This is a genomic window from Enterobacter vonholyi, from assembly GCF_008364555.1.
Classification (GTDB): Bacteria; Pseudomonadota; Gammaproteobacteria; order Enterobacterales; family Enterobacteriaceae; genus Enterobacter; species Enterobacter vonholyi.
The window spans coordinates 343188-400858 of the sequence record NZ_VTUC01000001.1 but is presented as its reverse complement, the minus strand read 5'-3'; the positions used below and the strand labels follow the sequence as shown (position 1 = coordinate 400858).

56 protein-coding genes, 1 tRNA gene and 3 pseudogenes (2 of these 60 cut by a window edge) are annotated in these 57671 nt (G+C 53.9%); 36 read left to right on the top strand and 24 right to left on the bottom strand.

The annotated features are described in order from the left end of the window. On the top strand, positions 1–106 hold the final stretch of the coding sequence (locus F0319_RS01955) for a flavin reductase family protein (protein ID WP_040018964.1). Its footprint begins 467 nt before the window's first position; the window shows 106 of its 573 coding nt (coding positions 468–573); its start codon lies off the left edge, out of view; the stop codon is at positions 104–106. Positions 107–342: 236 nt separating this feature from the next. On the opposite strand, the gene F0319_RS01945 is transcribed toward F0319_RS01955, so the two are convergent. Continuing rightward, positions 343–528, bottom strand: coding sequence for a winged helix-turn-helix transcriptional regulator (locus F0319_RS01945; protein ID WP_072040330.1), 186 nt, complete (start codon positions 526–528; stop codon positions 343–345). Here F0319_RS01945 and F0319_RS22510 point away from each other — a divergent pair. Continuing rightward, positions 462–834: pseudogene (locus F0319_RS22510) on the top strand (nitroreductase family protein); the annotation flags it as partial. The gene F0319_RS01945 and the pseudogene F0319_RS22510 overlap by 67 nt on opposite strands. A gap of 208 nt (positions 835–1042) precedes the next feature. Here the strand turns inward: F0319_RS22510 and F0319_RS01935 are convergent. Next, a complete protein-coding gene (locus tag F0319_RS01935) occupies positions 1043–2233 on the bottom strand; it encodes a CynX/NimT family MFS transporter (protein ID WP_077139406.1) in 1191 nt (396 codons plus the stop codon). An 87-nt stretch (positions 2234–2320) separates the two neighbouring features. Between F0319_RS01935 and F0319_RS01930 the strand changes: the two genes are divergently transcribed. Continuing rightward, the gene (locus F0319_RS01930; protein ID WP_012540031.1) at positions 2321–3115 is read left to right on the top strand and encodes an AraC family transcriptional regulator; all 795 of its coding nucleotides are present in this window, start codon (positions 2321–2323) and stop codon (positions 3113–3115) included. Positions 3116–3251: 136 nt separating this feature from the next. On the opposite strand, the gene F0319_RS01925 is transcribed toward F0319_RS01930, so the two are convergent. Genes F0319_RS01925 through F0319_RS01915 form a run of 3 tightly spaced genes read right to left on the bottom strand, consistent with a single transcriptional unit; the run spans position 3252 to position 5439 of the window. Beyond that, on the bottom strand, positions 3252–3479 hold the full coding sequence (locus F0319_RS01925; RefSeq protein ID WP_149366152.1) for an antitoxin VbhA family protein: 228 nt from the start codon (positions 3477–3479) through the stop codon (positions 3252–3254). After that, the gene (locus F0319_RS01920) at positions 3466–4356 is read right to left on the bottom strand and encodes a hypothetical protein (RefSeq protein WP_149366151.1); all 891 of its coding nucleotides are present in this window, start codon (positions 4354–4356) and stop codon (positions 3466–3468) included. Before F0319_RS01920 ends, F0319_RS01925 begins: the two co-directional genes overlap by 14 nt. A 9-nt stretch (positions 4357–4365) precedes the next feature. Then, entirely contained in the window at positions 4366–5439 is a 1074-nt protein-coding gene (locus F0319_RS01915; protein ID WP_049003923.1) for a site-specific integrase, read from the bottom strand. A 25-nt stretch (positions 5440–5464) separates the two neighbouring features. Here F0319_RS01915 and F0319_RS01910 point away from each other — a divergent pair. Continuing rightward, positions 5465–5576, top strand: a tRNA-Ser gene (locus tag F0319_RS01910). Between the two features lie 14 nt (positions 5577–5590). Here F0319_RS01910 and F0319_RS01905 read toward each other — a convergent pair. After that, positions 5591–5847: pseudogene (locus F0319_RS01905) on the bottom strand (tyrosine-type recombinase/integrase); the annotation flags it as partial. On the opposite strand from F0319_RS01905, the pseudogene F0319_RS22505 reads away from it, so the two are divergent. From F0319_RS22505 to F0319_RS01885, 4 genes and pseudogenes are all read left to right on the top strand, one after another. Further along, positions 5846–5905: pseudogene (locus F0319_RS22505) on the top strand (host cell division inhibitor Icd-like protein); the annotation flags it as partial. The pseudogenes F0319_RS01905 and F0319_RS22505 overlap by 2 nt on opposite strands. 137 nt (positions 5906–6042) lie before the next feature. After that, positions 6043–6648, top strand: a complete 606-nt coding sequence (locus tag F0319_RS01895; protein WP_149366150.1) for a hypothetical protein — start codon at positions 6043–6045, stop codon at positions 6646–6648. A gap of 520 nt (positions 6649–7168) precedes the next feature. After that, positions 7169–8524 (top strand): hypothetical protein, encoded by a 1356-nt coding sequence (locus F0319_RS01890; protein ID WP_149366149.1) that lies wholly within the window; start codon positions 7169–7171, stop codon positions 8522–8524. 67 nt (positions 8525–8591) lie between these two features. Further along, a complete protein-coding gene (locus F0319_RS01885; protein ID WP_149366148.1) occupies positions 8592–9491 on the top strand; it encodes a hypothetical protein in 900 nt (299 codons plus the stop codon). Between the two features lie 170 nt (positions 9492–9661). Here F0319_RS01885 and catA read toward each other — a convergent pair whose 3' ends face one another. The 7 genes from catA to F0319_RS01850 all read right to left on the bottom strand — a co-directional run bounded on the left by catA (position 9662) and on the right by F0319_RS01850 (position 17101). Next, positions 9662–10339, bottom strand: coding sequence for a type A chloramphenicol O-acetyltransferase (gene catA, locus F0319_RS01880; RefSeq protein ID WP_149366147.1), 678 nt, complete (start codon positions 10337–10339; stop codon positions 9662–9664). Positions 10340–10402: 63 nt separating this feature from the next. Next, positions 10403–12334, bottom strand: a complete 1932-nt coding sequence (locus F0319_RS01875) for a putative bifunctional diguanylate cyclase/phosphodiesterase (protein ID WP_149366146.1) — start codon at positions 12332–12334, stop codon at positions 10403–10405. A gap of 17 nt (positions 12335–12351) precedes the next feature. Further along, entirely contained in the window at positions 12352–12846 is a 495-nt protein-coding gene (locus tag F0319_RS01870; protein WP_024909477.1) for a putative pterin-binding protein, read from the bottom strand. 400 nt (positions 12847–13246) lie between these two features. Then, complete coding sequence (locus F0319_RS01865) at positions 13247–13834, bottom strand: cytochrome b (RefSeq protein ID WP_149366145.1); 588 nt, start codon at positions 13832–13834, stop codon at positions 13247–13249. Continuing rightward, positions 13831–14904 carry a catalase family peroxidase gene (locus F0319_RS01860; RefSeq protein WP_149366144.1) on the bottom strand — a complete coding sequence of 358 codons (1074 nt, stop codon included), beginning with the start codon at positions 14902–14904 and terminating at the stop codon, positions 13831–13833. The genes F0319_RS01865 and F0319_RS01860 overlap by 4 nt, the downstream gene beginning before the upstream one ends. Positions 14905–15065: 161 nt before the next feature. Continuing rightward, on the bottom strand, positions 15066–15677 hold the full coding sequence (locus F0319_RS01855) for a flavin reductase family protein (protein ID WP_149366143.1): 612 nt from the start codon (positions 15675–15677) through the stop codon (positions 15066–15068). Positions 15678–15895: 218 nt separating this feature from the next. Then, the gene (locus tag F0319_RS01850; protein WP_149366142.1) at positions 15896–17101 is read right to left on the bottom strand and encodes an L-dopachrome tautomerase-related protein; all 1206 of its coding nucleotides are present in this window, start codon (positions 17099–17101) and stop codon (positions 15896–15898) included. Between the two features lie 109 nt (positions 17102–17210). On the opposite strand from F0319_RS01850, the gene F0319_RS01845 reads away from it, so the two are divergent. Then, positions 17211–18110 carry a LysR family transcriptional regulator gene (locus tag F0319_RS01845; RefSeq protein ID WP_149366141.1) on the top strand — a complete coding sequence of 300 codons (900 nt, stop codon included), beginning with the start codon at positions 17211–17213 and terminating at the stop codon, positions 18108–18110. A gap of 16 nt (positions 18111–18126) precedes the next feature. After that, positions 18127–18636 (top strand): hypothetical protein, encoded by a 510-nt coding sequence (locus F0319_RS01840; protein ID WP_149366140.1) that lies wholly within the window; start codon positions 18127–18129, stop codon positions 18634–18636. A 31-nt stretch (positions 18637–18667) separates the two neighbouring features. On the opposite strand, the gene F0319_RS01835 is transcribed toward F0319_RS01840, so the two are convergent. Together F0319_RS01835 and F0319_RS01830 are read right to left on the bottom strand one after the other, a co-directional pair. After that, entirely contained in the window at positions 18668–20452 is a 1785-nt protein-coding gene (locus F0319_RS01835; RefSeq protein ID WP_111963464.1) for a diguanylate cyclase, read from the bottom strand. Positions 20453–20571: 119 nt separating this feature from the next. Next, positions 20572–21681: an AI-2E family transporter gene (locus F0319_RS01830; protein ID WP_111963463.1), complete on the bottom strand. Its 1110-nt coding sequence runs from the start codon at positions 21679–21681 to the stop codon at positions 20572–20574. A 334-nt stretch (positions 21682–22015) separates the two neighbouring features. Here F0319_RS01830 and mmuP point away from each other — a divergent pair, with 334 nt between their 5' ends. The 6 genes from mmuP (at position 22016) to tauD (ending at position 27926) form a co-directional block, all read left to right on the top strand. Then, positions 22016–23416, top strand: a complete 1401-nt coding sequence (gene mmuP / locus F0319_RS01825; RefSeq protein WP_133293858.1) for an S-methylmethionine permease — start codon at positions 22016–22018, stop codon at positions 23414–23416. Continuing rightward, positions 23403–24335 (top strand): homocysteine S-methyltransferase, encoded by a 933-nt coding sequence (gene mmuM, locus F0319_RS01820; protein ID WP_111963462.1) that lies wholly within the window; start codon positions 23403–23405, stop codon positions 24333–24335. Before mmuP ends, mmuM begins: the two co-directional genes overlap by 14 nt. Before the next feature lie 178 nt (positions 24336–24513). Continuing rightward, on the top strand, positions 24514–25476 hold the full coding sequence (gene tauA / locus F0319_RS01815) for a taurine ABC transporter substrate-binding protein (RefSeq protein ID WP_001018397.1): 963 nt from the start codon (positions 24514–24516) through the stop codon (positions 25474–25476). Between the two features lie 10 nt (positions 25477–25486). Next, positions 25487–26254, top strand: coding sequence for a taurine ABC transporter ATP-binding subunit (gene tauB, locus F0319_RS01810; protein ID WP_111963460.1), 768 nt, complete (start codon positions 25487–25489; stop codon positions 26252–26254). Then, positions 26251–27078 carry a taurine ABC transporter permease TauC gene (gene tauC / locus F0319_RS01805; protein ID WP_111963459.1) on the top strand — a complete coding sequence of 276 codons (828 nt, stop codon included), beginning with the start codon at positions 26251–26253 and terminating at the stop codon, positions 27076–27078. The genes tauB and tauC overlap by 4 nt, the downstream gene beginning before the upstream one ends. Continuing rightward, on the top strand, positions 27075–27926 hold the full coding sequence (tauD, locus tag F0319_RS01800; RefSeq protein WP_111963457.1) for a taurine dioxygenase: 852 nt from the start codon (positions 27075–27077) through the stop codon (positions 27924–27926). The genes tauC and tauD overlap by 4 nt, the downstream gene beginning before the upstream one ends. A 25-nt stretch (positions 27927–27951) precedes the next feature. Here the strand turns inward: tauD and olsF are convergent, their stop codons facing one another. From olsF to ampH, 3 genes are all read right to left on the bottom strand, one after another. Beyond that, the gene (olsF, locus tag F0319_RS01795) at positions 27952–29664 is read right to left on the bottom strand and encodes a bifunctional ornithine lipid synthase OlsF (protein ID WP_149366139.1); all 1713 of its coding nucleotides are present in this window, start codon (positions 29662–29664) and stop codon (positions 27952–27954) included. Positions 29665–29791: 127 nt separating this feature from the next. After that, positions 29792–30766: a porphobilinogen synthase gene (gene hemB / locus F0319_RS01790; RefSeq protein WP_021241687.1), complete on the bottom strand. Its 975-nt coding sequence runs from the start codon at positions 30764–30766 to the stop codon at positions 29792–29794. A gap of 164 nt (positions 30767–30930) precedes the next feature. Next, the gene (gene ampH, locus F0319_RS01785) at positions 30931–32091 is read right to left on the bottom strand and encodes a D-alanyl-D-alanine-carboxypeptidase/endopeptidase AmpH (RefSeq protein ID WP_029739742.1); all 1161 of its coding nucleotides are present in this window, start codon (positions 32089–32091) and stop codon (positions 30931–30933) included. Between the two features lie 204 nt (positions 32092–32295). On the opposite strand from ampH, the gene F0319_RS01780 reads away from it, so the two are divergent. The 3 genes from F0319_RS01780 (at position 32296) to F0319_RS01770 (ending at position 35277) form a co-directional block, all read left to right on the top strand. Beyond that, complete coding sequence (locus F0319_RS01780; protein ID WP_149366138.1) at positions 32296–32829, top strand: isochorismatase family protein; 534 nt, start codon at positions 32296–32298, stop codon at positions 32827–32829. Positions 32830–32944: 115 nt separating this feature from the next. Beyond that, complete coding sequence (gene sbmA, locus F0319_RS01775; RefSeq protein ID WP_149366137.1) at positions 32945–34165, top strand: peptide antibiotic transporter SbmA; 1221 nt, start codon at positions 32945–32947, stop codon at positions 34163–34165. Positions 34166–34179: 14 nt separating this feature from the next. Then, positions 34180–35277, top strand: coding sequence for a DUF1615 domain-containing protein (locus F0319_RS01770; protein ID WP_149366136.1), 1098 nt, complete (start codon positions 34180–34182; stop codon positions 35275–35277). On the opposite strand, the gene F0319_RS01765 is transcribed toward F0319_RS01770, so the two are convergent. Beyond that, on the bottom strand, positions 35274–35573 hold the full coding sequence (locus F0319_RS01765) for a DUF2755 family protein (protein ID WP_008503287.1): 300 nt from the start codon (positions 35571–35573) through the stop codon (positions 35274–35276). The two genes, F0319_RS01770 and F0319_RS01765, sit on opposite strands and share 4 nt — an antisense overlap. A gap of 247 nt (positions 35574–35820) precedes the next feature. Between F0319_RS01765 and F0319_RS01760 the strand changes: the two genes are divergently transcribed. Beyond that, complete coding sequence (locus tag F0319_RS01760) at positions 35821–36057, top strand: DUF2754 family protein (RefSeq protein ID WP_149366135.1); 237 nt, start codon at positions 35821–35823, stop codon at positions 36055–36057. On the opposite strand, the gene ddlA is transcribed toward F0319_RS01760, so the two are convergent. Next, positions 36054–37154, bottom strand: a complete 1101-nt coding sequence (gene ddlA / locus F0319_RS01755) for a D-alanine--D-alanine ligase (RefSeq protein WP_149366134.1) — start codon at positions 37152–37154, stop codon at positions 36054–36056. The genes F0319_RS01760 and ddlA overlap by 4 nt on opposite strands. 103 nt (positions 37155–37257) lie before the next feature. Between ddlA and F0319_RS01750 the strand changes: the two genes are divergently transcribed. The 6 genes from F0319_RS01750 to adrA all read left to right on the top strand — a co-directional run bounded on the left by F0319_RS01750 (position 37258) and on the right by adrA (position 42925). Next, positions 37258–37941, top strand: coding sequence for an extensin-like domain-containing protein (locus F0319_RS01750; protein WP_149366133.1), 684 nt, complete (start codon positions 37258–37260; stop codon positions 37939–37941). A gap of 168 nt (positions 37942–38109) precedes the next feature. Continuing rightward, entirely contained in the window at positions 38110–39324 is a 1215-nt protein-coding gene (locus F0319_RS01745) for a multidrug efflux MFS transporter (RefSeq protein ID WP_048990434.1), read from the top strand. 209 nt (positions 39325–39533) lie between these two features. Next, the gene (gene iraP / locus F0319_RS01740; RefSeq protein WP_024906786.1) at positions 39534–39794 is read left to right on the top strand and encodes an anti-adapter protein IraP; all 261 of its coding nucleotides are present in this window, start codon (positions 39534–39536) and stop codon (positions 39792–39794) included. 99 nt (positions 39795–39893) lie between these two features. Further along, positions 39894–41309: an alkaline phosphatase gene (gene phoA / locus F0319_RS01735; protein WP_149366132.1), complete on the top strand. Its 1416-nt coding sequence runs from the start codon at positions 39894–39896 to the stop codon at positions 41307–41309. Between the two features lie 89 nt (positions 41310–41398). Next, positions 41399–41719 carry a phosphate starvation-inducible protein PsiF gene (psiF, locus tag F0319_RS01730; RefSeq protein WP_008503278.1) on the top strand — a complete coding sequence of 107 codons (321 nt, stop codon included), beginning with the start codon at positions 41399–41401 and terminating at the stop codon, positions 41717–41719. Between the two features lie 102 nt (positions 41720–41821). Beyond that, positions 41822–42925, top strand: a complete 1104-nt coding sequence (gene adrA, locus F0319_RS01725) for a diguanylate cyclase AdrA (RefSeq protein WP_111963441.1) — start codon at positions 41822–41824, stop codon at positions 42923–42925. Between the two features lie 14 nt (positions 42926–42939). On the opposite strand, the gene proC is transcribed toward adrA, so the two are convergent. After that, positions 42940–43749, bottom strand: coding sequence for a pyrroline-5-carboxylate reductase (gene proC / locus F0319_RS01720; protein ID WP_111963440.1), 810 nt, complete (start codon positions 43747–43749; stop codon positions 42940–42942). Between the two features lie 97 nt (positions 43750–43846). Between proC and F0319_RS01715 the strand changes: the two genes are divergently transcribed. From F0319_RS01715 to ppnP, 5 genes are all read left to right on the top strand, one after another. Continuing rightward, complete coding sequence (locus F0319_RS01715) at positions 43847–44305, top strand: YaiI/YqxD family protein (RefSeq protein ID WP_149366131.1); 459 nt, start codon at positions 43847–43849, stop codon at positions 44303–44305. A gap of 144 nt (positions 44306–44449) precedes the next feature. Then, a complete protein-coding gene (gene aroL / locus F0319_RS01710) occupies positions 44450–44974 on the top strand; it encodes a shikimate kinase AroL (protein WP_032639634.1) in 525 nt (174 codons plus the stop codon). Between the two features lie 44 nt (positions 44975–45018). After that, entirely contained in the window at positions 45019–45210 is a 192-nt protein-coding gene (gene yaiA, locus F0319_RS01705; RefSeq protein ID WP_023334675.1) for a protein YaiA, read from the top strand. Positions 45211–45447: 237 nt separating this feature from the next. After that, positions 45448–46125, top strand: a complete 678-nt coding sequence (locus tag F0319_RS01700) for an AroM family protein (RefSeq protein ID WP_111963439.1) — start codon at positions 45448–45450, stop codon at positions 46123–46125. Between the two features lie 71 nt (positions 46126–46196). Continuing rightward, complete coding sequence (gene ppnP / locus F0319_RS01695; RefSeq protein WP_008503270.1) at positions 46197–46484, top strand: pyrimidine/purine nucleoside phosphorylase; 288 nt, start codon at positions 46197–46199, stop codon at positions 46482–46484. Between the two features lie 48 nt (positions 46485–46532). On the opposite strand, the gene rdgC is transcribed toward ppnP, so the two are convergent. Further along, positions 46533–47447, bottom strand: coding sequence for a recombination-associated protein RdgC (gene rdgC / locus F0319_RS01690; protein ID WP_023310540.1), 915 nt, complete (start codon positions 47445–47447; stop codon positions 46533–46535). Between the two features lie 123 nt (positions 47448–47570). Between rdgC and mak the strand changes: the two genes are divergently transcribed. Continuing rightward, a complete protein-coding gene (gene mak / locus F0319_RS01685) occupies positions 47571–48476 on the top strand; it encodes a fructokinase (protein ID WP_111963438.1) in 906 nt (301 codons plus the stop codon). Positions 48477–48552: 76 nt separating this feature from the next. Here the strand turns inward: mak and sbcC are convergent, their stop codons facing one another. Both sbcC and sbcD read right to left on the bottom strand, forming a co-directional pair. After that, entirely contained in the window at positions 48553–51684 is a 3132-nt protein-coding gene (gene sbcC / locus F0319_RS01680) for an exonuclease subunit SbcC (protein WP_149366130.1), read from the bottom strand. After that, positions 51681–52886 carry an exonuclease subunit SbcD gene (sbcD, locus tag F0319_RS01675; RefSeq protein ID WP_149366129.1) on the bottom strand — a complete coding sequence of 402 codons (1206 nt, stop codon included), beginning with the start codon at positions 52884–52886 and terminating at the stop codon, positions 51681–51683. The genes sbcC and sbcD overlap by 4 nt, the downstream gene beginning before the upstream one ends. A 187-nt stretch (positions 52887–53073) precedes the next feature. Between sbcD and phoB the strand changes: the two genes are divergently transcribed. From phoB to proY, 4 genes are all read left to right on the top strand, one after another. Continuing rightward, positions 53074–53763 carry a phosphate response regulator transcription factor PhoB gene (phoB, locus tag F0319_RS01670; RefSeq protein WP_008503265.1) on the top strand — a complete coding sequence of 230 codons (690 nt, stop codon included), beginning with the start codon at positions 53074–53076 and terminating at the stop codon, positions 53761–53763. A gap of 21 nt (positions 53764–53784) precedes the next feature. Beyond that, positions 53785–55080 carry a phosphate regulon sensor histidine kinase PhoR gene (phoR, locus tag F0319_RS01665; protein WP_045909799.1) on the top strand — a complete coding sequence of 432 codons (1296 nt, stop codon included), beginning with the start codon at positions 53785–53787 and terminating at the stop codon, positions 55078–55080. Positions 55081–55489: 409 nt separating this feature from the next. Continuing rightward, complete coding sequence (gene brnQ, locus F0319_RS01660; RefSeq protein ID WP_111963434.1) at positions 55490–56809, top strand: branched-chain amino acid transporter carrier protein BrnQ; 1320 nt, start codon at positions 55490–55492, stop codon at positions 56807–56809. 81 nt (positions 56810–56890) lie between these two features. After that, positions 56891–57671: the 5' portion of a proline-specific permease ProY gene (gene proY, locus F0319_RS01655; protein WP_111963433.1), read on the top strand. It continues 593 nt past the right edge of the window; only the first 781 of its 1374 coding nucleotides appear in the window; it begins with the start codon at positions 56891–56893; its stop codon lies off the right edge, out of view.

The window sequence follows — 57671 nt, the reverse complement described above, 5'->3', positions numbered from 1 at the left end:
TGATGAAGCACCTGACGAATTACGAACCATACATTATGTCGCCGGGGGACAGTTTTATGCCATTGGCAAAGGAACCCGGTTTGACCATGGTCCGGGCAAAGACTAATACGCGAGTACTGCTTGTACTGATACAGTAAAATGCAGGGGCTGGTTGTTAACATGCCTTTCTGTTCCCTCATGGCCAACAGGCGATGTCGCCTCTGAGCCAGCAGGGGACGCCGCTTTTCGGCGCCCGCACCCTGCATTCTTATATGCTCCTGTTAGCCCGTAGCACTCATCAATGAACAATGGCATGTCACAGGGAAGGATCAGTGGCTTTAATCAGAAAGTGACAGTTTTGTTCTACCCACCGGTTGAGTTCATTCGCTGCATGAGGGACGTTCCCAGTTCCGCGAGTGCATTTTCGACTTTGGGCGGTACTTCTCGAAAGACAGTGCGCGTAACAAGATTCCTGCTTTCAAGTTCCTTTAGAACGTTTCTCCGGCACCTCAGATAAAATAGACGGGTTTGCAGCGGCTGCCGGCTCAATACTTTTTTCGAGGATCAGTATGTTGTCAAGTCACAACAGGAGCAGTTTGCGGCCTATGCGGACAATTTCCCGGCACAGCACAGCTATCGCTCAGTATGCGGTCTGGCTGGCGCTGGTTGAAAAAGGAATTGGTGCCAACCTGCAGCATTATAATCCTCTGATCGATGAAGATATTCGCACTGAGTGGAATGTTCCTCCATCATTGAAACTCCGCGCACATGAATTTCGGTGCTATCCTTTCACCCGCCAGTGAAAAAGCCTTTATGGGTGATGAAAAGCGATTCATCGTTGCCAAACAATCCTGAGGCTTTCTTATTATATTATTACTGACCGCGGCCGCCCTGAGTTTCAGGGCGGCCGCTGAATGTTACGCTCGCCCTGAACGGCCTTTTCACCGAAAAGTCCGCTCATCGGGATAGTACAGATGGCTCCGGTACTATTAAGACGCTTCAGAACCTCAATGGAAAGCATCCGCTTTAGAAGTTCAGCTGGTACCCTCCAGTGTAAGCCCATTCAGCCCGGCTGCTGTACAGGTTCCAGGTGTACATCTCGTCCGGCAGCCATTCCGGTGCAGGCTCCTGCAACTGAGATTGCTGTGGTCATCAGTAATGGTACGGTCCAGCCTCCGGACAACTCCTGTACTTTACCCAGCAATAGCGGTCCCATCGCCGCCATCAGATAACCGATACTCTGCGCCATGCCTGACAGCGCGGCAGCATCACCCGCGTTTGTAGTGCGCAACCCGATGAAGGTCAGACCCAGCATCATGCTGGCACCCGAGCCGAAGCCGAGGAGTGCAGCCCACAGCATCGCCAGATTTGGCAAATAAAGGATGCCAATAAAGGATACTGCGGTTAAAAGGCTGACACCAGCAGCGGCTAATTTCTGATCGTTAAGACGACGCAGCGTGGCTGCCAGAATTAAGCCGGGAATAGCGGTGGTGAGCTGAAGGATGCCATGTACCTCACCAGCCTGAGCTGAGGATAGCCCACTGCCTGTCAGAATGACTGGCAGCCAGCCGACCGCAACATAAAAGGGCATCGCATTCAAGCCCATAAACATGGTGACCTGCCACGCCAGAGACGAGCGCCAGACCGCAACGGTCGCTGCTTTTTTCTCACCTGCTACTGGCAATTGATGCTTTTTCTTCAACTGCGGCAACCATAAAAGCATCGCAAGGAGCGGTGCAATAACCAACATAGCTAACGCGATGTTCCAGCCCCAGCTCTGCGTCAGAGGAATGACAATGGTAGAGCCGATAGCGCCAGCGGTGCCCATGGTGATGGAATATGCTCCCGTCACTGAAGCCACGTTTCCGGAAAAGTCACGTTTAATCAGGCCAGGCAGCAGGACATTGCCCAGGGCAATCCCGATACCAATTAATACTGTTCCGCCATAAAGCGCCCAGACGCTGTCTGTTGAGCGAAGCAGAATCCCCGCTGAAATCACGACCAGGGCACCAAAAAGGGTGCGTTCCAGGCCATACTTGCGGGAAATCGATGCGCTCAGTGGAGAAAAGGCGGCAAAGGCCAGTAAAGGCAGCGAGTTAAGCAACCCAACGGCTGTGATACTCAGCCCAAAATCATGGCGAATGGACTCTAAAACGGGTGCGATAGCGGTAAAAGGAACACGCAGGTTAATGGCAATAAAAAGAATGCCGATCACAAGTATGATTGAAGACCACTTGTTCGTCGTGTGGGACATAAGTTTTGCTTTCTCTGAAAAAAAGAAAGACTTTAAAGGACGCATGAGTTACAGAATATAGATAATCTGACAACATATAGCTAAATCATGCCAGTTAATAAAAAACCGGTGACCTCACCGGAAGAGTTTAATGCCGATGATTTCAGTCAGGCCGCTATCGCCCTGCATGTATCATCGTCAGGCGAGTATGCCGGGCAGCGTCCGCACGCTCATCGCAAGGGGCAACTTATTCTCTCTATGCGCGGTGCAGTGCGCTGTGAGGTTGACGATGCGCTGTGGCTTGTTCCACCGGGGCATGCCGTCTGGGTTCCGGGAGAGATCCCGCACCGTTGCCGGATCACGAAGAATGCAGATACGTGCTTTTTATTCATCGAGCCCGGCGCAGCAGCGATGCCGGAAATTTGCTGTACCATAGCGGTTACACCTCTGGTCCGCGAGCTTGTTCTGTATCTTGCAGAGCAGGAACATACTTATTCTCCTGACAGTAAAACCGCCAGGCTTGCAGCGGTGCTGCTGGAGCATATTCCGGATGTGCCGGTCGAAGCACTCCATCTTCCTGTATCAGATCATCCTAAAATCCGGATTATGGCTGAGGCACTCTTTAATGAGCCAGATGACCGGCGAACGTTAAAGCAATGGGCTGCTCATCTGGCCATCAGCGAGCGATCTCTGGCCAGGCTGATAAAAGAGGCGACAGGAATGAGCTTTGGCCGCTGGCGTCAGCAGCTGCATTTGATGATTGCACTAAGCCATCTGTCTGAAGGTCAGCCCGTGCAGCGCGTAGCCGGAACTCTAGGGTATGATTCGGTAAGTGCGTTTATTACGATGTTCAGAAAAGCGCTGGGTAAATCACCGACGCAATATTTCTCTTCCCTGGATTAGTGCACAAGCACAGAAGTCGAATTTATTTAAATAACACCAGCGTCCGCTTTTCGCTCAAAGCAGACTGTCAGATTTGGTTGCATTTTGCCTACGCAAACTGTCAGTTCGAGCCTGAGCTAATACAGCTAACTGGATGTTAGCCTTTTTTAATTTTATTTTTAGATCGTTCAATGTGATAATTTAATACTTCTCTCTTTGCCTCTTCATAGGTTAGCTCTCCATTGATTACCTTACTTTTTATTTCATTGAAAAATGAGGAGCCTTTGGGATCTTTACTTGATAAAAAAAGACTGGCTTCAGCTCTCCGAAAAGCTTCTTTCCTTGCTTCTATAGAAAATGAATTAGCAGGGTTATTTTTGTTCATAAGTTGAAGTGCCCTTATTATTTATATTCAGGATGTTTTTATCTACAAGAGTTAGTCTTAACTCCGAGAATTTATTTCCTAATATTTTATAACACTGATTTTCATTTTTTTCAATATAAAGAGATTTGCTTTCTGGGCTACCACATATCGTAGATGTTCTTGCATCAAGAAAAATAAACTTTTCTTGAAATCTTTCAATGTATTTCATTGCTGTCATGCTAATAATAAAAAGTGCAACTGACACAGCAAAAAGGGATAAGCCTGATACTAAACGATTAAAATTAAATTTCCTTTTAATAACTAATGAACTGGCTAGATTGACCATGTTATAGGGGGCCATAATTATGAGTCCTATTAATATTATTTTTTCAGGAAGATTGTTCACCTGTATATGATGTTGAGCCAAGTTTCCAATATATACTGAAATCATAGAGGATATTACTATTTTTGCTGGGGATACATCTCGCAAAAATATGTATATATAGACTGTAGTTGCACAAATCATTGCTCCTATTGGAAATGAGAGCATGAAAGCATAAGCTAATGTTGAGTAATTAAGATTTTCTGGGGCTATACCATAAGCTATGTCAAGCTTAAACTTTGCGATCCATAAGCATACTGAATATGTAAAGCCAGTTACGCCCCACTTAACCACTGTATTATTAAATACTTTATTTAATAAATCACGATATCCTATGTATACACTGGTTAATAAAGCTATAGATGATAGAAAAATTGGAGCGGCAATGTATATATTTTCTAGCCATAATGGGTTTTCTACAATCAAGTATCCAAAAGGTATTAAGTATATTATAGCCAATAGTTGAGGGTTGTTTAATTTGGGTGATGCGTCAACCAACTTATTTTTATATTCCATACAACGTCCTTATTTCAACTTTAACGCCAAATCTTCAGCTTTTGGATGATAATACCGCATTAGCATTCTTGGATCTTTATGTCCTGTAATTTTGGTTAGTTCATGCATAGGGAAAATTTCAGCTAGTCGAGATGTTGCTTCATGTCGAAGGTCATGAAATCTTAAATCTTTAAGGAAAGATTCATCACATAATGAGTTTGTTTTCTCGTATCGTTCTCTGGCTCGTTTTACAGCTCGGTCGAAAGCTCGGGTAATCGCGTCTGCACGCATATCAAAAACCTTATCAGCAGCTGGCTTAGAATGTTCCTTGAGACTGGACAGTATCGTAATGGCTTTCGTTGATAAAGGGACATCGCGGGCATTACCATTCTTAGTATCCGGCAGATGTGCAACTCGCCGATCAAGATCAATAAAGCGCCATCGAAGTTCTGCGATTTCGCTACGGCGCATGGCTGTCTCTAACGCCAGAAGAATGATTGCTGGCAATACTAATGAATGTGTTGCGGCGATGATATGTTCGATCTCGTTGGCTATTTCCTTTCCTGACGTAACACAGGTTTTCTCAGAAACTACAGGCAGCGCTTCCAAGCGTCTGGTCCTGGAGTTCTTGGGTTGGGGTTTGCGAATGGCCTCTACGGGGTTCAGTAGGCTCTCCATGCCCCATTCTTTCCGCGAAACATTGAATACATGAGAAAGTAAGGCCAAACGCCTTAAAACGGTTGCAGGAGCATAGATTTTCAACCATTCATCTCTCAGCTTGGCGACATCGGCACTCCTGATGCTGGCCATATAGTTTTTCGCCAGCTGAGTGCTTTTTAGTATCCGCACCAATGATCGGTCTTGCACTGCCCCTTTTTTGTCGGGAACAATCTCTTTTTCATATCGCGTTAGGGCTTCATACAATGTCGTAGATTCCGCTTCGCTGCGGCTAAGCCAAACTCCTCTCGCCATTTCTGACTCGATCATTTTGGCCCAAGCTTCTGCTTCCACTTTGGTGTTAAAGGTTTTGGTTTGAGAGGGAAAACCACGTTTACGGATTTGAGCTTCCCATTGGTAGTTACCACGTTTGCGTATAGTCGCCATTTCTGTCTGATTCCTAACGAACTGTGGCAATATTGTGGCAAAAAATCCATTTAAATTCGATAGGCATTGATTTTACAAGATCAATTTACGCATTCGTAATGCGAAGGTCGTAGGTTCGACTCCTATTATCGGCACCAGTCATATCACATAGTTACGCATCATTCGTACCTTCCATATATTCACTGTGGGACAGATTTGGGACAGAACACCCAAAAATAGAGACTATTTGCCGCGCATGTTCGGTCAGGTGATTAGGTGCAAGGTGAGCATATCGACGAACCATTTCGATTGACTCCCAGCCTCCCATCTCCTGCAAAATAGAAATAGGGACGCTAGCCTGAACAAGCCATGCCTCAGCTCATGAAAACGGAAGTCCTCTACCGAGCGTTCAGCCCGTCTCAGGCTTGCTCCTGACTACGTGTTGAGCTTTGCCGGGCGTATTCCGTGTGGAGGTAACCATGCGTAGTTAAGCCAGCTCAGACGGAAACACTGACAAAAGGCCTCTCCTCCGACTGGCAGTCTAATTGACCTTTACCAAAAAATGCAGGCCTGGGTGGAGGCCAGACAGGCCGAAGATGCAGCTATTGAGAACCTCAGGGCTCTGTGTCAGCATCAGACCGAACTGAACAGGCGAGCAAAGACAGTCGGGTGCAGTTCAGGGAATTGCTTAGCCAGAACGGCGGTTTCGTGACCCCAGAGATGAAAGCTCTTCGGGCTGAGTATCTGGAACAACAGGAAACAGCCGCCGAGCTGGCCGGTCTGATTGCTGAAAAAGAAGAGCAGTTGCCGGTACTGGCTAGCGCGACCGGTCGTAAGGCAAACGCCTACGTAAACTGCCATCATGGCATCACGGAAGAGCGTATTGATGAGCTTCTGCGTGACTTCTTTATTTTCAACGGTACTGAATTGAGTAGCCTGCTCAGGATGAAGTACAGACAATTTGAACGGGATAGCTCAGCACATATCCCGGGAATTATTGAAGGAACAAATGATACAGATACACTGTATCGTGAATTTATCCTGAATTTGATGCTGAAATGGACGAGTGAAATATTGCCGCTGAGATTCCGGGACGACGTGATGAGCCTGGCCGGTTCAGCGCCGGTATCAGGCTCAAATGATGACAGGAAAAAAGAAAACTGTTTTGATCTGAACAGAACCGCTCACTTAAGCCCGGCTTGTGCCGGGTTTTTGATGTCTGTAGCCTGAGTGCATGTCTATGCTGCATGAAAACGCATGACAGTCATGCGTTATTTTTGACGCAAAAGCCCTTGTGTGGCGGCTCATGAAGCGATTTACGATGCGCATGAAACCCCCCCTGTTAAGTGGAGCGGGCTGGCGGGCGGGGCTGTGCGTGATGGACGCAAACATTCAAAGTAAATCGTGAACAACAGCAGTTTGCAGATGTCTGCGAAGGTGGGTAATAATTTGAAATAGGCATGCGAACGCTATGAATCCTTCCTCTAAAAGCTCCGATAGTTAGTGCGGTTATGTAAAGTAAGAAGCCTACTAGATGGAGATACAACATGACGTTCGAAATACTGCGTGCGACGAATATCTGTAGCAATGTATCAGATATGTGCAGGTATAATGTAAATTTGATGATTCTTATGATCTTTTGTTTTAGTATAAACTTACTACTTAAAGGGTGACTTTAATGAACTAAACCTATTAATTGTTAGATGCTCTGTAGTGTTTAAAACTATATTTTTTATTTAGGAGTCTGAATGTGAACAGACAGCAAAAAGATCAAGTTATGGCATTGTTAGAGGTGTTTGATTCCGAAGTCTTTAAAAGGAATGTAGCTGAAAAATATAAGGATAGTGGTGATTACTCAGGGGTTTTAATAGGTGAGTTAAGCTTGGATTCTTATATTTTACTTGTTTGTAAGATATATGCGCATTTCAAACAAGAAATAACGGAAGAGAACTTTGCAACTTTGCCTCTGAACTATAATTTATCTGATGTTGGAAGCGGTAATCTTATCAATGATATCGGATATTTAAATAATTATAATGGCAGCGGGGATTTTCCTAATGCATTGGGTTATGCTTTGAGATTGGCTGCATACCAACGAGTTTATGGTTTTTGGGAGTATAATTCAAGAAGGGTTTTAAGCGCGTCAACGAAAAAAATACAAAGCGATAATGAATTAATGGAGGCGAAGAAAATACTCATTGATTCACGTATTTCTGATCTGGATGAGTTGATTCGCAGCATATCTAATGAACATGAGCGGCTAGAAAGTTTCAATGAAGAAAGCATTGCTAAAATTAGAACTTTAGAGGCTTCACTGCAAAATATAATGCAGCAAAGCGAAACGATAAATAATCTTTATAACAATGCTACAAATTCTGTGGAAAAAGTTAACACACAACTTACGTTAGCGGAAAGCAAAAAAAATGATTTAGATAAATTGTTTGACAAGGCCTCAAGCGAAATAGATAAAATTAATTTTGATATCTCTGATTATAAAAGTGAGTATGCGAAGTTCTCAAAGAAACTCGAATTATTAACAGAGGATTTTGACAAGAAACTAACTTTTGTTGAAGAAAAGCAGAGTTATTTTATTGAAAGGAATTCATATTTAGATGATCTGATAGGTCGTGAGGTTGGAGCATCATTGTTTGAAACTTTTAAACAACGCAAAATTGAATTATCACCTTCGGTTAAATTTTGGCGCTGGACTGTTCCCTGTCTAGCAGTGGCTACAGTTGTATGGATATGGTTATTATTCCATTGGTCTTCCGATGAAGCAATGAGCTATCAATTGCTTATAATCAATTCAATTAAGGCACTACCTGCCATAGGTTTACTTTTATTTGGAATTGCACAGTACAGCAAAGAGCGAAATTTTCAGGAGGAATATGCTTTTAAATCTGCTGTAGCATTAACATTAAACGCTTATGCTGAACAGTTATTAAGTGATGAGAATAAAGATGCATTAATCTTATCTTCTGTATCTTCAATATATAAATCCCCCATTCATCATTCAAAGTTAAAAGTGGAGGATGGAAAAGGAGCTATTGATTCAGTTTCTGAATTGCTAGGAAAGTTCAAGGAAATAAACTTCACAAAGAAATGATTTTTACACATCTAAATATGATGAGGTTTTTATTTCTTGCTTATAGACTATCTAAGTGAGCCTGAATATGATTGATGAACAGAAGATTTTAAAAAGATTTAATTCATTAACAAAGAGTGAAAGGGATGAATTAACCTTAAAATCGCAAGAGGAAGGGTTGCGGCAATTTGATGAATTCAAAAAGTCTTATTTGGTTGGTGAATGCTACTTATGTGGTAAATCTTTCAAGACCATTAGTAAGGATAATCCATGTCTTCATTGGCTACTGAGACGATGTAAATTCAAGACCAAGTATTTCCCCCTGCTGTATAATAAATACGGGTATATTAATATTGCTGCTTTTTTAAGGTGGTGTGCCAATATGGAAAAACCACTGGTCAATATTAATGATTTAGCGCTAGAAATGCCTAAAGGTAAGGTATTATCGAGCACCATCAAATGGAATAATATTGAATGGACGTTTGATTGCTCTGAATCAGATTTTAAGGGACATTCTGGAACGGCGATAGAGTACCCACATTATCATTTTCAAATGAGAATTGATGGTATGCAGTTTATAAATTTTAATTCATTCCACTTACCTTTTAGCAACGATGACTTGTTCGCATTGTCAATGAGCCGTAACCATCCTGACAAGTTTACGCATGATTTTGGATCGTTTGGTATGGGGATGGATGCTGCAATGGAAATTGTCTCAGAAAATCCTGAAATGGCCTTAGATATTATGACTAGATCCGATGATGAAGCTGATGCAACTTATAGTATATCTACCCTGGCAATAGCTGGTGATGGAGAGAAAATTTCAGGGGATTTAATAGCAGAATTGATCGCAGAATCAAGAGAAACTAAGGTCCCGTTGAGCAAATTGATGCAGGAGCGTTTATCAAAACAAACGACTATCAGAACTATGATTTCTCCAGGTGAAGCCGTTCCGGAGATAGCGAGTCGAACAGAGCATAAAAAATAAGCAATGGTTAAGTGCTTTCATTGAGGGGCATATATGGGGGCACTTTTCATTGTTTTGTTTAAAATAATGATAGTAATCAATGTGTTGTATTGTTGTTTTATTCCTATTATCGCACCATCTTTAAATTTAGTCTTCCGACTATCAAATAAACAACATTTATCCCTTGTGCATCAGCCATAACTTTCTTCCGACAGCCCCGACAAACCATCACACATCTCCTGCAACTCATTAAACATCCTTGCCACATGGAAACCGTCGCATACCGAATGATGGACCTGCACCGCGAGCGGCAGCAGCACTTTTCCATCCTGTTCGTAGTATTTTCCAAACGTGAACATAGGCGAAAAGAAGTTCTTCATGTGCGCAATGTTCATATTAAAGTTGGTAAACGTTACCCACGGAATAGACGAGACGAAAAAGACATTTTCCCGGGATTCTTCCTTAGGCCAGTACGAAAGTATATTTCCATAGCGGGCCGTATCTTCTGCATACGTGTTCTGGAAGTGATGAATATTGCCGTCATAGTGGCTCCACAATGACGAAAACGTCTCCGTTTCAGGGTGGAAAATGGTGTAGCTGGGATGAACTTCATTCCATATGACAAGCTCATTGTCCTTCATAGCCATGCGGAACTCAGGATGCCTGTTCATAATTTTAGACAGGAGAAAAATAATCGTCGGGTAAAACTTCCAGCCAACCTCTTTGATGTGTTTTCTCAGCGCGGTAATGTCGATCAGAACGGTTTGGTTAATTGTGCATTCAGCAAATGACTGGAAGACTTCAAAATGCTCCTTCCTTGGCCAACGAGATAAATCAACAGGCGTATAGGCCGGGGCTGTTTTTTTCATTGCTTAACCTTTGATTATCAATCGTCTAAATGATTTTGGACCATAAACTACCGGACAACCATTTCAACCGTATCTAATCTTCCTGTCAATCTCAGCCTGGGGTTTTCCGAACAGGTATCCCTGCACGAGATCGCAGCCAAGCGCCTGAAGACGTTCAAGCTGCGCTTCGGTTTCAACACCTTCTGCAATGACCCGCATGTTGAGGCTTTTCGCCATGCCGGTAATTAACTTAACGATATTAAGGGCATCATCCTGCGTGGATATCGGACTCACAAAGGATTTGTCGATTTTGATTTTATCAAAATTGAGTTCGCTCAGTCGTGAGAGTGACGAATAACCCGTTCCGAAATCATCGATAGAAATTTTTACACCCAGCGCTCTGAGCTTTTTGAGAATAGTGATCGGCATGTTGCTGTCACTGAAGAGTGAAGACTCCGTTACCTCTAACTCAAGTCGGCTAGCCGGTAACCCAGTCTCTTTCAGGATGGACTGCACCATCGTTGTAAAAGATTTATTACCTAACTGAATAGGCGAAACGTTTACAGAGATCCTTGCCGGAACGGCCCAGGAAACTGCTTCCCTGCAGGCAAGCTCAAGCACGGTTTTGCCGATCTGATTGATCATCCCCGTTTTTTCAGCGACGGAAATAAAATAATCTGGTGCAAGCATCCCCTTCACCGGGTGTATCCAGCGAATCAGCGCTTCATAGCCGTAAATCTCATTGCTGAATGAATCGACAATAGGCTGATAATAAACAACGAATTCACGGTTATCGATCGCCAGTGCCATATCATGTTCAAGAGTTCTGCTTTCCTGCAACTTTTGCAGCATCCATTGACGGAAAACTTTTATCTGCTGTGAACCCTCTTTTTTGGCTTCGTATAGCGCCAGATCGGCAAATTTATAAAGATAATCAGAGCGTCGTTCATTATCAGATAAAACGATACCCACGCAGGTGGCGATTTTTATCAGCTGGTTATTTATCGTGTAGGGCTGGCTAATATGCTCGCTGATTTCTTTGGCGCGTGAAACGGCGGCAGTTTCGGTGAGTCCACTCGACAGAAGGGCAAACTCGTCTCCGCCTAAACGGTAAAACGTATCCGTTGCGCTGCTCATCGAGGTCAGCCGTCGGGATACCTGATTCAACAGCAAATCTCCCGTATCGTGGCCATAGGTATCGTTGACCTCTTTGAAGCGGTCTAAATCAAATAACATCACCGTGACGGGGACGTGATTTTTATCTGCCTGAAGATTAATTTTGTTGAGATCGTCCCAGAAGAAAAGGCGGTTTTTCATGCCGGTGAGGGAGTCATGATAAACATCATACTCCAGCTTCGCGTTCTGAATTTGCAGTTTTTCTTTTGATATTTGAAGTTCATCAGCCAGGCTTTTGACCTGCATGTGTGCTTTCAGAATGTTTTTATTCTGGTAGATCATTAGGAAGCCAAGAATAAAGCTTAAAATCACCAGGAGCAAAGAAAGTGCGGAATAAATATAATACAGTATTTGTATTTTGTTGTTGGATTCATTAACCGTGTTAATATCTTTTGTTAATGCCGTTGCAGACAGCTGGCTGAGCGGTGCATCGAGCTCATGCATATTTGTCAGGTATGCCTTTAACTCCGGATGGCTCATTTTTTCAAGATGACTATCGAGATAGGTCAGTATTTTTTCTAAGCGTAAAGCCAGCTCCTGATGCGTTTTATCGCTGTCAATGTAGCGACCTAAATCACCCCCCTTCATTAAATCGGCCTGGCTAAGCATAATTTCGAGGCGCATGCGGACCTGGTCTATCGTAACGTCATCGGTATCGGTTGCGTATAGACCAAGCCATGATTCAAAACGGTAATACTCTGATACCAGTTGTGCCACGGACCAGGACTCAGTGTATTGAGTCAGTTTTTGCAATTCCTGCTGTCGATCGTAAACAAGGAATGCAATATATCCTGTCGTGATAAAAAGAGAAAAAATGATACCAACCAGTATCCTGTTCATTATGTTCTCCTGAACGACTACTCAATCTTCATTTTACTAACCTGCCATGCTGATCGTGAGTAATAAATCTGATTATTCAACTCAGGAAGACTGTCATAGGGGTATACAATGAACGATGGGCCTTTATCGCGGATGCGCATATATTCGCCATTGACCTTTAAGGCAAGTATGGCGTTGTATTTTTTAAAGTCGCTGAGAGGGATGACGGTTGAGTAATCATTGAGCGCAATAACATTAACGTTTGTACCTTTTGCACCCACATAATCCATGAGCTTGCTCATTGGGACACCCTCAAACTTCGTACGACCGTTATACCAGGGGGAGGTCGTCTCGAAACTCACTACTCCGAGTTTTTCAAGGCTGGCGAGATCAAACACTGCTTTTCCATTTTCGTTGGTATTTTCTATATTACCGTAAATCGTTAAAATGGGTTTACCAACTGGTTTTGGCAGGTCGCCAGCCCAGGTTACACTTTGTACAAGACAGCATAACAGCAGTAGGGTTAATCGCATTTTGACCTCCACCTTTTTAACGTAAGTATAAGAATTATAATTTAGATATCACACGAGTTGATATATTTTGTTGGGAAGTAAGGGGTTTTATCGTTTTTATTGATATAAACTCATTTTAATCAATGAGTTAGGTGTTGCAGGTGGCAGGGTGTTTGATACTCGAGCGACGCTTAACTTTTTGATAAAAGCTAAAATTGCGGGCATAAATGCTCTTCTGTTTAAAAAATAATCGCTTTAATTGATTGATATTAACTTCCACGACAATTTTTGGATGTCCGTGGCTTTTTGGGACGCGAATCTGGAGACTGAATACGCGCCCCGGTTGTGACCGTAGTTTCAGGATGACGTTGATAAGCGAGGACACGAACATTCTGATTGTGCGTGTCCCATTCCGCTTTGCTTACTTGAGGCCATCCTCGGTGGCCGCCGCCGACTTACCCCCTTTCGCCATGCTGGAAAACACTGCGTCCCGGTAGATCCATGCATGAACGAGTGCCGCAGAGAGATGGACCAGCACCACAGCAAAAAGCAACTTTGCCAGAAGGCTATGGGCGTCGTGACACCAGGCATACAGTGCTGGACTGGTCGGGACAATCGCCGGCAGGTTGACGCCATCAAACATGACAATCGGCAGGCCGGCTGCCGACAGTTGCGCCCAACCCAGCAGCGGCATTGCCAGCATTAGCCCATACAGCATCCAGTGTGATGCCTTTGCTGCAAGCACCTGCCAGACGGGCAAATCGGCAGGAAGTGGCGGCGTCCGGCTAAGAAGCCGGTTGACCAGACGCACCAGTGCCAGCAGTAAAATGGCGACACCCAGCGGCCGGTGCAGGTCGATTAACCAAATCCGGTGATGCAACGACGTCATCATCGCGACACCGATGAACAGCATCGCCAGGATCATCACCGCCATCAGCCAGTGCAGGCTTCGCGCCAGGATATTGAAATGCTGCGGCGCGTGCTCTCGCATATCTTTATTCGAGCTCATTTTACCTCCTGCTTTTGCACGGCTTCGGTGGCCTTGCCGTAGCCGATTTCCCGCTCGCGGCGGCTGAAAGAGTGGGAGTAGGCAGCAGAGCGGGCGTTTAAGATGGGATCATCAGACACCGCAACGCCTGCTGGAACGACAGAAGGATCAAAGTTAACGTCGCGGCACGCGCCTGTGGATTGTGCTTCGACGCGCGTCACTTCCAGCGTGCCGGCCACCATCTTTTTGCGATCGTCCGGCCATGGCTGGGAAGGGTCATCTACCGGATCGCCCGGCTGTGCGAGCTGCAAAACGTAATCCCAGTAGAGTGGCTTTTGCGCCAGGCGCTGACGCAGGTTTTCAAACAGGAAGTTGTCATCGGCTTTCTGTCGTTGCTCATCGCTTATCGACAGGAAAGGCTCGTGCGGACGCATCATCCAGCGAACGGCCTGGCGATCCCCCTGCGCGTTCACAAGGTAAAAGGCGTTAATGCTGTAAAACGTCGCGCCCGCGAAGCTGCCGGGCGCGGGTTTTTGTGCCGCCCATTTAAGATATTTCTCCGCCTCAGGGTACGCTTTTAAAAAGTCTTTGAGACGCTGCGGGTCCGGTTTTCCGGTGGCTGCATCAACAGCAGTGGCCTTTCGCAAGGCCAGAAAACCCTCAGGGCTGTGCGTGGCGAAGAAAGGCTCGTTGTTCATCGCCATCCGCCATTGTTGCTTGTCATCTGTCTTCAGCAGCAGCGCCATGCTCAGGGTTTTGGTCGTACTATCCGGGGCATGGGGATCGCCAGTACCAATAGAGAATCGGCCCACCACGGGCACTTCCTGCTGCGAGAAGAGGCGGGAGGTTGAAAGGGAATCCGCCGAGCCGTTTGGCGTAAAGGTACCGGCAAAGCAGATGCCTTTTCCATGCGCGCGACGAAAACCTGGCGGGAAGGGTTTCGGTGTTTCACCCACCAGTGCCTGGCTGACCGTGCGTGACCCAAGCCAGCCCGCCGTCCATGCAAAAGCAGAAGCCAGCGTACCGGCGACAACGGCGATCGCAGCCAGCGCACCCCAGGTTTTTTTGGACCTCAAATCCAGTTTCGACATAGACGTTTTTCCAGAACAAAATACCATCACCTGTCATGCACAACGTATCGTGCATGACATGTGGTAATACAGTGGCGAATATGGCTCGAGTATAGGAACTAAGGGGCGTAAAGAAAGAATATCACGAAAAGTTTAAATCTTTCCGCTGTCATAAGACCGGATTACTCATCGTGTCGGAAATTTTGACCGAGTCGGTTACCCAGCGTGAAATAGTGGCGAAATATGTAATAGAGGGGGTTCCATTTCACCACATTAAATTTTACACCTCTCTGAGTACGAATTAATAATGCTTCAGATATGTGGACGCAGGTTATCATGGCATCAACGGACACCAGGCTCCCCTGCGAACCGGTCAGCGGCGATCTTCCACAAACTTTAGCCTCTATTTGTACAGGACACTCCCTAATTCTCAACGAGTTAATCGTTACCGCCTTTTCTTTGTGGAAATTTCCGCAGCTAAACTTGTCCTGTTCAAAAACATATCCCATCTTTTTCTTCCATTCCGGTGGCGATGCTTTCCCCGTTTTATCTGCGATAGCTTCAATATTCGGCCAGAGCCTGCTGTCCGGAATGTTCAGAACAATATCTTGGTTACTCGTGATATTTTCATAACACTTTCCGGAGGTGCCAAGCCCGAACACGATATTCCGGTCAAGGATCCACCACGACGAGATCGGGCTCAGGTTTGTTGAACCGTCAGGATTTTGGCTGGAGATAATGGCGACCGGTGTACCAAAATATAAAGAAGCAAAATCGACCTGCTGGGTTTTCATTTTATTATCCTTTGAGTAGCGGAGGCCCAGCCTACTTTGTGCAAACGTGCGTTACTTCGGTGAAGCGCGAAGTAAAACGCGCCTCACTACAATTCCCTGGAACGTAATCTTAACCACTTCCTTCTGAGCGGGGGAAAGACATCACGTGCAGCTTTTAAGGAAATAAAATCATCTGAAATTATGAGCCCATTTATGCTGGGCTCCTGGTTTACTTGCTCTTATTTTTGTAAAGCACTGAGAGGCAAGCGCCATAAGTCATAGCGTTCCTCTCCAGATTTAACGGCTCCCGCGAAGTGGTCATTGAGGCGACTCGAGGTAAATACCAGATCCCCGTTCGGACGGATTGCTGGCGTGTCTGGCCAGTGGACGTCTTGGCTTGCCGCAATCAGCGACATGGAAAGGCTCTCAGGATCGTATCTGACGATGCCATTGCGTGTGACATCGGTAATGTAGAGGTTACCTTTAACATCTGTCACCATTCCGTCGGTGTTGCCCCCCACGCTCCCCAGATTGCGGATCTGCCCGGCAATTTGCGCATCGGTTGACGCGGGCTGCCTCAGTATCGCGGTCGGTACCGCATAGGCGCGCGTGCCGGTTGTCACCGTCCAGTACAGCGTGCCCGCATCGGGAGAAAGTGCGATGCCATTAATTCCAATCAGTAATGGTTTACCTGGCCAGACTTCGGCCCCGTGCGAGACGACGTTAACGCCTGGCTCAATCTGCAGCGCAGGATGACGATCGAGCACGCGTCGAGCCATACCGGCGGCGAAATCAACGATAATTAGTCCCACCTGGTTTTCAGGAGCACTCCGCGAGCCGCTGTCGGAGATATAGGCGACACGGCGGTTCTCATCGACAACCACATCATTAAGGAAACTTGCCTTGCGGTCCGCTACGCCGTCCAGGGCGATGCGTTTGATGGTACGGCCAGAGTGGAGATCCAGTACGAGTAGTTTCTGCGCCCCCACGGGGGATTCTGTTTCCCCTGCAACAAACCCCATGTCCAGCGCCCAAAGCCAGCCGTTTTTACGGTCAATATAAAAACCGAGCACGTTACGCAGGCTCTGAGAGGGATCGGTGTTCACCGCATTCCCCTCGCGGGAGGGAAACGCCGTCAGGCGGGCAGGGCCGGACTGTACCGTTGTATCCAGAATGCTTAACGTGGCGGGTGCTGCGGCGGAAACCAGCCGGGGCGTGCTGACAAAGGCCCGGTCCTTTGCATCAAAGTGGATACCCGCAATAGGAGCATTGACCGAACCGGAGAACGCCGCCGGTATCTTTCCGTCTTGAGCGGTATCCCAGCTCACACCGGCATAGCTTCGCCAGCGCTCCAGAGGCGCGTGGTTCGCCGCGTTGACAACACTCGGGAAAGAGAACAGCGCCGCCATTGCGATGGCGGGCAGAATAAGGGGGCGGTTGAACATTGACAGGCTCCAGTAGCGCGTTCAGGTGATGAATGCTGGACACTTTACTCATCGCCCAACGGGAGATAAATTAGCCAAATTGAAAAACATTTGTTCCTGAGAGAGCAAAATGGGCCGGAAATTCGATTACCTAGGCGACGTTGAAGTGTTCATTGCTGTGGTTGAACACGGCTCATTTACGGGCGCAGCGGTTGCCCTTTCAACCACCCCTTCGGTACTGAGCCGCGCGGTCACTCGCCTGGAAGCGCGTCTTGGACGGCAGCTGTTACAGCGCACGACCCGCCGGGTGGGGCTGACTGAAGCCGGACGCGTCTATCTTGAGCAGGCGCGTTCTGCGTTCTCTCTGCTTGATGACGCCGAACGCGTTGGCCGGGGTCAGGAGGGCGATCTGACCGGTCGCGTGAGAATGAGTGTCCCGACCACCTATGCCCACTACCGCCTGCCGCCGCTGCTGGCTCGCTTTACCCAACAATATCCGCGCGTTCAGGTGGAGCTGAACATTACCAATCGCAACGTTGACCTGATCGCAGAGGGGTTCGATCTGGCGATCCGTCTGGGGCAGTTGCCTGACAGCGGGCTGGTGGCGCGTAAGCTGGAAGACGCGGCATTGCTCCTGGTCGCCTCCCCGGGCTACCTGCATCGGAGAGGAAAGCCTCAGACGCTGGAAGCGCTGCAGCGCCATCAGTGCCTGCCGTTTATCATGCCGCGCACCGGGCGTATCGCCCCCTGGGTATTTCATGACGAAGGGCGCGATATTGACTGGATGCCGGGTTCAACTATCGAAATATCAGACGATGTACTCGGCGTGGTTTCGCTGGCGGAGCAGGGGATTGGGATCTGCCAGAGCTATGAATTTATCGTTCGCGACAGAATACAGGGCGGCCAATTAGTTGAGGTGCTGCCGCACCTTCGGGGACGATCGCGACCTTTCTCCGTGCTGTTTGCCCCGCACCGACGTCAGTCAGCAGCGACCCGGGCAATGATTGACCATCTGACCCGACAAGAATGACAAGGACGAGTCCACCATGAAAAAAGCGCTTTTTTCCTTTTGGATCCCACTCATCGCAGGCGGGATAGCACTGATATCGGGTTTTGTGGTGTGGTCAGTCAACATTTACCGCGTGACATACCTTTCGATCCGCGGGGAGCAGTACCTTGCCTGTGGGGCGTTGCTGCTGGCGCTGGTGCCGATGGTCTATTTCATCAGAAAGGGGAGACTGAAAGGTAAGCGCCTTGCTGACGCGGTAAAAATCTACCTCGGCTTCTTTATTTGCAGCCTGCCGGTTGCCATGTTCGTGGTCTTTACAACGGCCTGGCTGCTGGAGGGGAACTATTCGGGCTGGAGCAAACCTTACCGGTATGAATCCAGTACCCGCCACAGCTGCTCGGGTGCGGAAGTCTACGAGCCGGAATTAAAGAAGGAGATTCGCATCTGTAACCCGCAAGGTAACGTTTATTCCGATACCACCCTGTATGTGGAAAAGCGGAGCAATGCCCTGGGGATTGTGGTGCTTTGGGCTATCACGCGCGCCTGAATCGGGGAAAGTCAGGGCGCGAGAATCAGCGTCAGCCCGCCTCCAGCATCCCAAAACTCACAATCCGCGCGCGGCCCAGCTCTTTTGCTCGGTACAAGGCCACATCCGCGGCGCGCAGTAGGTTGTCGGTCTGGGCATGTTGCGGGTAGCTGGCAATGCCAATCGACACGTCCACCGGCCCAATCTCGGTCAGCCCGTAGCGAATCGACAGCTCATGCACGCCGGTGTAAATCTTCTGCGCGCAGGCGTACGCTTCTGCTTCATCGGCACCGGAAAGCAGCACCAGAAACTCCTCGCCCCCGTAGCGGAATGCCAGTCCGTTGTCATGTGCGGCCCGCTGAACAATTGACGCCACGCTTTTGATCACCAGATCGCCCGCTTCATGGCCGAACCGATCGTTAATGCTCTTGAAGTGGTCGATATCAATCATCATGCAGCTTAACGGTACGCCAGTGCGTATCGCCTGCGCCGTTTGGGTTTGCAGAGTATCTTCCAGATGATGACGGTTACGCAGGCCGGTGAGCGGGTCAAACAACGCTTTTTCCAGCAACGCGTCGCGCAGACGCTGGTTGGCCAGCGCCAGCCCGAGCGCCTCGGCCATCAGTTCCAGATACGCGCGGGAAGGGGCATTGTCCGCTGTGATATTCTGGAAGGAGAGCAGGCCAATGGCCTCGCCCTGAGCGATAAGCGGCACGCAAAGGGCGCTTTCCGCCTGGGATGGCGGAAGATGGTAGCAGGCGATATCCGGCTCGCCGTTCACCGGCGGGTGACTCTGCCCGCGACGCACGGCCCAGCACTCGTCCGGATGGAACGTCGTCTCTTCACCAACCGGCGAGAGCCATTGCGCGACGCAGCGCATCTGCCACGGTTCGCGATCAAGGACGTAGAGTCGGCCCGCGATCCCCGGCGCGATATTGGGAGCAAACAGCTCCGCCACGTTAATCACATCGTTAAAGTTCTCACACCCCTGCAGCCGCTGGGTCATGCGCGCCAGCAGCTCGCGGATGGCCCAGTCGGCATCGCGCTCTTTTTCCAGACGCTGCCGCGCCAGGCCGTTTTCACGAAAGATGCTGATGGCCTGGGCCATATCGCCTATCTCATCGATCTGGTTGAAATTGGGCGTTTCAACCGCGTAATCCTGGGATGCCAGACGGTGCACCACGTCGCTCAGGCGGACCACGGGGCGGAGCACGCGGCGTTTTAATATAAAGCCGAGCACAAACAGGAACAGCAGGGCGGTCAGGCCGACCGTCAGCTCAGAGGCGGTACGCAGCGCTTTCGATTTTTTTGTCGCCTCCTGAACGGCGGCTATGACGCGCTTATCGAGTATCTGGCGGAAGTGATCGAGCTGATTCTGCGCGCGCTCAAGCTCCTGCTCATAGGGCTGACCATAGAGCAAGGCTACGGCCTGGGCGTCTTCTCCGCGTTCAAGGCTGGCGAGGGCGGTTTGCTGTTCGTCCTGCAGCTCATCGACGATCTTTATTCCTTCATGCAGCAGGGCCAGTTCTTCATCCGATGCGCCATTATCCTGCAGCTTTTCCAGCCGAAGCTCGATGCGCTTCAGGCTGTTTTCTGCCTGGTTATATTCCTTGAGAGCCTGAGGATCTTTTTTGATGACGTACAGCCGTGCTAAATCAGACTGCGCCCAGATATCGGTTTCGATATCTTCCGTCAGCTGATCAAATTTCTGCCGTTGTTCAACGGCCTGGCGCTCGAGGTTATCCGCATTGGACGCCATCAGCATGATGATGCCGGAGGCGATGGTCAGGCAGACCGTGGCCCCATAGGCCCAGTTTGTTATCGTCGCGATTCGCACCAGATGATCCTTTTACGACATGAGTAGGATGGCGTTCTTCAAATTATAGAAAACGTCTGATTTAAGGCGAAAAAAAAGGCGGTTCAGTGCCGCCTGGTGTGGTCTTTATCGTCACGTCCTTACAAATCTGGAGGATTTTTTCCTTCTTCGATGAAGTCGGGGTCCAGCTCTTCGGCGTTACCTTCGTGATCGCGCCCTGAGAAGAGGTTCCAGCAGGCGATAAACAGCGCGGCAATGAGCGGCCCAATCACAAAGCCGTTAATGCCGTACAGCTCCATGCCGCCGAGGGTGGAGATCAGAATCAGGTAGTCCGGCATTTTGGTGTCTTTTCCGACCAGCAGCGGGCGCAGGATATTGTCCACCAGCCCGACGACGATCACGAAGAAACCGACAATAAACAGCCCCTGCCAGATCTGGTGCGTGGCGAACAGGAAGATTGCGGCGGGCACCCAGACAATCGCCGAGCCGATGGCGGGCACCAGGGAAAGGAAGGCCATCAGAGCGCCCCAGAGCACGCTGCCGTCAATACCGGCAATAGCAAATGCAATCCCGCCGAGTATGCCCTGAACCACCGCCACCGCCGCCGTACCTTTTACCGTGGCCCGCGACACGCCGACGAATTTGGCGAACAGGTGCTGCTTGGCGAAATCAGACAGCGGCAGAGAGTCGAGGATCTGGCGCACCAGATACGGGCCGTCTTTCAGCAGGAAGAACAGCAGATAAAGCATAATGCCGAAGCTAATCGCAAAGCCAAACGTGCCTTTGCCGATCAGGAACGCGCTGCCGGCGAGATATTGCCCGCCCTGTAGGGCAACATCGGAGAGTTTTTTCTGGATCTGCGCCGCGTTGGTCAGGTTGTGATCCGCCAGGAAGCCGCTGGCCCAGTCAGGCAGGTGGTTAAAGATGCTCGCCACCACTTCCGGGAACTGGGTGTTGTTCTCCTGGAGCTTCGTGTAAACCACGTTCAGCTCAATGGCGAGCGAAGAGAGGATCACCATCAGCGGAATAAAGACGATCAGGCAGATAATACCGATGGTCAACAGCGAGGCCAGCCCGTTGCGATCCCCCAGCGCGGCGCGCAGCCTGTTTTTTACCGGATTGAAGATAACGGTCAGAATGGCGGCCCACAGAATGGCGGAGAAGTAGGGCGACAGCACGTCGAAGAAGGCCCAGGTGACGAGGGCGAGAATGAAAATAAAGAAACCTTTAGTCAGTCCATTAAAGCGCATAGTGATTCCTGGTAACGAATAAGCAGTGTCGACTATAGAACTGATTGTGAGAATTACCAACCCTTGCGCCGGGCAGTGTTGCGGTATGACTCCGCTCTTCACGGATACCACTTTCGACTGACCGAAGTTCGCCTTTTCCCGCACCATGCTGTAAGTATCTGCTTGCGGAGGTGCTTATGGCCTGGCGTCCGATTCTCTATGTGATCCTCACAACCCACCCCAGACTCAGCGCGCGGCGCGCCCGTTTGCGTCTGGTCATCTAGCTTTTTATTAACAATCGCGGTATAACACACCTTCTTTGGATGTTTAGATGTCCATACGTATAGAAGGTAATATGCAAACACAACAAGAAAATGGGCAGCTTAAGCGCACCATGAAAACACGCCACCTGATTATGCTCTCGCTGGGTGGCGTGATTGGGACAGGGTTATTCTTTAATACCGGCTACATCATTTCCACGACCGGGGCAGCGGGCACGCTGCTGGCGTACCTGATAGGCGCGCTGGTGGTCTGGCTGGTGATGCAGTGTCTGGGCGAACTTTCCGTGGCGATGCCGGAAACCGGCGCGTTCCACGTCTATGCCGCTCGCTATCTTGGCCCGGCGACGGGCTACACCGTGGCATGGCTCTACTGGCTCACCTGGACGGTAGCGCTCGGCTCGAGCTTCACCGCCGCGGGTTTCTGTATGCAGTACTGGTTCCCGCATGTGCCCGTCTGGGCGTGGTGCGTGGTCTTCTGCGTGGTGATTTTTGGCCTGAACGTCATCTCGACGCGCTTCTTTGCTGAAGGCGAATTCTGGTTCTCGCTGGTGAAAGTCATCACCATCATCGCCTTTATTATTCTGGGTGGCGCGGCGGTCTTTGGCTTTATCCCGATGCAGGATGGTTCACCCGCGCCGGGCTTAAGCAACATTACCGCCGAAGGCTGGTTCCCGCACGGCGGCCTGCCGATCCTGATGACCATGGTGGCGGTGAACTTTGCCTTCTCCGGGACCGAGCTCATCGGGATTGCGGCGGGGGAAACTGAAAATCCGCACAAGGTGATTCCGGTCGCGATCCGCACTACCATTGCGCGCCTCATTATCTTCTTTATCGGTACCGTGTTTGTGCTGGCGGCGCTGATCCCGATGCAGCAGGCGGGTGTGGAAAAGAGCCCGTTCGTGCTGGTGTTTGAAAAGGTCGGTATTCCTTACGCGGCGGATATTTTTAACTTCGTGATCCTTACGGCGATCCTTTCGGCGGCGAACTCCGGGCTGTATGCCTCCGGGCGCATGCTATGGTCGCTCTCTAATGAGAAAACGCTGCCGCGCTGCTTTGCCCGGGTGAACAAAAACGGCGTGCCGCTGACGGCGCTCTCGGTTTCTATGCTCGGCGGTGTGCTGGCGCTGTTCTCAAGCGTGGTGGCGCCGGACACGGTGTTCGTGGCGCTCTCGGCAATTTCGGGCTTTGCGGTGGTGGCGGTGTGGATCAGCATCTGCGCGTCGCACTTCGTTTTCCGTCGTCGCCATCTGCAGTCCGGGCAGCCGCTCTCTGCGCTGCAGTACCGCGCGCCGTGGTATCCGCTTGTGCCGGTGCTCGGGTTTATCCTCTGCGTGGTGGCCTGTGTCGGCCTGTGGTTTGACCCAAGCCAGCGCATTGCCCTTTATTGCGGGATCCCGTTTGTCGCCCTGTGTTATGGTGCCTACTACCTGACCCGAAATATGACATCGCAGGAGCCTGAACATGTCGCAGAATAATCCGCTTACCGCCATCCTTGAAAAACAGCCGTTTGTGGTGCTGGATGGCGCGATGGCGACGGAGCTGGAAGCGCGCGGCTGTAACCTGGCAGACAGCCTCTGGTCTGCCAAAGTGCTGATGGAAAACCCGGAGCTTATCCGCGAAGTGCATCTGGATTACTACCGCGCGGGCGCGCAGGTGGCGATCACCGCCAGCTATCAGGCCACGCCTGCGGGCTTTGCGGCACGCGGCCTCGACGAGGCGCAGTCCCGGGCGCTTATTGGCAGAAGCGTGGAGCTGGCGCGTAAGGCGCGTGAAGCGTATCTGGCTGAAAATCCGCATGCGGGCACGCTGCTGGTGGCGGGATCCGTTGGGCCGTATGGCGCGTATCTGGCGGATGGCTCAGAGTATCGCGGCGACTACGTGCGCAGTGCGGAAGCATTTACCGACTTCCACCGGCCGCGCGTGGAAGCGCTGCTGGACGCGGGCGCTGACCTGCTGGCCTGCGAAACGCTGCCCTCGTTTGCCGAGACTAAGGCGCTGGCGGCGCTTCTGGCCGAGTATCCCCGCGCCCGGGCGTGGTTCTCCTTTACCCTGCGGGACAGCGAGCACCTGAGCGACGGCACGCCGCTGCGTGACGTGGTCAGCGTGCTGGCAAACTCGCCGCACATTGTCGCACTGGGCATTAACTGTATCGCCCTGGAAAACACCACGGCCGCGCTGAAGCATCTGCAAAGCCTGACGCCGCTGCCGCTGGTGGTCTACCCGAACTCGGGCGAGCATTATGACGCAGTGACCAAAACCTGGCACCACCACGGTGAAGCGTGCGAGACGCTGGCGGGGTATCTGCCGCAGTGGCTGGAAGCCGGCGCGAAGCTGATTGGCGGATGCTGTCGCACCACGCCGAAGGATATTGCTGAGCTGAACGCGCAGCGCTGATGCTCTCACCCTGACCCTCTCCCACGGGGAGAGGGGAAAAAACGAACCGCACAAAACCAACTATCCTTTCCCGCTTTTTATCTAAAAACGAATCGTTATGAGCGATTCATTTTTATTCCTTTATCAAAATTCCCGCGTTGGAAATACTGCCCTCATAACAACAAGGGGAGCAGGCACTATGGCAATTTCATCGCGAATCACACTACTCGGCGCACTGGCGCTGTGGGCATTTCAGGCGCAGGCGGTGGACGTCACCGTCGCGTATCAAACTTCTGCGGAACCGGCGAAAGTCGCGCAGGCGGACAACACCTTTGCCAAAGAGAGCGGCGCGAAAGTCGACTGGCGCAAGTTTGACAGCGGCGCGTCCGTGGTGCGTGCGCTAGCCTCCGGCGACGTGCAGATCGGCAATATCGGTTCCAGCCCGCTGGCGGTTGCGGCCAGCCAGCAGGTGCCGATTGAGGTGTTCCTGCTCGCCTCGCAGCTCGGTAACTCTGAAGCGCTGGTGGTGAAGAAAAACATCACCAAACCGGAAGACCTGATCGGCAAACGCATCGCCGTGCCGTTTATCTCCACCACCCACTACAGCCTGCTGGCGGCGCTGAAACACTGGGGCATCAAGCCGGGGCAGGTACAAATTATCAACCTCCAGCCACCGGCGATTATCGCGGCCTGGCAGCGTGGCGACATTGACGGGGCCTATGTGTGGGCACCAGCAGTGAACGAGCTGGAAAAAGACGGCACCGTGCTGACCGACTCCGAGAAAGTGGGCCAGTGGGGGGCGCCAACGCTCGACGTGTGGGTCGTACGTAAAGACTTCGCCGAGAAACATCCTGAGGTGGTGAAAGCCTTCGCGAAAAGCGCGATTGACGCCCAGCAGCCGTATATCAGTAACCCGGATGAATGGCTGAAGCAGCCCGCAAACCTGGAAAAACTCTCCCGCCTGAGCGGCGTGCCGGAAGCGGACGTGCCGGGGCTGGTGAAGGGCAATACCTATCTGACCCCCGCGCAGCAGGTGCAGCAGCTGACCGGGCCGGTAAACAAAGCGATTGTAGATACTGCCACCTTCCTGAAAGAGCAGGGCAAAGTGCCCGCGGTGGCGACGGATTACAGCCAGTACGTAACCGATCGTTTTGTGAAATAAGGAGTCCGCCATGCTGAATATTACAAATCTGTCTGCTGATTACGGTGGTAAACCCGCGCTGGAGGATATCAACCTGACGCTGGACAGCGGTGAACTGCTGGTGGTGCTGGGTCCGTCCGGGTGCGGAAAAACCACGCTGCTCAATCTGATCGCCGGGTTTGTCCCTTATCAGCATGGCACCATTCAGCTGGAAGGCAAAAAGGTGGAAGGCCCCGGCGCCGAGCGCGGCGTGGTCTTCCAGAATGAAGGTCTGCTCCCGTGGCGCAACGTGCAGGAAAACGTGGCGTTTGGGCTACAGCTTGCGGGCATCAATCGTGAACAGCGGCTGGAAACGGCGCGGGCGATGCTGAAAAAAGTGGGGCTGGAAGGGGCGGAAAAACGCTTCATCTGGCAGCTTTCCGGCGGCCAGCGGCAGCGCGTCGGTATTGCCCGCGCGCTGGCAGCGAATCCGCAGCTGTTGCTGCTGGACGAGCCGTTCGGAGCGCTCGATGCCTTCACCCGCGAGCAGATGCAAACCCTGCTGCTGCGCCTGTGGCATGAGACGGGCAAGCAGGTGCTGTTGATTACCCACGATATCGAAGAGGCGGTGTTTATGGCGACGGAGCTGGTGCTGCTCTCGCCGGGGCCGGGCCGCGTGCTGGAGCGTTTGCCGCTGGATTTCGCCCGCCGCTACGTCGCCGGGGAACCCGTGCGCAGCATCAAATCCGATCCGCTGTTTATCGAACAGCGTGAGTACGTTTTAAGCCGCGTGTTTGAACAGCGGGAGGCTTTCTCATGAGCATCGTCTTCAGTGAAAAAACGCGCCGCACGCGTCTGGCGCTGCGCTGGCCTTTCTCACGTCAAATCACGTTGAGCGTCGGTACGCTGCTGGTGCTGCTGGCGGTGTGGTGGGCAGTTGCTGCCCTGCAGTGGGTCAGCCCGCTGTTTCTGCCGCCGCCGGGACAGGTGCTGGCCAAACTCATTACCATCGCCGGGCCGCAGGGCTTTATGGATGCCACGCTCTGGCAGCACTTAGGTGCCAGCCTGGCGCGCATTCTGGTGGCGCTGCTGGCGGCGGTGATTATCGGCATTCCCGTGGGGATTGCGATGGGGCTGAGCCCGACGGTGCGAGGCATCCTCGACCCGCTGATTGAGCTTTACCGCCCGGTCCCGCCGCTTGCCTATCTGCCGCTGATGGTGATCTGGTTCGGCATCGGTGAAACATCAAAAATCCTGCTAATTTATCTGGCGATTTTCGCCCCGGTTGCCATGTCGGCGCTGGCGGGCGTAAAGAGCGCCCAGCAGGTGCGGATCCGCGCGGCGCAGTCGCTGGGAGCCAGCCGCATGCAGGTGCTGCTGTTCGTGATTTTACCGGGCGCACTGCCGGAGATTTTAACCGGGCTGCGCATCGGCCTTGGCGTGGGCTGGTCCACGCTGGTGGCCGCAGAGCTTATTGCGGCCACGCGCGGCCTTGGCTTTATGGTGCAGTCGGCGGGGGAGTTCCTGGCGACTGACGTGGTGCTGGCTGGGATCGCGGTGATCGCCGCGATCGCCTTCGGATTAGAACTGGGGCTGCGCGCGTTACAGCGTCGCCTGACGCCCTGGCATGGAGAAATACAATGAGTGAACGTCTGACCATTACCCCGCTGGGGCCGTACATTGGCGCACAGGTATCAGGCCTGGATGTGACCCGTCCGCTGAGTGATAACCAGTTCGAGCAGCTATACCACGCGGTGCTGCGTCATCAGGTAGTATTCCTGCGCGAGCAGGCGATCACTCCGCAGCAGCAGCGCGCGCTGGCCCTGCGCTTTGGCGATCTGCATATTCACCCCGTCTATCCGCATGCGGAAGGGGTGGAGGAGATTATCGTCCTCGACACCCACAACGATAATCCGCCGGACAACGACAACTGGCATACCGACGTAACCTTTATCGAGACGCCGCCTGCGGGGGCGATTCTGGCGGCGAAGCTGCTGCCGGATACGGGAGGCGATACGCTGTGGGCCAGCGGGATTGCGGCGTATGAGGCGCTGTCAGTGCCGTTCCGGACGCTGCTGAGCGGTCTGCGGGCGGAGCACGACTTCAAAAAATCATTCCAGGAATACAAGTATCGCAAGAGTGAAGAGGAACATCAGCGCTGGCAGGAGGCGGTTGCGAAACATCCTCCGCTGCTGCACCCGGTGGTGCGGACCCATCCGGTCACGGGCAAGCAGGCGCTGTTTGTGAACGAAGGATTCACGACGCGCATTGTGGATGTGTCCGAGAAAGAGAGCGAGGCGCTGTTAGGTTTCCTGTTCGCGCATATCACCAAACCGGAGTTCCAGGTACGCTGGCGCTGGCAGGAGAATGACCTGGCGATCTGGGATAACCGCGTGACGCAGCACTACGCCAATGCGGACTATCTTCCGCAACGCCGGATTATGCAGCGGGCGACGATTTTGGGCGATAAGCCGTTTTATCGTGCGCCTTGATCCCCTTACCCTAACCCTCTCCCTTTTAGGGAGAGGGCTGTAAATGCGCCTCAATATACCGCTGATAGCGGTTCGCCTTCAGATAACACAAATCCACCAGCACCAGCCCGTCAATACAGTTGTTGAACGCCGGGTCGCTGCCAAAATCAATAAACTGCACGCCGCCGGGCTCGCACAGCTCGGAATATTGCTTGTAGAGCGGCGGAATACCGCACCCAAGATTACCGAGCAGGGATTTCAGCTTTGTTAGATCGTCCACGTAATCCACGCCGCCAAACTGCGCGAGCACGTCCGGCAGCGATGCGGGATACGGTTGACGTGAGGCGGCGAGCGGATGCGTCGCCGGGAACCACAGGCGATAAAATGCCACCAGCAGATCCCGCGCGGCAGGCGGTAAGCCGCCGGAAATGGAGACCGGGCCAAACAGGTAGCGGTAGTGCGGATAACGCGCCAGATAGGCCCCAATGCCGGACCATAAATAGTCCAGGCCGCGGCGTCCCCAGTAGCGCGGCTGGATAAAGCTGCGCCCCAGCTCAATACCGTGTTCCAGTACGTCCTGCATTTTGTCGTCGTAGTGAAACAGGCTATAGCTGTACAACCCCTCAACGCCGCGCTTTTCGATCTGCATGGCCGTCGGCATAAAGCGATACGCCCCGACGATCTCCAGATCCTCCTCATCCCACAGGATTAGGTGCAGATAATCATCGTCGTAGCTGTCGGTGTCCCGGCGTTTGCCGCTCCCTTCCTCCACCGCGCGAAAGGCAATCTCGCGCAGGCGGCCCAGCTCGCGCAGCAGCGGGGCGTCTTCCTGGCCGTTTCGCTGCCAAAGATAGATGCTTTTACCGTCGCTGGTTTTTCCCAGGCTCTCGGCCTTCGCCAGCGCGCGTTTCAGTGTGGCCCTGTCTTCCGGACGGGCAATCGCGCACTGGGTTTTAAAGACCCCAGGCAATCCCTTGCCAAGACGCATCACGTGCTGACGGCACTGCTCGGCCATCTCACGCGACGAAAGGGTGGCGCTGTGCCAGTGATGCCAGGCGATCTGCTGGCCGATCTTAATCGGCAGTTGGCTGTGGCGGCGGCGGAACATCTGCTGCATCAGCAGCAGCATCGACAGCGTCGGGGAGACCAGCGTGCTGGCATAGAAGAGCAGGCTGTTATGCGCCTGAATATGCACCGGCAGCAGCGGGGCGCGCAGCTTGCTGGCGAGTTTGATAAAGCCGGAGTGCCATTTCTTATCGCGAATGCCCTTGCGCGTAGGGCGGGAAACTTCTCCGGCCGGGAAGAAGATCAGCACGCCCGCGTTTTGCAGATGCTGTTCCATCTGCACCAGGGACGATTTCGCCGTCCTGCCGCCCATATTGTCCACCGGAATAAACAGCGAGCTGAGGGGCTCAAGGTGGGTCAGCATCCGGTTGGTCACGACTTTAACATCGCGCCGCACGCGGGAGACGGCGTACATCAGCGCCAGGCCGTCCAGTGTACCCGTCGGGTGGTTGGCAATAATGACCAGCGGGCCATGTTCGGGGATTTGTTCAAGATCGCGGGCGGAAACGGTGCAGAGAATATCAAGGTGCTCCAGAACTTGCTCCACCATATCCAGTCCTTTCAGGTGGCGGTGTGCTGCGGCAAATTGCTGAAATTCGTCTTCGTAGAACAGTCTTTTTAATAGACTTTTTTGCCAGGGTGCGGGCCTCGCCTGAGGCCAAAGATCGTCGAGAACGCTATCGAGGCTAAACATGGTCACTCCTCCTGCCGTCTTGCGAAGACAGTAGAAGGCGCAGATGTCGGTTGTATTGCAGTTGGGTGAAGATTTGAGCAGAGAACAGGCCGGGCTAGGCGAAGCCGCCACCCGGCGCTAAAAAGGATTAACGCAGAATTTTTTTCTCGGCCAGATCCAGCGCGAAGTAGCTGAAGATCAGATCCGCGCCCGCGCGTTTGATCGCGCCGAGGCTTTCCAGGATCACTTTTTCTTCATCAATGGCACCCGCCAGGGCGGCGAATTTGATCATCGCGTACTCGCCGCTCACCTGATAAGCGCCCAGCGGCAGCTCGGTGCGCTCGCGGATGTCGCGCAGGATATCGAGATACGCGCCAGCCGGTTTCACCATCAGGCAGTCTGCGCCCTGGGCTTCATCGAGCAGGGATTCACGAATCGCTTCCCGACGGTTCAGCGGGTTCATCTGATAGGTTTTACGATCGCCTTTCAGCGCCGTTCCCGCCGCTTCGCGGAACGGGCCGTAGAAGGAGGAGGCGAATTTGGTGGAGTAAGACATGATGGCGGTGTCGGTGAAACCGGCCGCGTCCAGCGCCTGACGAATCGCCTGAACCTGTCCGTCCATTGCGGCAGATGGCGCGATGAAATCCGCACCTGCTGCGGCAGCGACCACAGCCTGTTTGCCAAGGTTCAGCAGGGTGGCATCGTTATCCACGCCGTGATCGCACAGCACACCGCAATGGCCGTGAGAGGTATATTCGCAGAAGCAGGTGTCGGACATCACCACCATTTCCGGCACGGTCTCTTTGCAGATGCGGGACATGCGGGCGACGAGACCATCTTCTTTCCACGCGTCGCTGCCGGTGGCGTCGGTATGGTGGGAGATGCCGAAGGTCATCACCGAGCGGATACCCGCGTTGGCGATGCGTTCAATCTCACGCGCCAGATACTTCTCCGGAATGCGCATTACGCCCGGCATGGCTTCGATGGCTTTGTAGTCATCGATCTCTTCTTCAACAAAAATCGGCAACACCAGATCGTTTAAGGTCAGGGTTGTCTCTTCAAACATAGCGCGCAGTGCAGGTGACTTGCGCAGGCGGCGGGGACGTGCAATTAAATCGGTCATGGTATGCCTGATGTTTGTGGAACAAAGAAGGCTAGTGTACCCGAAAGCGTTGTTAGGTGTTTATTAAAGTGGGCGGTTTACCGATAGATCATGCAAGACTGCAGGAACGGTGTCGTTCGGAGCAAACGGTTTAACATCAACCGCTTGCCCACGGAATATTAATATCAGTTGGACGCGGTAAGCACCTGGGCTTTATTGGCGCTCAGCTCAGCCACCAGGTTATTAATCCCGTCACTCATATTGACGAAACGCGTATGCGGGGAGCGGGTGACCACCACAAATGCGCCCACGTTTGACTGCGGGATCATGGCCATATAGGTGATGAATCCACCGCCGCCGCCGGTTTTCTGAATAATACCCGGACGGCCATTTTTCGGTGCCATATAGACCCAGCCCATGCCGAGCGCATCGGCTTTACCCGGCACGTCCATCCCGATGACGCGGTGCAGCTGAGTACGCTGATAAATCAGGGTTTGCATACGATCGGCCTGGCTGCTGCGAGCGTAGAAATCCGAGGAAAGGAACTGCTGCATCCAGCGCATCATGTCGCCAGGCGTGGAATAGACCCCACCGCTGCCCACGGCCGCGAGCGTGTTATTACAGGGGCTTGCGCCTTTCTCCGCCACCATCAGGCGACGGCACTGATCCGGGGATGGGGTAAAGGTGGTGTCTTTCATGCCCAGCGGACGGGTTATCTGCTCTTCAAACAGCTGCGTATAAGGTTTGCCAGCCGCCGTTGAAAGGGCGTCCGCCAGCAGGTCAAAGGCCAGGTTTGAATAAGAGGCTTGCGACCCCGGAGCCGCCTTCAGCGTGGCGGTACTCAGATAGCTCCAGCGCTGGTCGCGCGTTGGCCAGACAAATACGTCACGGTGCGCCGCCCCGCCCGGCTGCTCACGCGGCAGGGCGCTGGTGTGGGTGGCAAGGTTCACAAGGCGAATCGGCGTACCCTGATAGGTTGGAACCCGGGCGCCTGGAGGCGCATATTTGCTGAGCGGGTCGTCGAGTTTCACCACGCCCTGGTCGAGCAGTTTCACCAGCATTTCGCTGGTCATCAGCTTGGTTAAGGACGCGATGCGGATAACGGAATCCAGCTGCGGGTGAACATTATTTCCTGGGCGCGTTTCACCAAAGCTGCGGAACACGCGCTGGTTGCCGTCAATGACGACCATCGCCATCCCGGTTGCGCCGCTGCCGTAATAGATAAGGTTCGCGTAGCGATCGGCAATATCAGAAGCTAAAACGGGTGCCGTCAGCGGTTGGGCTGCCTGGGCGGTAGAAAAGCTCACCGCACACAGCGCGGCAAAAGAGAGCAGACAACGTTTCAACGAAAAGCATCCATGAAGTGAAATAGGAAAGTAATGGGTATTTATACTACTAAACGGTACCGCGCAATGCCCCGAATTGCATAACGATAGCGAGAAAAACGTAACCATGGGTAAATATGAACAATTTACTTACGAGCCATCTCCCATTTTGTGACATCGGGCTTATGATAAGCACCAGTGTCACTCAATCTTACGGAGAACGGTATGTCTGAGAAGCGTGTGGTTATGGTTGTCGATATGCAGAACGGGGTATTTGAAACCCCTCGTCATCAGCGCGAAAAGTGTGTGTCTCTGATCAACCAGCTTACGCAGGCTGCCGACAAGGTGATTTTTATTCAGCACACCGAAGCCGGAGGGCTGGAAGAGGGAAGTGAAGGGTTTGCGCTACTGCCTGAACTCCATCAGCCCGCTGACGCGCTTTACGTGACCAAAACGGCCTGTGATGCCTTTTACAACACGGCGCTTGAGACGCTGCTGCGTGACCAGGGCATTCGCGAGTTTGTCATCTGCGGCTGCGCCACCGATTACTGCGTCGATGCGACGATCAAGAACGGCGTTAGCCGGGGTTATCACATTACCGTGGCGGAAGATGCCCATACCACATCCAACCGCCCGGCTGCTGAAGCACAGATCCTGATTAACCATCACAACGACGTCTGGCGTAACTTCATCGCACCGGCGAACCCTCTCGCAGTGAAACGCACCGAAACAATTCTCAAAAACTGGAAAGCGAACTAATAATCAACCCTCGGGTCTGACCTTTTTGCCTGAGCCGGGAGGCTGGCTTGGGCAGGTATTTCGTTTGGTAACGTGTTGTGCACAGCAACAGCCATAACAACAAGAAGGAAGCATTATGTTTAAGTCTTTTTTCCCAAAGCCGGGGCCTTTTTTCCTGTCGGCATTTATTTGGGCACTCATCGCTGTCATTTTCTGGCAGGCGGGCGGCGGCGAATGGCTGACGCGCATCACGGGAGCGACAGGCGAGGTACCGATTAGCGCGGCGCGCTTCTGGTCACTCAGCTACCTGCTGTTTTATGCCTACTACACGGTGTGCGTAGGGCTGTTTGCCCTTTTTTGGTTTGTCTATTCTCCGCACCGCTGGCAGTACTGGTCGATCCTCGGCACATCGCTGATTATCTTCGTCACCTGGTTCCTGGTGGAAGTGGGCGTGGCGGTTAACGCCTGGTATGCGCCGTTCTACGATCTGATCCAGACCGCGCTGAGCTCACCGCATAAGGTGACCATCAATCAGTTCTACCATGAAGTTGGCGTCTTCCTCGGCATCGCCCTGATTGCGGTTATCATCGGCGTGATGAACAATTTCTTCGTCAGCCACTACGTTTTCCGCTGGCGTACCGCGATGAACGAACATTATATGGCGCACTGGCAGCACCTGCGCCATATCGAAGGTGCCGCACAGCGTGTGCAGGAAGACACCATGCGTTTTGCCTCCACGCTTGAAGACATGGGCGTCAGCTTTATCAACGCCATTATGACGCTGATTGCCTTCCTGCCGGTGCTGGTAACGCTCTCGGCGCATGTACCGGATCTGCCGATTGTCGGCCATATTCCGTATGGTCTGGTGATTGCCGCGATCGTTTGGTCGCTGATGGGGACGGGCCTGCTGGCGGTGGTGGGGATCAAACTGCCGGGTCTGGAGTTTAAAAATCAACGCGTCGAAGCCGCATACCGTAAAGAGCTGGTTTATGGCGAAGACGATGCCAACCGCGCCTCGCCGCCGACCGTCCGCGAGCTGTTTGGCGCCGTGCGTCGTAACTATTTCCGTCTTTACTTCCACTATATGTATTTCAACATCGCGCGTATTTTGTATCTGCAGGTGGATAACGTTTTCGGTTTGTTCCTGCTGTTTCCGTCCATTGTTGCGGGTACGATTACGCTCGGTCTGATGACGCAGATCACCAACGTTTTCGGTCAGGTTCGCGGGTCGTTCCAGTACCTGATCAGCTCCTGGACCACGCTGGTAGAACTGATGTCCATCTACAAACGTCTGCGCAGCTTTGAACGCGAGCTGGACGATCGTGACCTGCAGGAAGTCACCAACACATTTAGCTAATACAGGAAGTTGCTATGTCTTTTGCTGTACCGCGCGCGTTACCGTTGACTATTCTGGCCGCTTTTGTACTGGCAGGCTGTGCCGAAAAGGGGGCCGCTCCGCTCAAAAAGGGCGAGAAGCCCGTCGATGTGGCGAGCGTTGTGCGGCAGAAAATGCCCGCCAGCGTAAAGGATCGCAATGCGTGGGCAGACGCGCTGGCAAAAACCTTTGAAAGCCAAAAGATCGCGCCGACCGAGGAGAACATCTGTTCGGTGCTGGCGGTGGCGCAGCAAGAGTCAATGTACCAGTCAGATCCGGCTGTGCCGGGTCTGAACAAAATCGCCTGGAAAGAGATCGACCGCCGCGCGGAGTCCATGCATATCCCGGTGTTCCTCGTGCATACCGCGCTTAAAATCACCTCGCCGAACGGCAAAAGCTACAGCGAACGGCTGGATACGGTGAAAACCGAAAAACAGCTTAGCGCCATCTTTGATGATTTCATCAGCATGGTCCCAATGGGGCAGAAGCTGTTTGGCTCCCTGAACCCGGTCCACACCGGCGGTCCGATGCAGGTAAGCATCGCGTTCGCGGAGAAACACACCGACGGCTATCCGTGGAAAATCGACGGTACGGTGCGTCAGGAGGTCTTCTCCCTGCGCGGAGGACTGTGGTTCGGCACGTATCACCTGTTGAACTACCCGGCGAACTACGATGAGCCGCTGTACCGCTTTGCCGACTTTAACGCCGGCTGGTATGCCAGCCGTAATGCGGCATTCCAGAGTGCGGTCAGCCGCGCAAGCGGCGTCAAGCTCGCGCTGGACGGCGATCTCATCGCTTACGGCAGCAGCGAGGCGGGGAGCACTGAGCTTGCCGTACGGAAACTTTCGAGAACGCTGGGTCTGAGCAACAGCGACATTCGCCGTCAGCTTGAGAAAGGCGATAGTCTGACCTTTGAGAGAACGGATCTGTACAAGAAGGTGTTTGCGCTCGCAGAGCAGAAAAGCGGGAAAACGTTACCGAGGGCTATCCTGCCGGGTATTCAGCTGGAAAGCCCGAAGATCACGCGTAACCTGACCACTGCGTGGTTTGCAAAACGCGTGGACGATCGCCGGGCTCGCTGTATGGGGCTTTAACGGCGGCGGCGAAAGCGCAGCACTAATGCCACAACGCCCAGAATCATACATCCCGCGAGGAAGGGGATCAGGCCGAACAGGGTGCTGACGCCAAAGCCAATCTCAACTCGCGGGCGTCCGTTATCCTGCACCTGCATCAGATGTTCATAAACGCCTGGCGCATGCACCAGCATATTGAGCAGCTGAGAGCCGGCCCAGAAGCAAAACAGGACAAACAGGGCATACGCGATATTACCCGCCGTAGAGGTTTTTGGTTTTCCGCCAAAAATCGGTTTCGACAATGTAAAGTCAGCCATGATGACCTCCGGATAAATCGCTCTGTTAATACGCTTCGTACAGGGTGAGTTTGACAGGTCATCGCATTTGTCAATATCAGAATCGTGGTAATTTACGCGCCGGAATCCTCCTGGATTGTTGATTTCTGCAGCACGTCACAATTTATTAACTTAAGTGAAATTGCGTCGCGTTTCAGAATTTCCGTATCTGCCACAGACCTGGCCGTAAAACTGTGAGAGGATGTCTTTTTTTCCTGCCGGAGTTGTTATGAAGCTCACGTCCAAACTACGCCGTGACTGGCACTACTACGCCTTCGCTATCGGGCTGATCTTTATTCTTAACGGTATTGTGGGCCTGTTGGGGTTTGAAGCAAAAGGCTGGCAAACGTATGCCGTAGGGCTGGTGACCTGGGTCATTAGTTTCTGGCTGGCGGGGTTGATTATCCGCCGTCGCCCTGAAGAGACGACAGCGGAAGAGGCAGAGTCGGCGAAGCGCGCCGATTAACCGTTTACGGAACTTTTAAGCGCGCTGTCGGCGGCGTGACGCTCCAGCGCGAGTTCGATCAGGCGGGTGATCAATTCCGGGTAGCTCAGGCCGCTCGCCTGCCACAGCTTCGGATACATGCTGATGTTAGTGAACCCCGGCAGCGTGTTAATTTCATTGATCACCACCTCGTTTTCCGCCGTCAGGAACACATCCACGCGCGCCATGCCGCAGCAGCCGAGCGTCTGATAAGCGCGAATGGCGATCGCCCGGATCTTATCGTTAACCGCCGGATCGAGAGCCGCAGGCACGACAACCTGCGCGCCTTTATCATCAATGTATTTGGTGTCGTACGAGTAGAAGTCGCTGTTTAAGATCACTTCACCGCAGGTGCTCGCCTGGGGAAAATCGTTGCCCAGCACGGCGCACTCAATTTCACGACCTTTGATGCCCTGCTCAACCACCACTTTATGGTCGAACTCAAAAGCCAGGCGGACGGCTTGCGTGAACTCAGCTTCGCTGGTCACTTTGCTGACGCCCACGGAGGAGCCCTGGTTTGCAGGCTTCACAAACAACGGCAGACCCAGCTCTGCACTGATTTGCGTAAAGCTGTGTTTGTCGCGGTTGGCGCGGGTGAGCGTCACGAACGGCGCAATATTCAGCCCGGCATCGCGCAGCAGGCGTTTGGTGACGTCTTTGTCCATGCACGCGGCAGAGCCGAGGACGTCCGATCCGACGAACGGCAGGTTGGCCATGCGCAGCATTCCCTGCAGGGAACCATCTTCGCCCAGGGTGCCGTGAACAATCGGGAAGACGACGTCGATCTGGGCGAGAGCCTGCGCATTGCCGGCGTCGATGAGCTGCCCTTTTACGACGCCGGGTACGGTGGCGACGCTAATTTCTGAAGGATTCAGGGCGATATGTGCCGGATCGTGGGCATTCAGCAGATACTGGCTGGCATCGTTAACGTGCCACTGGCCCTGTTTATCAATGCCCAGCAGCACCACGTCGAAACGGCTTTTATCGATCGCATCAACGATATTTTTGGCCGATTGCAATGACACTTCGTGTTCCGCTGATTTTCCCCCAAAGACAATACCTACGCGCTGCTTAGCCATCTCACTCTCTTCCAGTATGACGAAAAGCCAATAACATACCACGATGCCCGGCGGGTTTCGCGGCCTTCTGCCATAATGTTTTGGGGAATGTTGAGGGGGGAGTGTGAAAGGAAAAACGCTGCTGACCGTATTTATCATTTTGGCCATCGCAACGGTGGGTTACCGCTGGTTGCCGCCTTACTACAACCCTTTCATGCCGCTGATGCTTGACGACCCGCCGGGTCGAATCACCCAGTATAAGCTTCGGCGTTTAACCCCCGAGGCGTGCGCGAGCCTGCTCGCACAGGCTAATCAACGCGATCTCATCCGCACCCGGCCGGTGGCTGACAGCGGCGGCGCGTGTCCGCTGAATAACGTCGTGCGCGTGAGTGACTTCGGCCCGGTCGGCCTGAACAGCAGTTTTCTTGCCAGCTGCCCGCTGGCGCTCAGCTCAGCCCTCTTTATCAGCCAGCAGGCCCGGCCGCTGACAAAACGTTATACGGGCAGTGACCTGGCGCGTATCGACCACCTCGGCAGCTTTGCCTGCCGCAATATTTATCATCGCCCTGACGCGCGCCGCAGTGAACATGCCACGGCGGAGGCGCTGGATATTGCCGCTTTTCGTCTGGCGAACGGTGAACGCGTCACGGTGCTGAACGGCTGGAAGGCGGCCACCACGCAGCCCTGGCTGAAGGCCATGCTGGCGGCGAGCTGTGGGTACTACGGAAACGGACTGGGGCCGGAGTATAACGCGGCGCATGCCAACCATTTTCATCTGGGAATGCGCGGTTTTGGGCTCTGCCGTTGAAGCATAATATTCCGCCAGAAAATGGATGAATTGTGACTTATTTCACAAATATGATGACTGGGGAGATAAAACACCAAAGTCAGTCGGGCCGCATCTCTGGTGCGACGTTAATACGCGTAACTTGCTAATCTGTCGGCGAATTCGCCTAAAAATGAAGACTATTTCTTTATGGAATCCTGGAAAGTTAATCTCATCTCGGTTTGGTTCGGCTGCTTCTTTACCGGACTGGCCATCAGCCAGATTTTGCCGTTCCTGCCTCTGTACGTGTCGCAGCTGGGGGTGACCTCGCATGAAGCCCTTTCCATGTGGTCCGGTCTGACGTTCAGCGTCACGTTTCTGGTTTCCGCCATTGTGTCACCGATGTGGGGCAGCCTGGCGGATCGGAAAGGCCGTAAACTGATGCTGCTACGCGCCTCGCTCGGGATGGCGATTGCCATTCTGCTGCAGGCCTTCGCCACCAACGTCTGGCAGCTGTTCTTCCTGCGGGCGGTGATGGGGTTGACGTCCGGGTATATTCCAAACGCCATGGCGCTGGTCGCCTCTCAGGTGCCGCGCGAGCGTAGCGGCTGGGCGCTGAGTACACTCTCCACGGCACAGATCAGCGGCGTCATCGGCGGGCCGCTGCTGGGGGGCTTTCTGGCGGACCACGTCGGGCTGCGTGCGGTATTTATCATCACTGCGGTTCTGCTGGTGGTCAGTTTTCTGGTCACGCTCTTTCTGATTAAAGAAGGGGGCCGCCCGGTTATCAGTAAGTCTGAACGCCTCAGCGGCAAGGCCGTTTTCGCCTCGCTGCCTTATCCGGGCCTGATGATCAGCCTGTTTGTGACCACTATGGTGATCCAGCTCTGTAATGGTTCGGTGGGGCCGATTCTGGCGCTGTTTATCAAGTCGATGGAGCCGGAGAGCACGAATATCGCTTTTCTTAGCGGCATGATTGCCGCCGTGCCGGGCGTATCAGCCCTGATTTCCGCGCCGCGTCTGGGAAAACTGGGTGACAGGATCGGCACGGCGCGCATCCTGATGGCGACGCTGATCTTTGCGGTGGTGCTCTTCTTCGCGATGTCGTTTGTCACCTCTCCGCTTCAGCTTGGCATATTGCGATTTCTGCTCGGCTTTGCTGATGGCGCCATGTTGCCTGCGGTACAGACCCTGCTGGTCAAATATTCCAGCGACCAGGTGACGGGGCGTATTTTTGGATATAACCAGTCGTTTATGTATCTGGGGAATGTTGCCGGCCCGCTTATTGGCGCATCCGTTTCTGCGATGGCCGGTTTTCGTTGGGTATTTGCGGCGACAGCGATTGTCGTTTTAATCAATATTATCCAGCTGGCTATTGCGCTGCGACGCCGCAGACAAATGGCGGAGGCCAAATCGGCAAGGTAACGATTTCATAGATGTATTATATATTCTTATGGTAGCCGCATTTTTATATAACAAAATGCGGCTGCTTTTTATAGAAAAACGTTTCGCTCACGGCGCTGCCTCTTTATTTCCGTTCCTGTATCACTTTTGCATACCATAATTAATTTCTTCTCTTTGCAATAGGGATTCAGAGTGATAACTTCAGACAAAACTGAAAAGGAACTGGCACGATGAAAAACCTCATTGCTGAATTGCTGGTCAAGCTGGCACAAAAGGAAGAAGAGTCAAAAGAGCTGGTGGCTCAGGTCGAAGCGCTTGAAATTGTGGTCACCGCGCTGCTGCGACAAATGGCGAAAACCGATCAGCAGGCGTTGATTGAGAGCGTGGAAGGCGCGCTGGATAGCGTCAGGCCTGAATCGCAGGTACCGGTTGAGGATGCTGAGATGCTCCACCAGTACGTAAAGAAGCTGTTAAGGCATCCGCGCAGCTAAACCGTCACAGGACGTAACGACGTGTCATAGAATTGTCATGCAGGATGCCTATAGTCGCTCTGTTTTTATTTTTATGTATTTGTACATGGAGAAAATAAATTGAAACAGAGCGCACTTTTCATCGCATTACTTCCCTTGTTAATTACCCCTGCCATTTATGCTGATACGACGCAAACCAGCGTGCTGGATAATCGTGCGGCAAAAGGGGATATCACCCAGCCTGGCGGCGCGCGTCGTTTATCTGAAGATCAAACTGCTGCTATTCGCGCTTCGCTGAATGATAAGCCGGCGAAAAATATTATTCTGCTGATTGGCGATGGAATGGGGGATTCCGAAATCACGGCGGCGCGAAATTATGCCGAGGGTGCGGGCGGCTTTTTTAAAGGTATCGACGCATTACCGTTGACCGGACAATATACCCACTACGCGCTGGATAAAAAAACCGGTAAACCGGATTACGTAACGGACTCCGCGGCCTCTGCCACGGCGTGGTCCACCGGCGTGAAAACCTATAATGGTGCGCTGGGCGTGGATATTCACGAAAAAGATCATCAAACCCTTCTGGAGATGGCAAAAGCGGCGGGCCTGGCGACCGGCAACGTCTCCACCGCTGAACTTCAGGATGCGACGCCTGCGGCGCTGGTGGCACACGTGACCTCGCGTAAGTGCTACGGCCCGTCAGCGACCAGCGAAAAGTGCCCAACGAATGCGCTGGAAAAAGGCGGCAAAGGCTCGATTACGGAACAGTTGCTGAACGCGCGTCCTGACGTGACGCTGGGCGGCGGCGCGAAAACATTCGCGGAAACCGCAACGGCGGGCGAATGGCAGGGCAAAACGCTGCGCGAGCAGGCGCAGGCTAGCGGCTATCAGCTGGTGAGTGACGCAAATGCTCTGGCGGCGATAACCGAGGCGAACCAGGATAAACCGCTGCTGGGGCTGTTCTCTGACGGCAACATGCCCGTGCGCTGGGAAGGTCCAAAAGCCTCGTATCACGGCAATATCGATAAGCCTGCGGTGACCTGTGCGCCAAACCCGAAACGCACGGACAGCGTACCGACGCTGGCGGCGATGACCGATAAAGCGATTTCTCTGCTGAGCAAGAGCGAAAAAGGGTTCTTCCTGCAGGTAGAAGGCGCGTCGATCGATAAGCAAGATCATGCGGCAAATCCGTGCGGTCAGATTGGCGAAACCGTCGATCTGGACGAAGCGGTGCAGAAAGCGCTCGCGTTCGCGAAAAAAGACGGTAACACCCTGGTGATCGTCACCGCGGACCACGCGCACGCCAGCCAGATCGTTCCGCCAGATACCAAAGCCCCTGGCCTGACGCAGGCGCTAAACACCAAAGATGGTGCCGTCATGGTGATGAGCTACGGCAACTCTGAAGAAGAGTCCATGGAGCACACGGGCACCCAACTGCGTATTGCCGCCTACGGCCCGCACGCGGCCAACGTGGTAGGCCTGACCGATCAAACGGATCTGTTCTACACCATGAAGGCTGCGCTGGGCCTTAAATAATAAAATCCCGGCGGAAATCACATCTGCCGGGTGGTTTTTTTCCTGTCACGAACCAGACTTACAGGGAATGTTCACAAAAGGATGGTGCAATGAAAACAACATTACTGGTTACTCTGCTCTCCGGCCTGTTCCTGGTCGCATCGGCGAACGCGGAAGAGAAAACGTTAACGCCGCAGCAGCAGCGTATGACTACCTGTAATCAACAGGCGACGTCTCAGAGTCTTAAGGGCGATGCTCGTAAGACTTACATGAGCGACTGCCTCAAAAACGGCGCCTCGAAACCGGCTGAAAAAAGCCTGACGCCTCAGCAGCAAAAGATGCGCGAGTGTAATGCCAAGGCAACCGAGCAGTCCCTTAAAGGGGATGACCGCAGCAAGTTCATGAGTGCCTGCCTGAAGAAAAAAGTGTAGTTCGAACGGGTGAGCGGCATCGGCGGCTCACCCGAAATTTCATACTTTCCCCGCAGACCCCCTCTCTATAATTTGGGAAAATGTTTCAGAATATTCCCAAAAATGATGAATGATGAAACGTATTACAACAAAAAGCGCATTCGGGAAGAGTGGAATTTAACCCTTTCTCAGGATGACCCTCACCGTGCCGGCATTCAGTTTGCCCGGCGGGTTCGGCTGGCGCGCGCCGTGGGGCTGGCAGCGATGTTTTTCCCGGTTGCGGGAATGCTGGTCACCCATTTTTTACCCGGAGGCTGGTGGCTTTTACTGGTCGGTTGGGCGTTCGTATGGCCCCATTTCGCCTGGCAGTTATCCTGCCGGGCCGCGTCACCTCAACAGCAGGAAGTGTTCAATCTTAAGATCGATGCCATCATTGCCGGGCTCTGGATCGGCGTGATGGGGATGAGCGCGTTACCCTCGGCAGCGCTGGTGATGATGGTAGGTATGAATATGATGGGCTCCGGGGGCTGTCGCCTGTTTATCCCGGGGATCCTGTTGACTCTGCTCTCCGCGCTGGTGACGCTGCCGCTTGTCGGGAGCGTGGCTGTTTTCAGGCCCGACCCGGTAGAGTGGGGCCTAACGCTGCCCGTACTGGTGCTTTATCCCATGCTGTTTGCCTGGCTCAGCCACCGCACCGCCGTCAGGCTTGCAGAGCACAAGCAGCGGCTGGAAATGATGAGCACCCGTGACGGCATGACCGGGGTCTTTAATCGCCGCCACTGGGAAATGCTGCTGCGAAATGAATTTGAGCATTGCCGCCGCGACCACTGCACCGCCACGATTTTGCTGATTGATATCGACCACTTTAAAAACATCAACGACACCTGGGGGCACGCTGTGGGCGACGAGGCGATCATCGCCATTACGCGTCAGCTCCAGCGGTCAGTACGGTCAGGCGATGCTATAGGCCGGTTTGGTGGGGATGAGTTTGCGGTGATTATGTCGCAGACCGCGGCGGAAAGCGCCATCGCGGTGATGTCGCGGTTGCATGAGCGGCTGGAAAAACTGACGTTACCGTGCGCACCAAAAGAAGCGCTGCGCATCAGCGTAGGCGTTGCTCCCTGGGGGCCGCAGTTTGGACATTATCGGGAATGGCTGAAGGCGGCTGACGTGGCGCTGTACAGGGCGAAAAATGCCGGGCGCGGCCGCACCGAAGTGGCCGCCTGACGCCCGGTCAGAAATCAGGATTTACTCAGCTTCTCTGATTTTTCCATGCATTTTGCCATTGCCTCAATGACGGCCGAGCGGAACCCGCGCTCTTCCAGCACCCGCACCGCTTCAATGGTGGTACCGCCTGGGGAGCAGACCATATCTTTCAGCTCACCCGGGTGTTTACCGGTCTCCAGCACCATTTTGGCGGAGCCCATGACGGCCTGCGCGGCGAATTTATACGCCTGGGCGCGCGGCATTCCACCAAGAACGGCGGCATCGGCCATCGCTTCTAAAAACATGAAGACATACGCAGGGGCTGATCCACTGACGCCGACCACCGGATGGATCATCGATTCGGCAATCACTTCTGCTTCGCCGAAACAGCGGAAAATGTTCAGTACATCAGCCACTTCTTCTGAGGTCACCAGCGCGTTAGGCGTGACGGAGGTCATGCCGGCGTTGACCAGCGAAGGGGTATTGGGCATCGCGCGGACGATTTTACGATCGTGACCCAGCGCGCGCGCCAGCTGATCGAGGGTGACGCCCGCGGCAATCGACACCACCAGCGTCTCTTTATTCAGGCTGGAGGTGATATCGCTCAGTACTTTGATCATGATGTTCGGCTTGACGGCACCAAAGACGATATCGGCGACCTGGGCCACTTCCTGCGCGCTTTCGGCGGCGTTGATACCGTACTGATCGCGCAACGCGGCGACCTTGTCCGGTGACGGGGTATAGACCCAAATCTGACCCGGCAGCACCTGCCCGCTGGCGATCAGGCCGCCCAGGATGGCTTTGCCCATGTTACCGCAGCCGATAAACCCGATTTTCTTGTCCATCACGATTCTCCGTCATTATGCGTTGTTTTCTCTGATTGATAGCTTAACAACGAAATGCAGGCGACAATAGTCGGCAGAGTTATTATGGGGAGACAATATGGCGATTTGGGTTGATGCGGACGCGTGTCCGAATGTGATTAAAGAGATTTTATTTCGCGCCGCCGAGCGCGTTCAGATGCCGCTGACGCTGGTGGCGAACCAGAATATTCGCGTACCGCCTTCGCGCTTCATCCGCTCTTTGCGCGTGCCGGCCGGGTTCGACGTGGCGGATAACGAAATTGTCCGCCTGTGCAGCGCGGAGGATCTGGTGATCACGGCGGATATTCCGCTGGCTGCCGAAGTGCTGGAAAAAGGGGCCGCGGCGCTCAATCCGCGCGGAGAGCGATACTCGCCGTCGACCATTCGCGAGAAGCTCACCATGCGCGATTTTATGGATACGATGCGGGCCAGCGGCGTGCAGACCGGGGGACCGGACAGCCTGTCACCGCGCGATCGTCAGCAGTTTGCTGCCGAACTGGATAAATGGCTGCTGGAAGTGAAGCGCCGCACAGCGTAATGATAATTATTGTCAATTTGTGGTACAGTGTGGCTTCCACAGGGTTGTCATCCCGTACCGCTTTGCAGTAAAGTAATCGCAACATCTTCTGCAATTATTTCTTTACACTCTTCAGCCATCCGGCATCAAGGGGAACACCTGGCTATGACCCAACCCATCTTTTTAGTTGGCCCCCGCGGCTGTGGGAAAACCACCGTTGGCCTGGAGCTGGCACGCGTGTGTCATCGCCAGTTTGTGGATACCGACCACTGGCTGCAAACCGAGGCCGGAAAAACCATCGCTGAGATTGTTGAGCAAGAGGGATGGGAGAGCTTTCGCGCGCGCGAAACGGCCGCGCTGAAAGCGGTCACCACCCCGTCTGCCGTGATCGCGACCGGGGGTGGCATTGTTCTGGCGGAGTGTAATCGTCACTTTATGCGCGAAAAGGGGATTGTGATCTACCTTAGCGCGCCGGTGTCGGCCCTGGTTGGGCGTCTGGAAGCCTTTCCGGAAGAGGGGCAACGCCCTGCGCTGACCTCCAGGCCGCTGAACGAAGAGGTGAGTGAAGTGCTGGCGGAACGCGATGCGTTATACCGCGAAGCGGCTCACCACGTGGTGGATGCGTCAGCCTCTCCTGAAGACGTTGTGATTCAGATTATTACCGCCCTGCGTTTGGCTTGTGCCAGCTAAGCGGCGTCTATACTTATAGCTCAGACATAAAAAAAGGATGAGCTATGCCAACCAGACCTCCCTATCCGCGTGAAGCGCGCATTGTTACCGTTGAAAAAGGCCATACGGGTCATACCGTGACCTGGTATCAACTGCGTGCCGATCACCCCAAGCCGGACTCGCTGATCAGTGAACACGAGACTGAACAGGAAGCGCTGGATGCGAAACGGCGCTATGAAGATCCCGACATAACCTGAATGTTTTCCTAAACGCTCCAGGATCGTGCCTGAATCACACTTTTTACTCATCGTGAAAGTTAAGCAGGAGTTAATATTTAGTTATTACAAGTAACTCTGGTATCGGCAGGCGATCTTTACATTTCGATGTCGGGATCACCTGCTACGCTTGGTGCTGTTTTGTTGAAAAAACGAACTGTGCAGCGTAGTGAGCCTGTACCTGTATGCACGATGTTGGAGTAATGGAAGGCGATAAAGATGAAGGCAACGTTGGCGATCCTCACCATTGGTGTGGTCCCTGTAAGCGAAGTGTTACCGCTCTTAACCGAGCATGTATCTGAACAACAGATAACGCATCTTAGCCTGTTGGGGAAGATGAGTCGGGAAGAGGTCATGGAGGACTACGCTGTCGAGGCGGGGGAGGATCCCCTGGCGACGTTATTAAGTGACGGTAAACTGGCGCACGTTTCACGCCAGAAAATCGAGCGCTCGCTGCAGGGCGTGATAGAAGTGCTCGATAATCAAGGTTATGACGTTATTTTGCTGATGAGCACGGCTCCCATTAAGGGGCTCATGGCGCGCAATGCGATTTTGCTGGAACCGATGCGGATCATCCCGCCGCTGGTGGCCTCCATCGTGGATGGTCATCAGGTGGGGGTGATTGTCCCCATCGAGGAACTCATGGATAACCAGGAGGCAAAATGGCACGTGCTGGAAAAAGTGCCTTTGTACGCACTGGCCAATCCGTTCTGGGACAGTGAGGCCAAACTCATTGCTGCCGGGAAGGAACTGCTGGAGAGAGGGGCCGATGTACTGATTCTGGACTGCTTGGGTTTCCACCAGCATCATCGTGATTTACTGCAAAAAGCGCTGGATGTCCCGGTGCTGTTATCCAACGTACTGATGGCTCGCCTGGCCTCGGAACTGCTCGTGTAATGATTTTGCGTGACAGGTGATGAGCATGGCCCCTATAGTGAATTTTTATCTAAAAATATAAGGGCCAGTTCATGCTTCAGAGTAACGAATACTTTTCCGGTAAAGTGAAATCCATTGGTTTTACCAGCAGCAGCACTGGCCGCGCCAGCGTTGGCGTAATGGCAGAAGGGGAATACACCTTTGGCACGGCGGAAGCGGAAGAAATGACGGTCGTCAGCGGTGCGCTGAACGTCCTGCTGCCGGGCGAAACGGAATGGAAAGTTTACGCTGCCGGGCAAGTTTTCAACGTCCCTGGCCACAGCGAATTTCATTTGCAGGTGGCTGAGCCCACCTCTTATCTGTGCCGCTACCTGAAATAAAAAATTAGCCGGGTGGCGCTAACGCTTACCCGGCCTACGTTTTGCCCGTTATCGCTGCGCTTCGCCGCCGAGACCTTCCACCAGATTCTGAATCAACGCGGCCAGCTCGCCGGTCATCAGGATGAAATCTGCGTCAAAACGCTGGGCGTAATCTTCTCTGTCGATATCTTCGTTCTGATCGCGCAGCTCGTCGCAGAACTTCAGACGCTTCACGGAGCCGTCGTCGCACATCACGAACTGGATGCGCTGTTGCCAGTCGAGCGCCAGCTTGGTGACCACTTTACCCGCTTCGATGTGTACGGCGATCTCGTCGCTGACCAGATCCTGCTTCTTCGCGCGGATCACGCCGCCATCTTCCAGCAGGGCTTTCAGCTCGGCTTCATCAAGGATCTGGAAGCCCTGGGCCGCAGCGCCGCTGCGTACCCATTCGGTCAGCGTCAGCTCGATCGGCGTTTCCAGCGCCAGCGGAACGACCGGTAAAGATCCGATGCTTTTGCGCAGCAGGGCCAGCGTATCTTCTGCTTTCTTGGCGCTGGCGCAGTCCACCATGATCAGCCCGTTGACGGTGTCGATCCACATCATGGTCTGGCTGAAGCGGCTAAAGGCGCGCGGCAGCAGGGAGTGCAGTACTTCGTCCTTCAGCGAATCTTTTTCGGTTTTTTTCAGCTTGCGGCCCTGTTCGGCTTCCAGCTTAAAAATTTTCGCCTCGAGCGCCTGCTTAACCACCGGCGTCGGCAGGATTTTCTCTTCTTTACGGGCACAGACGATAATTTGACCCGTGCTGCTGGCGTGGGTCAGTGCATCGCTTTGTGAACCCATTGGCGGAACCCAACCGGTTTTTGCCATATCCTGGCTACCGCAAGGGGAAAAGGTATAAGCGGCTAACTGTTTTTCCATCTCTTCTGCACGCAGCGAAACGTCGCGGCTGAGACGGTAAACCATCAAATTTTTGAACCACAGCATGATAATTTCCACGGCCTTGTCGTTAAATCAGCGGGCATGATAACGAATTGTCGCATCGCTTGCATTGCTAATCGGGATGCGTGCTTCTACTCTGTTGATAATCAAAATAATGAGGAGAGTCTTGTGCGTATTGGGATCGATTTGGGCGGCACCAAAACAGAAGTCATCGCGCTGAGCGAGCAGGGGCAGCAGCTGTTTCGCCATCGTCTGCCAACGCCGCGCGATGATTATCGCCAGACTATCGAGACGATTGCCCAACTGGTTGAGATGGCCGAGCAGGCGACAGGGCAAACCGGGAGCGTAGGGATGGGGATCCCGGGGTCGATCTCGCCGTATACCGGCGTGGTTAAAAATGCCAACTCCACCTGGCTCAACGGTCAGCCGTTCGATAAAGATTTGAGCCAACGTCTGAACCGGGAAGTGCGTCTGGCCAACGACGCTAATTGTCTGGCGGTCTCCGAGGCCATCGACGGCGCGGCGGCAGGTGCCCAGACCGTGTTTGCCGTGATCGTCGGTACCGGCTGCGGTGCGGGCGTGGCGTTTGGCGGACGCGCCCATATCGGCGGTAACGGCACCGCGGGTGAGTGGGGTCACAACCCGCTGCCGTGGATGGATGAAGACGAGCTTAAATACCGCGCTGAAGTGCCGTGCTACTGCGGAAAACAGGGCTGTATTGAGACGTTTATCTCCGGTACCGGTTTTGCGACCGACTACCATCGCCTGAGCGGCCAGCCGCTCAAGGGTAATGAGATCATGCGTCTGGTCGAAGCGCAGGATCCGGTGGCGGAGCTGGCGCTGAGCCGCTACGAAATGCGGCTGGCGAAATCGCTGGCCCACGTGGTGAATATTCTCGATCCGGACGTGATTGTGCTCGGCGGCGGCATGAGCAACGTCGACCGGCTGTACGCCACGGTACCGAACCTGGTGAAACAGTGGGTTTTCGGCGGCGAGTGTGAAACCCCGATCCGCAAAGCTGTCCACGGTGACTCCAGCGGCGTGCGCGGCGCGGCGTGGCTGTGGCCGGAATAAAAGCAAATAGTGTTTATTCCCTCTCCCTGTGGGAGAGGGCAAAGGTGAGGGGCACCAGAACGCACCGTGCCACCCTTCACCCCACCGCAAATTCCTTATCCAGCCTGCTATACCCCAGCCCGTTAATTTTCTTAACCTTGATCTGCACCGGAATACGCTCTTTCATCGCCTCTACGTGGCTGATCACGCCGATGGTTTTCCCGGTGGCGTTCAGTGCGTCGAGCGCATCCAGTGCCGTATCCAGCGTCTCACTGTCGAGCGTGCCGAACCCTTCATCCAGGAACAGGGAATCGATTCGCGTTTTATGACTCACCAGATCGGAAAGCGCCAGCGCCAGCGCCAGGCTGACCAGGAAGCTCTCGCCGCCTGAGAGCGTGCGGGTATCACGAACCGCATCCGCCTGCCACGTATCCACCACTTCCAGCTCCAGCGCGTCGCTGGCCTTACGCTGCAATAAATAACGCCCGTGTAAACGGTTAAGCTGCTGGTTAGCAAGCCAGACAAGATTGTCCAGCGTCAGCCCCTGGGCGAACTTGCGGAACTTGTCGCCGGTGCTCGAGCCGATCAGCGCGTTCAGGTACCCCCAGTCGTCTGCCTGGCGCGCGGCCTCTTCAATTTCCTGCATCAACGCCAGCTGATGCTGCCGGTTATCGCTGTCCTGCTTAAGCTGCTGACGGAACTCACCCTGATGCGTGGTGTTCTCGCGCAGCCGTTGCGCCAGCTGCTGCAGCTGGCTTTGCAGCGCAGGAGCATCTTCGTTGAGCCCTTCCGGCCGCAGCGCCAGATGAGACTGCAGCTGTTGGTTCGCCTGATCGCAAAGGGCCGCGGCCTGCTGTATCTGGTTTTCCAGCGACTGCTTTCGCTGTTCGAGGTGGCGAATGGCATCGTCATCCAGCAGGGCGGCAAGAAACGCGTCCTGGTCGGCAAAGCAGCTCGCCGAGAGCGCCGCGCTGAACTGCGTCTGCGACTGCTGCAGTCGCTCTTGCTCCAGCTTTTCCTGCTGCTGCTGCGCGGTGAGCTGGCTTTGCAGCGACACGCATTCGTCGTGGACGTCGCGCCAGTGGTCAGGAATGGCCGGTTCGGCGTCTTCGCTGTTCGTTTCCGGTAGCGCGTCGAGCAGCGGCTTCAGGGCGTTTATGCGTTCCTGAAGCACGCCGTGCTGCGCTTGCTTCTCCTGCCACTGCGCGAATTCAGCTTCACGGGCCTGAAGCCAGGCGGCTTCCTGACCCTCTTCAGGTGCGTTAAGTGAGAGCGCGAGCAGGGCATGTTCTAGCGCCTGGCGCGTGGCCGCCAGCTGCTGCTGATACTGCCGCTCCTGCGCTTCCTGTTCGCTCAGCTGGTTCTGCAGGGTCAGCCGCTGGCTGAGCTGATAAAGCTGGCGCTCGTACTGTTCCTGTTCGTTCAGCCATGGCGCGATATCATCCTGAATATTCAACGCAATGTTCAGGGACGTGCAGGCCGCCATCCACTCTTTAGTGAGCGCTTGCTCTTCCTGAGAAAGCGTCTGCGCGTCGTCTGTTTCACGCTGGATCTGCTGAGTCAGGGCATTGACCTGTCCCAGCACCAGCAGGCCTTCCTCTTTAAGGGCGGCGACCTCTTTTTCCAGGGCATCACGGCGGCGCTGGTTATCCGTCAGCTCAAGCGACTGATATTGCTCAACGGCCGGATGTTCGCAGGAACCGCACAGCGGACAGGGTTTACCCGCCTCAAGCTGCGAACGGTAATGCTCCAGCTTCTTGATTGTTGCTTCGGTCTCGCACAGGGCTTTCAGGTCGAGATAGTGCTGGTTTTTTTCTTTGTACTGCTGGCGGCGCAGCGTCAGCGTTTCATTGAGTTTATTTTGTTCGGCCTGCGCCTTCTGCACGCTTTCACCGCTCTGACGCAGGCGCTTTTGCAGCGGCTGATAGCGGGCATGCAGCGACGTCAGCTGCTGGCGCAGCGTGCGTGACCGGGACTGCTGCTCCATGGCCACGCTGACTTCGTCCGCCGTTAGCGTCAGCGCATTTTCCGGCATCTCAGCCAGCTTGTTGCGTAATTCACCTATCCGCGCCGCAAGCGAGGCTAACTGCGTTTTATCGCGGTTAAGCTGCGAGAACTGGGCACGCCATCCGGCGATCTCCTGCCCCAGCAGGCGATAACGCTCGTGCTCCGCCAGCCACTGCGCCAGCGACGTCAGTTCGGTATGTAGCTGCTCGTGGTTACGCAGTGCAGAGTTGCGGATCCGCGCGCGCAGTGCGGTTTTGGCTTGTAAGCGAGTATTTACTTCGATAATACGCTGCTGCGTTTGCGTCAGGCGTGCGGTTTGTTCCTGCTGATGCTCCCAAAGCGGTCGAAGCTGGGCGGCGGGCAGAGCAAGCTGGAGTTTTGCCAGCTCAGGTGCTGCGTCCGCCAGCGCCTGTTGCGCATGCTGCTGGAGCGCGTTGACGCGCTGTTGCTCTCTTACGAGCTCTTCATGGCGCGTAAGCCACTGAAAATCTTTCTGTTGGCTTTGCTGCTGTTCCAGCAGGATTTTCTCTTCGTCAGTAAGTGCCTGCAAACTTTGCTGTAACTGCTGCTGTTGCTCTTCACTCAACAGCACGACGCCCGCCGCCTGCGCCTCGCACTTTTCAAGCACGCTGCGGGCGGCTTTGTGTTTTTCAAACACCATGGCGGAAATCTGGCCGTAGATCTCGGTGCCGGTCAGCTCTTCCAGCAGCTCGGCACGATCGCTCGGTTTGGCGTTGAGGAAGGCAGCAAATTGCCCCTGTGAGAGCAGCATCGAGCGGGTAAAGCGGCCATAGTCCAGCCCGGTGAGCGCGGCGGTTTGCTCCAGTTTATCCGTCACTTTGTCGGCCAGGATTTTGCCATCTTCGCAGCGCGCCAGCTCAACGCGCGGTGCCTGCAGGTTCCCGTCAGGCTGGTTGCGCGCCCGGTTCTGGCTCCAGAAGGCGCGGTAGGCGATGCCTTTTACCTCGAACTCCACTTCCGCCAGGCACTCGGCGGTGTCGCGCGTCATCAGATCGTTTTGCGCCTGGGAGACCTTATTCAGGCGCGGCGTTTCGTGATAAAGCGCCAGACAGATGGCGTCGAGCAGGGTAGTTTTACCTGCCCCGGTCGCGCCGGTGATGGCAAACAGCCCGTTGCTGGCAAACGGCTCAGCGGTAAAGTCAATTTTCCACTCGCCCTTGAGGGAGTTGATATTTTTCAGGCGCAGGCTCAGAATTTTCACGCGTTTTCTTCCTCATCATTGAGCGCATGCAGGGTATGGCTGAACAGTTCGCTGAGTCTTGCGCGCTTCGTGTCGTCGATTTCCTCCTGCGAGAGCCTGCGTTCAAACACCTCTTCAACCCGAAGCTCACTGAGCGTTTCGCGTTGAGCGCTTAACAGAATTTTCTCGCGCTGCTCGCGGCTGCGGCGCACCAGTAACACCTCTACCGGCAAGTCTTCGGTCAGTGCCTGGATTTTTCGCTGCATATCGTGCAGGTAGTCGTCGGTGGTGATTTCGATATCCAGCCAGACGGGGGGATCTTGCTCGACGCCGCGCCACTGCTCCAACTGGGTGGAAATGGCGTCGAGATCGCCCTTCAGCACCGCCAGCGGCTGGGTGACGGGCACCTCCAGCGTCTCGACGGCGCTGAGTTTGCCCTCGCTAAAACTCACCAGATGCACGGATTTGGCTTTGCCCGTTTCGTCGAAGCTGAGCGAAACAGGTGAGCCACAGTAGCGGATATGCTCGCAGCCGCCGATGACCTGAGCGCGGTGGATGTGGCCTAGCGCGATGTAGTCGGCTGGCGGGAAGTTTTGCGCCGGAAAGGCATCCAGCGTGCCGATATAGATGTCACGCACGGCGTCACTTTTACTGGCCCCGACCGTGGTGAGATGCCCGGTTGCAATCACCGGAATCGGCTGGTCACCCCGCAGTGCACAGGCTTCGGCGTGCTGCTGGTGGTAATAGTCGGTGATGGCCTGTAATAAATGCTGCTGCTTTTCCGCACCCGACAGCCCCGCCTGGCTTTGCACGATGTCGCGCGGACGTAAAAACGGTATCGGACACAGCACCGCCCCCGGCGACCCGTCGCGTTTTTTCAGGATCTGCGGGGCGTGCCCGGCGCTGGCGACGACGGTGGTATTGAGAAACGCCAGGATGTCGCGGGATTCATTCAGCGTTGCGACGGAATCGTGGTTGCCGGCGACAATCACCAGATGACACCCTGTTTGCTGCAAATTCACCACGAAGCGGTTGTACAGCTCGCGCGCGTAGCTCGGCGGCGAGCCGGTATCAAAAATATCTCCCGCCACGATAATCGCGTCCACCTCATGCGTCCGGGCCGTTTCCAGCAGCCAGTTCAGGAACGCTTCATGTTCAGCCGCACGGCTTTTGCTGTAAAAATTTTGACCCAGATGCCAGTCCGAGGTGTGTAGTATGCGCATAGCTGATCCGTGGCAAAAAAGAGAAAGCAGGATTATAAACGTTCAGAGAAGGGAAAATAACCGCTGTAATAAAACAACAGTTTGCCATTTATAGTGGTACTGTTTTTCATAAATCTGTCATAAATCTGACGCATAATGGCGCCGAATTACAAACTTGTAACGTAAATAAGATAAGACAGGGCAAAGTATGGCGAGACGTATTCTGGTCGTAGAAGATGAAGCTCCAATTCGTGAAATGGTGTGCTTCGTGCTCGAGCAAAACGGCTTCCAGCCGGTTGAAGCGGAAGATTATGACAGCGCAGTGAACCAGCTGAATGAACCCTGGCCCGATCTGATTCTGCTGGACTGGATGTTGCCCGGCGGCTCCGGACTGCAGTTTATCAAACACCTGAAGCGTGAAGCGCTGACCCGCGATATCCCGGTTGTGATGCTCACGGCGCGCGGAGAAGAAGAGGATCGCGTGCGCGGTCTGGAGACCGGTGCGGACGATTACATTACTAAACCGTTCTCCCCAAAAGAGCTGGTGGCTCGCATTAAAGCCGTGATGCGCCGTATTTCACCGATGGCGGTGGAAGAGGTGATCGAAATGCAGGGGCTGAGCCTTGATCCTACTTCTCACCGCGTGATGACCGGTGAGAATCCCCTCGACATGGGGCCTACCGAATTTAAACTCCTGCACTTCTTTATGACCCACCCGGAACGCGTTTACAGCCGCGAGCAGTTGCTGAATAACGTCTGGGGAACTAACGTGTATGTCGAAGACCGGACAGTTGACGTACATATCCGCCGCCTGCGAAAAGCGCTGGAACTGAGCGGCCACGATCGCATGGTGCAGACGGTCCGCGGCACGGGTTATCGTTTTTCTACCCGTTTCTGAACAATGACAGGAGTGTGACGCGTGCTGGAACGTCTGTCATGGAAAAGGCTCGTCTTTGAACTGATCTTATGCTGTATTCCGGCCTTCATTCTGGGGGCCTTTCTTGGACACCTGCCGTGGTTTCTGCTGGCGTCGGTCACCGGGCTGCTCATCTGGCATTTCTGGAACCTGCTGCGCCTTTCCTGGTGGCTGTGGGTTGACCGAAGCATGACGCCGCCGCCGGGAAGCGGCAGCTGGGAGCCGCTGCTGTACGGCCTGCATCAGATGCAGATGCGTAATAAAAAGCGTCGCCGCGAGCTGGGAAGCCTGATTAAGCGTTTTCGCAGCGGCGCAGAGTCGCTGCCGGATGCCGTGATTCTGACCACCGAAGAAGGGACGATCTTCTGGTGTAACGGCCTGGCGCAGCAGCTGCTGGGCCTGCGCTGGCCGGATGACAATGGCCAGAATATCCTCAACCTTCTGCGCTATCCCGAGTTCACGCTGTATCTGAAAAAGCGTGATTTCACCCGTCCGCACAATCTGAAGCTCAATAATGGTCGCCATCTGGAAATCCGCGTGATGCCCTACAGCGATAAGCAGTGGCTGATGGTGGCGCGCGATGTTACCCAGATGCACCAGCTGGAAGGGGCGCGTCGCAACTTCTTCGCCAACGTCAGCCACGAACTGAGAACCCCGTTGACCGTGCTGCAGGGCTACCTGGAGATGATGCAGGAGCAAACGCTGGAAGGTGCGCCGCGTGAAAAAGCGCTGCACACCATGCGTGAGCAAACGCACCGGATGGAAGGGCTGGTGAAGCAGCTGCTGACGCTCTCGAAGATTGAAGCGGCGCCAACGCTCGCGCTGAATGACACCATTGATGTCCCGATGATGCTGCGGGTCGTGGAGCGTGAAGCGCAGACGTTAAGCCACAAAAAGCATCACCTGACCTTTGACGTCGACAACACGCTGAAGGTGCTGGGCAGCGAAGATGAGCTGCGCAGCGCCATTTCCAACCTGGTGTATAACGCGGTGAATCATACGCCGGAGGGGACGGATATCGTGGTGCGCTGGCACCATACCCCCACGGGGGCCGAGTTTAGCGTGGAGGACAACGGGCCGGGGATTGCGCCGGAGCATATTCCGCGTCTGACCGAGCGCTTTTACCGTGTGGATAAAGCGCGATCCCGCCAGACAGGCGGAAGCGGCCTGGGGCTGGCGATTGTTAAACACGCGGTCAATCACCATGAAAGCCGTCTCGATATTCAGAGTACCCTGGGTAAGGGAACCCGCTTCAGTTTCGTTATTCCGGAACGATTAATTGCCAAAAAGATCGCCTGACGGCAGGCGTGTCATTTTACCTTTCCACGGGTCAGCCATCGCTGGCCCGTTTGCTTTGCAGTCAAGCGAAACGCGGATGAATTTTATACGGCTGGCTGTTTTTTGTTCGCATGATTAGCCATGGGTTTTTCTTATAAACAGCGTATTGTGCTGGTGTGTATTTTCATGCTGGCATATTGTTCTGGTTTTACGATCCCACCTTGCCTTTAAACGTTATAAGCGTTTAAATTGCGCCCCAGATACTGTCAGACCGACTGTATTTGCGTGGTAAATCGAAAAACTATTCTTCTCCACGCCTGGACGGGAGCATTTCCCGCTGAAATTGAGCAAATTTTCGGCTGTATCGTCCCGTGAGGGATATCGAAAATCTCAATGTTTTCAACACCACATCCACAGGCAGTAAGGTTTTATGACCCATCACTTAAAATCGCGTGACATCATCGCGCTGGGCTTTATGACATTTGCGCTGTTCGTTGGCGCAGGCAACATCATTTTCCCTCCAATGGTTGGCTTACAGGCGGGTGAACACGTCTGGACCGCCGCGTTTGGTTTCCTGATTACTGCCGTGGGTCTGCCGGTGCTGACCGTCATCGCGCTGGCGAAAGTCGGCGGCGGTGTGGATAGCCTCAGCACCCCGATTGGCAAAGTGGCGGGCGTTCTGCTGGCAACCGTCTGCTATCTCGCCGTTGGCCCGCTGTTTGCGACCCCGCGTACGGCAACCGTGTCCTTCGAAGTGGGTATTGCTCCCCTGACCGGTGACGGCGCGATGCCGCTGTTTATCTACAGCCTGATCTACTTCGCGATCGTGATTCTGGTTTCCCTCTATCCGGGCAAGCTGTTGGATACCGTGGGTAACTTCCTGGCTCCGCTGAAAATTGTGGCGCTGATTGTTCTGGCGGTAGCGGCCATCGTCTGGCCCGCCGGCCCGATTAGCGACGCGATGGACGCCTATAAAAATGCCGCGTTCTCTAACGGCTTCGTGAACGGCTACCTGACGATGGATACGCTAGGCGCGATGGTGTTTGGTATCGTTATCGTTAACGCCGCGCGTTCCCGCGGTGTGACCGAAGCGCGTCTGCTGACCCGCTACACCATCTGGGCTGGCCTGATGGCTGGTGTGGGGCTGACCCTGCTGTATCTGGCGCTGTTCCGTCTGGGTTCCGATAGCGCCATGCTGGTTGAACAGAACGCCAACGGTGCGGCTATCCTGCACGCCTACGTGCAGCACACCTTCGGCGGTGCGGGCAGTATGCTGCTGGCAGCGCTGATCTTCCTGGCCTGTCTGGTTACCGCGGTTGGCCTGACCTGCGCCTGCGCAGAGTTCTTTGCACAGTATCTGCCGCTTTCTTACCGCACCCTGGTGTTTATCCTCGGTATCTTCTCCATGGCGGTGTCTAACCTCGGTCTGAGCCACCTGATTCAGGTCTCTATTCCGGTGTTGACGGCGATTTATCCGCCGTGCATCGTACTGGTAGTGCTGAGCTTTACTCGTCCGTGGTGGAACAACTCTTCACGAATTATTGCGCCAGCCATGTTTATCAGCCTGATTTTTGGTATCCTTGACGGGATTAAAGCATCAGCTTTCGCGCACATACTGCCGGCATGGACACAGCGTCTGCCGCTGTCCGAGCAGGGTCTGGCCTGGTTGATGCCTACCGTTGTTGCACTGGTTCTGGCGATTATCTGGGACCGTGCTGCAGGGCGTCAGGTCGCATCGAACGCTCATTAATCAACGGCAACAAACTGTTTAACCACGGGGCTTAAGGCCCCGTGGTTTTTTGTTTTTTTCGTGTTGAATGGCAAGATTTAAATGGAAAGCACTAACAAACTTAAACGTGGATTGAGCACGCGCCACATCCGCTTTATGGCGCTGGGCTCTGCTATCGGCACCGGTCTTTTTTATGGCTCGGCAGATGCCATCAAAATGGCCGGTCCCAGCGTTCTGCTGGCGTACATTATCGGCGGCGTGGCGGCGTATATCATCATGCGCGCCCTCGGCGAAATGTCGGTTCACAACCCCTCCGCCAGCTCATTCTCCCGCTACGCGCAGGAAAACCTCGGCCCGCTGGCCGGGTTTATCACCGGCTGGACCTACTGCTTCGAAATCCTGATTGTGGCGATTGCCGACGTGACGGCGTTTGGCATCTACATGGGCGTCTGGTTCCCGGCGGTGCCGCACTGGATTTGGGTACTGAGCGTGGTGCTGATCATTTGCGCCGTCAACCTGATGAGCGTGAAGGTGTTCGGCGAGCTGGAGTTCTGGTTCTCCTTCTTCAAGGTCGCGACCATCATCATCATGATTGTGGCCGGTTTCGGGATTATCATCTGGGGGATTGGCAACGGCGGGCAGCCGACCGGTATTCACAATCTCTGGAGCAACGGCGGCTTCTTCAGCAACGGCTGGCTCGGGATGGTGATGTCGCTGCAGATGGTGATGTTCGCCTACGGCGGTATCGAGATTATCGGTATCACCGCCGGGGAAGCGAAAGATCCGGAGAAATCCATTCCGCGCGCCATCAACTCTGTGCCGATGCGTATTCTGGTGTTCTACGTGGGTACGCTGTTCGTGATTATGTCCATCTACCCGTGGA

Coding starts and splice junctions, on each gene's coding strand:
- F0319_RS01935 (WP_077139406.1), bottom strand. CDS start 2,233: ATGTCCCACACGACGAACAAGTGGTCTTCAATCATACTTGTGATCGGC.
- F0319_RS01930 (WP_012540031.1), top strand. CDS start 2,321: ATGCCAGTTAATAAAAAACCGGTGACCTCACCGGAAGAGTTTAATGCC.
- F0319_RS01925 (WP_149366152.1), bottom strand. CDS start 3,479: ATGAACAAAAATAACCCTGCTAATTCATTTTCTATAGAAGCAAGGAAA.
- F0319_RS01920 (WP_149366151.1), bottom strand. CDS start 4,356: ATGGAATATAAAAATAAGTTGGTTGACGCATCACCCAAATTAAACAAC.
- F0319_RS01915 (WP_049003923.1), bottom strand. CDS start 5,439: ATGGCGACTATACGCAAACGTGGTAACTACCAATGGGAAGCTCAAATC.
- F0319_RS01885 (WP_149366148.1), top strand. CDS start 8,592: ATGATTGATGAACAGAAGATTTTAAAAAGATTTAATTCATTAACAAAG.
- catA (WP_149366147.1), bottom strand. CDS start 10,339: ATGAAAAAAACAGCCCCGGCCTATACGCCTGTTGATTTATCTCGTTGG.
- F0319_RS01875 (WP_149366146.1), bottom strand. CDS start 12,334: ATGAACAGGATACTGGTTGGTATCATTTTTTCTCTTTTTATCACGACA.
- F0319_RS01870 (WP_024909477.1), bottom strand. CDS start 12,846: ATGCGATTAACCCTACTGCTGTTATGCTGTCTTGTACAAAGTGTAACC.
- F0319_RS01865 (WP_149366145.1), bottom strand. CDS start 13,834: ATGAGCTCGAATAAAGATATGCGAGAGCACGCGCCGCAGCATTTCAAT.
- F0319_RS01860 (WP_149366144.1), bottom strand. CDS start 14,904: ATGTCGAAACTGGATTTGAGGTCCAAAAAAACCTGGGGTGCGCTGGCT.
- F0319_RS01855 (WP_149366143.1), bottom strand. CDS start 15,677: ATGAAAACCCAGCAGGTCGATTTTGCTTCTTTATATTTTGGTACACCG.
- F0319_RS01850 (WP_149366142.1), bottom strand. CDS start 17,101: ATGTTCAACCGCCCCCTTATTCTGCCCGCCATCGCAATGGCGGCGCTG.
- F0319_RS01845 (WP_149366141.1), top strand. CDS start 17,211: ATGGGCCGGAAATTCGATTACCTAGGCGACGTTGAAGTGTTCATTGCT.
- F0319_RS01840 (WP_149366140.1), top strand. CDS start 18,127: ATGAAAAAAGCGCTTTTTTCCTTTTGGATCCCACTCATCGCAGGCGGG.
- F0319_RS01830 (WP_111963463.1), bottom strand. CDS start 21,681: ATGCGCTTTAATGGACTGACTAAAGGTTTCTTTATTTTCATTCTCGCC.
- mmuP (WP_133293858.1), top strand. CDS start 22,016: ATGCAAACACAACAAGAAAATGGGCAGCTTAAGCGCACCATGAAAACA.
- mmuM (WP_111963462.1), top strand. CDS start 23,403: ATGTCGCAGAATAATCCGCTTACCGCCATCCTTGAAAAACAGCCGTTT.
- tauA (WP_001018397.1), top strand. CDS start 24,514: ATGGCAATTTCATCGCGAATCACACTACTCGGCGCACTGGCGCTGTGG.
- tauB (WP_111963460.1), top strand. CDS start 25,487: ATGCTGAATATTACAAATCTGTCTGCTGATTACGGTGGTAAACCCGCG.
- tauC (WP_111963459.1), top strand. CDS start 26,251: ATGAGCATCGTCTTCAGTGAAAAAACGCGCCGCACGCGTCTGGCGCTG.
- tauD (WP_111963457.1), top strand. CDS start 27,075: ATGAGTGAACGTCTGACCATTACCCCGCTGGGGCCGTACATTGGCGCA.
- olsF (WP_149366139.1), bottom strand. CDS start 29,664: ATGTTTAGCCTCGATAGCGTTCTCGACGATCTTTGGCCTCAGGCGAGG.
- hemB (WP_021241687.1), bottom strand. CDS start 30,766: ATGACCGATTTAATTGCACGTCCCCGCCGCCTGCGCAAGTCACCTGCA.
- F0319_RS01780 (WP_149366138.1), top strand. CDS start 32,296: ATGTCTGAGAAGCGTGTGGTTATGGTTGTCGATATGCAGAACGGGGTA.
- sbmA (WP_149366137.1), top strand. CDS start 32,945: ATGTTTAAGTCTTTTTTCCCAAAGCCGGGGCCTTTTTTCCTGTCGGCA.
- F0319_RS01770 (WP_149366136.1), top strand. CDS start 34,180: ATGTCTTTTGCTGTACCGCGCGCGTTACCGTTGACTATTCTGGCCGCT.
- F0319_RS01765 (WP_008503287.1), bottom strand. CDS start 35,573: ATGGCTGACTTTACATTGTCGAAACCGATTTTTGGCGGAAAACCAAAA.
- F0319_RS01760 (WP_149366135.1), top strand. CDS start 35,821: ATGAAGCTCACGTCCAAACTACGCCGTGACTGGCACTACTACGCCTTC.
- ddlA (WP_149366134.1), bottom strand. CDS start 37,154: ATGGCTAAGCAGCGCGTAGGTATTGTCTTTGGGGGAAAATCAGCGGAA.
- F0319_RS01745 (WP_048990434.1), top strand. CDS start 38,110: ATGGAATCCTGGAAAGTTAATCTCATCTCGGTTTGGTTCGGCTGCTTC.
- iraP (WP_024906786.1), top strand. CDS start 39,534: ATGAAAAACCTCATTGCTGAATTGCTGGTCAAGCTGGCACAAAAGGAA.
- psiF (WP_008503278.1), top strand. CDS start 41,399: ATGAAAACAACATTACTGGTTACTCTGCTCTCCGGCCTGTTCCTGGTC.
- adrA (WP_111963441.1), top strand. CDS start 41,822: ATGATGAATGATGAAACGTATTACAACAAAAAGCGCATTCGGGAAGAG.
- proC (WP_111963440.1), bottom strand. CDS start 43,749: ATGGACAAGAAAATCGGGTTTATCGGCTGCGGTAACATGGGCAAAGCC.
- F0319_RS01715 (WP_149366131.1), top strand. CDS start 43,847: ATGGCGATTTGGGTTGATGCGGACGCGTGTCCGAATGTGATTAAAGAG.
- aroL (WP_032639634.1), top strand. CDS start 44,450: ATGACCCAACCCATCTTTTTAGTTGGCCCCCGCGGCTGTGGGAAAACC.
- yaiA (WP_023334675.1), top strand. CDS start 45,019: ATGCCAACCAGACCTCCCTATCCGCGTGAAGCGCGCATTGTTACCGTT.
- F0319_RS01700 (WP_111963439.1), top strand. CDS start 45,448: ATGAAGGCAACGTTGGCGATCCTCACCATTGGTGTGGTCCCTGTAAGC.
- ppnP (WP_008503270.1), top strand. CDS start 46,197: ATGCTTCAGAGTAACGAATACTTTTCCGGTAAAGTGAAATCCATTGGT.
- rdgC (WP_023310540.1), bottom strand. CDS start 47,447: ATGCTGTGGTTCAAAAATTTGATGGTTTACCGTCTCAGCCGCGACGTT.
- sbcD (WP_149366129.1), bottom strand. CDS start 52,886: ATGCGCATACTACACACCTCGGACTGGCATCTGGGTCAAAATTTTTAC.
- phoB (WP_008503265.1), top strand. CDS start 53,074: ATGGCGAGACGTATTCTGGTCGTAGAAGATGAAGCTCCAATTCGTGAA.
- brnQ (WP_111963434.1), top strand. CDS start 55,490: ATGACCCATCACTTAAAATCGCGTGACATCATCGCGCTGGGCTTTATG.